Here is a 53,139-nt window from a genome sequence, read left to right as displayed (position 1 = left end):
GGCACTTCACCGGCGCGCGAAAGCACGTGGCCGACTAGCCGGTCGAAATCTTCGCTCGACAGGCCGGTACGTTCCACCATGCGGTTGCGCTTGCGGGGCTTGGCCATGTCCCCAACCGTGCCGTCCATGTGGTCGTTGAAGGCGAACAGGTCGACGCGGCCCTCACTGAGCCACTGGGTGATCTCGGCTTCGGCGTCGAGATTGTAAGTCTCATGACGCAGGTGAAAGCGGGTGTCGGCGGCGAATTGCGGGCGCTGCCGTTCGATCGCCTCCATCAGACCGCGCGCATTGTCGGCGCTGCGCAGGCCCGGCTCCCATGAGCAGGTCGTGGCGTGAAATACCGTGGTGATGCCGTTGCTGATCGCCTGGCGGTCGCTGTCGGCGAGCGCGACGTCGATCGGGAAATCGACCCCGGCGCGCGGCATCATCTGTCGCTCGAAGGCATCGCCATGCAGATCGACGATGCCCGGCAGGACCAGCAGATCGCGGGCATCGATCGCAAGTCGCGCTCGGCCGCGAGACGCATCGATCTCTGCGATGTCCGTTCCGGACACGAAAAGCGACGTTTCGGCGAACTCGGAGCCGATCAGGGCCCGCCCGCCCTCGATGAATATGTCTGTCACGCGACCGCGCTTCGTTTGCTGGCAGAGGAGGGTGCCCCTGCTTCGTATGCCGTGAGGAAATCCTCAATCCCGAGCTTGCGGAAATCGGGCAGGGCTTCACGCAACTTGTCGTGATCCCAGTCCCACCAAGCGAGCCTCGCAAGCCGCCCCGCAACCTCTTCCGAGAACCGCCGCCGAACGATGCGCGCCGGATTGCCGGCGACGATGGTGTAGGCCGGTACGTCCTTGGTGACGATGGCGCCGGCCGCGATCACCGCGCCGGTGCCGATGTTGCGGCCCGGCAGCACGATCGCGCCATGGCCGATCCAGACGTCGTGGCCGATATGGACGTGGTGCTGGCGCCGCCAGTCGAAGAAGTCGGTGTCGTCGGTCTCGCCTTCGAAATAGGCGCTCGAACGATAGGTGAAGTGCGCCTGCGTGGCGCGGTGCATCGGGTGATTGCCCGGATTGATCCGTGTCATCGCCGCGATCGAGCAGAATTTTCCGATGGTGCTGTAGGTGATCTGGGCGTCGTTCACGACATAGGAGTAATCGCCCATCGTCACGTCGTGCAGCATCGTGCGGGCGCCGACCTCGGTATAGGCCCCAAGCCTGGTGTCGTGCAGCTTCGCCGAGGGATCGACAGTCGGCTGGACCGAAAGAGCTTTGGCGGCCATGTTGCATCCGAACGAGAGGGCGGGCGTTTCTCTTCGAGCGGCTTGATGACAATGTCATGACGACGCGATGACAGGGCAAGAACAGTGGATGACGTGTGTAGGATCGCCGCACCGCAACGTCCGTGTCACACAAGTGTCAAGCGCCGGCGCTAGCGGTGGGTCCCAGCTACTCTGGAGCCCTGCATGCTGGTGGTTGAAGGTCTGACGTGTCGCTTCGGCGTGAAAGCCGCGGTGGACGACGCTTCGTTTCAAGTCTCTCCCGGCGGCTTCGTCGGCGTGATCGGACGGTCCGGCGCCGGCAAGTCGACCCTGCTGCGGACCATCAACCGTCTCGCGGCCCCTTCGCAGGGCCGCATTCTGTTCGGCGGTCTCGACGTCACGGCGCTACGCGGCAAGGAGCTGCGGCAGTGGCGGGCGCGTTCGGCGATGATCTTTCAGCAGTTCAACCTGGTCGGCCGGCTCGATGTCCTCACCAACGTCCTGATGGGACGGCTCGCGACGATGCCGGCCTGGCGCTCGCTGTCGCAGACCTGGCCCGAGCAGGACAAGGCGCTGGCGATGTCCGCGCTTGAGCAGTTCGATATCGCCCCGCTCGCGGCCCAGCGCGCCGACCAGCTCTCCGGCGGTCAGCAGCAGCGCGTCGCGATCGCCCGCGCGCTGGTGCAGCAGCCCGACATCATCCTCGCCGACGAGCCGATCGCCTCGCTCGATCCCCGCAACACCAAGATCGTGATGGATGCGCTGCTGCGCATCAACAAGCACTTCGGCATCACCGTGCTCTGCAATCTGCATTCGCTCGACCTGGCGCGCAGCTATTGCGACCGCCTGATCGGCATGGCGCAGGGGCGCGTGGTGTTCGACGGCGCGCCGGCCGAGTTGACCGAGCACGTTGCGCGCGAGCTCTACGATCTGGAAGCCGCCGATGTCATGGGCGGCACGCCTGCACCGGTGCGACAAGGCATTCCGGCGCTTGGAACGGCGGCCGCCGCCTGAGCGGCGCCGCATCAGGACTCACCAGTTTTGCGTCAACCGACCTCAACCAATGAAGAGGCTATCATGATTACTCGCAGATTGATTCTTGCTGGCGCCGCCGCGCTCGCGTTCACGGCTTCGGCTTCGGCCGAGGACTGGAAAGCTAGATATCCCGAGCTGACCTTCGCGGTCATTCCGGCGGAAAACGCCTCGGGCGTGACCGAGCGTTGGGCGCCGTTCATGAGCTATCTCTCCAAGGAACTGGGCGTGAAGGTCACGCTACGCATCGCCAACGACTACGCCGCCGTGATCGAAGGCCAGCGTGCCGGCAACATCCACATCGCGAGCTATGGCTCCGCGTCGTTCGCTCGCGCCCGCCTGACCGGCGTCAAGACCGACGCTTTCGCCAACGACATCAATTCCGACGGCTCGACCGGCTACTACTCGGTGTTCTTCGTCAAGGCGAACAGTCCCTACAGGAGCATCGACCAGCTCAAGGGCAAGAACCTCGGCTTGGTCGACCCGAACTCGACCTCCGGCAACAACGTGCCGCGCTTCGAGCTCGACAAGATGGGCATCGCGGACGCCGACACCTATTTCAGCAAGGTCGTCTTCACCGGCAGTCATGAGAACGCGATCCTGGCGCTGGCGCAGGGCACGGTCGACGTCGCCGCGAACCAGTGGACCAGCGACGACGATTCGACGCTGGCGCAGATGCTGACCAAGGGCATGCTGAAGAATGCCGACGGCTCCGCGATGAAGAAGGACGATTTCCGCATCATCCACAAGTCGGCGCCGATCATCAACGGCCCCTATGCCTACAATTCCGACCTGCCGGAAGAGGCCAAGGCCGCGATCGCGAAGGCGTTCTTCGACGCGCCGGCCAAGGACAAGGCTGCGTTCGATCGCCTCCAGGACGGCCAAAAGAAGGGTTTTCATCCCGCGACTACCAAGGATTGGGATGGCACGATCGAGCTGATCAAGTTCGTCGATGCGCTGCGTAAGAAGAAGGCGTCCTGAGTATCGGGACGATGCCACTGGAGCCGGGTCGATGGACCCGGCTCTTTCTCTTTGATTGACCATTTTTCCTGGCCAAGATGACCGTCGCGGTTTCGATCCTCCCCGAGCAGCAGCTCGCCGTGCTCAGCGCCGCCTATCGCCAGGCGGTCGCGCGCAAGCGGCTCCGACTCCTGTTTGGAGCCGTGATCTTCGCCGCTGCACTGTGTCTGGCGGCGATCGGCGCGGAAGTGAATTTGCGCACGCTGTTCGCCCATTTCGGCAACTTCATCAGCTATTTCGACCGCATCCTCACACTTGACACCGGCCAGCGCGTCTGGACCGATGTCGGCGAGTGGCTCTGGGGCTGGCGCAAATGGCTGAAGATGCTGGGCGAGACCCTGCTGATCTCCTATGTCGGCACGTTGATCGGCGCGACTTTTGCGTTTTGCCTGAACTTCCTCGCGGCTGAAAACACCTCGCCCGCGCCCTGGCTGCGCTTCGTGGTGCGGCGCCTGCTCGAATTCGCGCGCACGGTGCCCGGCATCGTGTTTGCGCTGATCTTCGTGATCGCGTTCGGGCTCGGACCGATGGCGGGCGTGCTGGCGATTGCGATTCACTCCACCGGCGCGCTCGGAAAGCTGTTTTCGGAGATCGTCGAGAACGCCGACATGAAGCCGGTCGAAGGCGTTCGCTCGACGGGCGCGAGCTGGCTCTCCTGCATGCGCTTCGCGATCCTGCCGCAGGTCACGGCTGGCTATGCCAGCTACGCGCTGCTGCGTTTCGAGATCAATGTCCGCGAGGCCTCCGTGATGGGCTTCGTTGGCGCCGGCGGCATCGGCCAGGAGCTCGTCGTCGCCATCCGCAAGTTCTATTACTCGGACGTCAGCGCCATCCTGCTCACCATCATCGTCACGGTCTTCATCATCGACATCAGCACCGGATGGCTGCGCGGCCGTCTGTTCGGCAAGGAGGCGCGGACGTGACGGGACTGCGGGAGACCGATACCGCGGCGCTTCGCGCGCGCTATCCTGACGTGTTCGACCGGCCGGCGTCGGCGCGGCTCGCCATGCCGGCGACGATCGTCGCGGCGCTCGCGATCCTGATTTACGGCCTCGTCGATCTCGACTTCTCGCCGTCGCGGTTCGTCGCGGGCCTCAACCAGCTCGGCTGGATCAGCCTGATGATGATCCCGCCGGATCCCGGCTCGTCGCTGCCGATCTATCTGAAGGCGCTGGGCGAGACGCTGTCGATCGCGCTGCTCGGCACGACTCTGGCCGCGCTGTTCGCGCTGCCGGTCAGCCTGCTGGCCGCGCGTAACGTCGTGCCGTCGAGCATTTTGCGTTTCCCGATTCGGCGTTTCCTGGATTCGATCCGCGGCGTCGACACGTTGATCTGGGCGCTGGTGTGGATCAACGTGGTCGGGCTCGGCCCGTTCGCCGGCGTGCTCGCCATTGCCGTGTCCGATTTCGGCGCGTTTGGAAAACTGTTCTCGGAGGCGATCGAGGGCGCCGACCAGAAGCAGGTCGAGGGCATCCGCGCCTCCGGCGGCAGTGCGCTGCACGAGATCCGCTTCGGCCTGCTGCCGCAGGTCCTGCCCGTGATCGCCGGACAGGTGCTCTATTTCATCGAGTCGAACACGCGCTCGGCCACCATCATCGGCATCGTCGGCGCCGGCGGCATCGGCCTCCAGCTCGCCGAGCAGATCCGCGTGCTGGAATGGCAGAAGGTGTCGTTCCTGATCCTGATGATCCTGGTCGCGGTCGCCGCGATTGATTTCGTCTCGGGAAAGTTGCGGTTTGCGATCATCGGCCGAAGGGCGGTGGCGTAGGTCTTCGCCTCTCCCCGCTTGCGGCGGGTGAGGGGGACTCTCCGCGAGTCCGTCTCTTACGGTGATTGTGGAGGCAGCCCCTCACCCCAACCCTCTCCCCGTAAGAACGGGGCGAGGGAGAACAAGCAGCCCACCCTACGGCTCCACCAGAAATTCCACCCGCTCCGCGGCAAAGCGCGAATGCTTGGTCACCAGCGGCTTGCCGTCGAGATCGTGGTCGGTGGCGTCGACCACCAGGATCGGCCGCCCCAGCGCCAGATCGAGCCGTGCGGCGTCGGTTGCGTCGACGATGCCGGCGGTGATCCGGGTCGCGCCGCGGCGATAGTCGCGGACGCCGTAATGCTCGAGCAGTTTCGTCATCGAGCGGGTCGCGGCAAAGATGTCGCCCGCACCCGGGAACAACTGCGCCGACAGCCATGTCGTGGAGACGCAGATCGGCGTGCGGTCGGCGAGGCGCATCGCCTCGATCCGCACCAGCGGTGCGCCGGTCTTGAGACCGAGTTCTCGCGCGAGTTCGCGGGTCGCGACATCATCGGACGCCTCGATCAGCCGGCCATGCGGTTCGCGGCCGTCCGCGCCGACGATCTCGGAGAAGCGGGTCCGGGAACGCAGCGGATAGGCGAGCTTCTGCGCCTCGACATAGGTTCCGCTGCCGCGTTCGGCCCGCACGATGCCGCGCTCGGCAAGTGCAGCCAGCGCGCGCCGCACGGTGTGGCGGTTGACGCGATAGGTTTCGGCGATCTCCATCTCGCCCGGCAGCTTGTCGCCGGCCGCAAAGCGGCCGTCGGCGATGCCGCGCTCGATGCCGTCGGCAACGAGGCGCCACAACGCGACGCCGGAGGAGGCTGTGTCCTGCATGCTCATGTGGCCGGGAAGCTACTCCAGAAATCACGCCTTTGTCACGAAACAGTCATGGCGCTCCGGTATCAAGTTGTCTAGTATCATAGACAACTTGAATTCGGCAAGTTGTTGAGAAAAGTTCGGTGGATCTGGTGACCCAGCACAACAATCAGCAAGCCCAGCGCAAGGCCGCAATGGCCGTGCTGGCGCACGCGGAGGCGGGCGAGATCGCCGCTCGCCTCCGCGCTCTCGCTCTGCCGGCGCATCAGGATCTGCGCGCGCCGGAAAACGGCCTCGTCATGCTGCGCGGCCGGGTCGGCGGGGACGGCGGGCCGTTCAATCTCGGCGAAGCCACGGTGTCGCGCGCCGCGGTGCGGCTCGCGAGTGGCGAGGTCGGCTTCGGCTACACGCTCGGTCGCGACGGTGAGAAGGCGCGGTTGATCGCGCTGTGCGATGCGCTGGTGCAGTCCAGGGATTTCGGCGGCGCCGTGGAGCGGGACGTTATCGCGCCGTTGCGTGAGCAGCTTATGGTCAGGCGCAAGCAGGCGGCGGCCGAGACCGCCGCGACGAAGGTTGATTTCTACACCATGGTGCGCGGTGAGGGGTGAGATCATGACCACGATTGCGGAACTGCCGCCGGGATTCGCCGACAAGGTGCTGTCGGCGCAATCGACCTTTCGTTCGGTCATGGACGCGATGGCGCGGCCGGGATCGGTCCAGCGCATCGTGCCGACATCAGGGGCGCCTCATATGATGATGCGCGGCACGGCCGCGATCGCGCTGACGCTGTTCGATCACGACACGCCGCTCTGGCTCGATGCGCGCACGTCTGAAAGTTCCGACGTCGTGAAATGGCTGAAATTCCATACCGGCGCGCCGGTGGTGCAGGATTCCTCCATCGCAAGCTTCGCCCTGATCAGCGACGGCGGGGCGCTGCCTTCGCTTGAGCGCTTCGCGCTCGGCACCAGCGAATATCCGGATCGGTCGACCACATTGATCCTGCAGGTCGAGAGCCTGGACGCAGGACGCAGCTTCGAGCTGCGCGGTCCCGGCATCGACGGTGTCGCGGCGCTCCATGCCTCGATCAAGCCGTTCGACCTGTTCGAGCGCTTGCGCGTCAACGAAGCGCTGTTTCCGCGCGGCGTCGATGTGGTGCTGGTCGCCGACCATGCCGTGGTTGCGATCCCGCGCACCACGCGCGTCGTGAGCAAGGGAAGCTAAGCATGTATGTCGCAGTCAAAGGCGGCGAACGCGCCATCGAGAACGCTCATCGCCTGCTCGCCAGTGCGCGGCGCGGCGACCAAAGCGTGCCGGAAATCTCCCTCGACCAGATATCGGAGCAGCTCGGCCTCGCCGTGGACCGCGTCATGAGCGAAGGCTCGCTCTATGACCGCGAGCTCGCGGCGCTCGCCATCAAGCAGGCGCGCGGCGATTTGATCGAGGCGATCTTTCTGGTCCGCGCCTTCCGCGCCACGCTGCCGCGCTTCGGCGCCAGCGAGCCGGTCGAGACCGGTGCGATGCGCGTGCGGCGGCGGGTGTCCTCGACCTTCAAGGACATTCCCGGCGGCCAGATCCTCGGCCCGACCTTCGACTATACTCACCGCTTGCTCGATCCCTCGCTCGCCGAAGGCTTTGTGCCGGAAGCGCCGGCGACGGCTGAAGCCTCGACGGTGCCCACGCCACGCGTGACGGATATTCTCGGCCGCGACGGGCTGATCGAATCATCGCCGCAGGCCGAGGAAGGCGCCAGCGTCGGCGATCTCACCCGCGAGCCGCTGAATTTCCCGGCGGACCGCGATCTGCGTTTGCAGAACCTCGCGCGTGGCGACGAAGGGTTTTTGCTGGCGATGGGCTATTCCACCCAGCGCGGCTACGGCCGCAATCATCCCTTCGCCGGCGAGATTCGCTTCGGCGAGGTCGAGGTCGAATTTTCGGCGGAAGACGTCGGCTTCGCCGTTCCGCTCGGCTCGATCGAACTCACCGAATGTCAGATGGTCAACCAGTTCAAGGGCTCCGCCACCGAAGCGCCGTGCTTCACCCGCGGATATGGCCTCGCCTTCGGCCAGAGCGAGCGCAAGACCATGTCGATGGCGCTGGTCGACCGCGCGTTGCGCGCGCGCGAGCTTGGCGAAGAGGCACTCGCGCCCGCGCAAGATGAGGAATTCGTGATGTCGCATTCGGACAACGTCCAGGCGACCGGCTTCGTCGAGCATCTGAAGCTACCGCATTATGTCGATTTCCAGTCGGAGCTCGGCCTGTTGCGCAAGCTGCGCCAAGAGTTTTCTAAAGCGTTCACCGAGGCCAATGCGCCTGACGCCATGAAGGAGGCCGCGGAATGAACGCGCCCGCCTACAATTTCGCCTATCTCGACGAGCAGACCAAACGGATGATCCGCCGCGCGATCCTCAAGGCAATCGCGATCCCCGGCTATCAGGTGCCGTTCGCCAGCCGCGAGATGCCGATGCCCTATGGCTGGGGCACCGGCGGCGTGCAGGTGACGGCCGCGATCCTCGGGCCGCAGGACGTGCTGAAGGTGATCGACCAGGGCTCCGACGACACCACCAACGCGATCTCGATCCGGAAGTTCTTTGCCAAGACCGCCGGCGTTGCCACGACGACGGCGACTGAAGATGCGACCGTGATCCAGACCCGCCATCGCATTCCCGAGACGTCGCTGCACGAGAATCAGGTGCTGGTCTATCAGGTGCCGATCCCGGAGCCTTTACGTTTCCTCGAACCGCGCGAGACCGAGACGCGGCGCATGCATGCGCTCGCAGAATACGGCCTGATGCATGTCAAGCTCTACGAGGACATCGCCCGCTTCGGCCACATCGCGACGGCTTACGCCTATCCGGTGAAGGTCAATGCGCGCTACGTGATGGACCCATCGCCGACGCCGAAATTCGACAATCCCAAGATGGACAATTGCCCGGCGCTGCAACTGTTCGGCGCCGGCCGCGAGAAGCGCATCTATGCGATCCCGCCCTTTACGCAGGTCGTGTCGCTCGACTTCGAGGATCATCCCTTCGAGCCCTATCGCTTCAACGCGCCTTGCGCGTTGTGCGCCTCGGAAAATTCCTATCTCGACGAGATCGTCACCGACGACAAGGGCGGCCGCATGTTCGTCTGCTCCGACACCGATTATTGCGAGGGACGCCAGGCCGCCGGCCATCACGGCAGCCTCAGCGCCGCGCCGTACAAGGACAAGGCGCAGGAGGCATCGAATGGCTGATCAAGACATGCTCGAAAACGACGAGCCGCTGCTGGTCGCAAAATCCCTCAGCAAATCCTATGGCCGGATCGCCGCCTGCCGCGATGTCTCGTTTTCGCTCTACCCCGGCGAGGTGCTGGCGATCGTCGGCGAATCCGGCTCGGGCAAATCGACGCTGCTCCAGCTGCTGTCGGGTCAGCTCGCAGCCAGCGGTGGGCACGTCTCCTACCGGATGCGCGACGGCGTCAGCCGCGATCTCGCCACGCTGGGCGAGGCCGAGCGGCGGTTTCTGTTTCGCACCGATTGGGGTTTCGTCCACCAGGATCCCGCGCAGGGTCTGCGCATGGCGGTCTCGGCCGGCGCCAATGTCGGCGAGCGGCTGATGGCAGTGGGCTGGAATCATTACGGCCGCATCCGTGATGCCGCGTCGGACTGGCTGACCCGCGTGGAGATCGACATCGCACGCATCGACGATGCGCCGCGGACCTATTCCGGCGGCATGCGCCAGCGCCTCCAGATCGCCCGCAACCTCGTCACCGAGCCGCGGCTGGTGTTCATGGACGAGCCGACCGGCGGCCTCGATGTTTCCGTGCAGGCCCGCCTGCTCGACCTCGTGCGCAGCCTCGTCGCGGAGCTGCACCTCGCGGTCATCATCGTCACCCATGATCTCGCGGTGGCGCGCCTGCTGTCGCATCGGGTGATGGTGATGAAGGGCGGCCGCGTCATCGAGACCGGCCTCACCGACCAGGTGCTCGACGATCCCCGCGAGCCCTACACCCAGCTCCTCGTCTCCTCGATTCTGCCGCCATGAGCCTTCCAGGAAGAGTTTTTCAATGACCGCCATGATCGACGTCGCCAACGCCAACAAGACCTTTACGATGCACCTGCAGGGCGGCATCGAATTGCCTGTCGTCAGCGGCGTGACCTTTCACGTCAATCCTGGCGAATGCGTCGTGCTGTCGGGGCCATCAGGCGCCGGAAAATCGTCGATCCTGAAGATGATCTTCGGTAATTACCGCTGCGACTCCGGCCGCATCGGCATCCGCCATCGCGGCGCGCTGGTCGATCTCGCCACCGCCGAGCCGCGGCAGGTCCTCAACATCCGCCGCGCGACCATTGGCTATGTCAGCCAGTTCCTGCGCGCGGTGCCGCGCGTCGCGACCGTCGACGTGGTCGCCGAGCCCCTGATCGTCAACGGCATGGCGCGCGCGGAGGCGCAAGCCCGCGCCGGCGAACTGCTGCATCGTCTCAACATCCCCGAGCGACTCCGGCAGCTGCCGCCCGCGACCTTCTCCGGCGGCGAGCAGCAGCGTGTCAACATCGCGCGCGGCTTCATCTCGGATCTGCCGATCCTGCTGCTCGACGAGCCCACCGCCTCGCTGGATGCCGCCAACCGGGCCGTCGTGGTCGAGCTGGTCGCCGAAAAGAAGCGCCGGGGCGTCGCCATGGTCGCCATTGTCCATGACGACGAAATCCGTCATCAGATTGCCGACCGCATCGTCGACGTCACCAGCTTCGCCGCCGCGGCTTGAAGGAAATGGACATGAACGCCAAGAAGGACATCGTGATCGCCAACGCCAGGATCGTGCTGGCGGACCGGGTGATCGAGCAGGGCTGGCTTGCCCTCGCCGATGGACGTATCGCCGAGATCGGTGAGGGCAGGGCGCCTGCGGGGGCCGAGGATGCCGGCGGCGATTTGATCATGCCGGGATTGATCGAGCTTCACACCGACCACCTCGAAGCGCATTACGTGCCGCGGCCAAAAGTGTTCTGGAATCCGGTCGCCGCCGTCGTCTCCTATGACGGCCAACTCGCGACCTCGGGCATCACCACGGTGTTCGACTCGCTCCGGGTCTGGCGCGAGGATGGTGCCGAGGAAGTAGATGGACGCGCCGGCGTGCTTGCCGCGGCGATCACGACCGCGCGCGATGCCAAATTGCTGCGTGCCGATCACTTCCTGCATCTGCGCTGCGAAATCCCGATGCCGAGCGTGGTGGAGGAGGCCAGGGAGCTGATCGACCGTCCCGACGTGCGGCTGATGTCGCTGATGGACCACACCCCCGGCCAGCGCCAGTTCCGCGACGAAGGCAAGCTGCGCGACTATTACCGCGGCAAGGGCGGCGGCAAGACCGATGCCGAGCTCGACCAGCTGTTCGCGAAGCGCTTCGAATATCAGAAGGCCTATGCGGCGACCAACATGCGCGAGATCGTGGCGCTGGCACACAAGTACAAGATCCCGCTGGCGAGCCATGACGATACCACCGAGGAGAACGTCGTGGACGCCGTGCGCGATGGCGTTTCGGTGGCGGAATTTCCGACCACGCTGGAGGCTGCGCGCGGCCTGCACGAGGCCGGGATCGACATCCTGATGGGCGCGCCGAACGTCGTGCGCGGCGGCTCGCATTCCGGCAACATCGCCGCGGTCGATCTCGCCCGCGAGGGCCTGCTCGACATCCTGTCGTCGGACTACATTCCCTCGAGCCTTTTGATGGCTGCATTGCGTTTGCCCGAGCACGTGCCCGTCATCAGTCTTGCGGCGGCGATCCGCACGGTGACGAAGGCGCCCGCCGAGGCGGTCGGCCTGTCCGATCGGGGTGAGATTGCCGTCGGCAAGCGTGCCGATCTGATCCGCGTGCACGTCGCGGGCCACGTTCCCGCGGTCCGCAGCGTCTGGCGCGAAGGAAGCCGCGTCGCATGAGCGAGACCGTCACCACGACGGGAGCGCAGACGGGTGCGATCGGGCCCGGGCGGCTCGTGCTCGTGGTCGGTCCCAGCGGTGCCGGCAAGGACACGCTGCTGCGACTGGCGCGGGCGGCGTGCATCGAAGATCAGAACATCGTCTTCCCGCGCCGTGTCGTGACGCGCGAATCTTCGGCCGACGAAGACAATATTGCGGTGAGCCCTGACGAATTCCGTCGCGCGCGCGACCATGGCGAATTCGCCGTGCATTGGGAGGCGCATGGGCATTGCTACGCGCTGCCGCGCGACCTCAACGACGATATTCGTGCCGGACGCGCCGTCGTGGCCAATGTTTCGCGCACCGTGATCGGCGCGCTACGCCAGGCCTATGCAAACGTCGTGGCGGTCGCTATCACTGCGCCGCCGGATGTGCTGGCGCAGCGGCTCGCCGCCCGCGCCCGAGAGAGTGACGGCAATATCGCGGAACGGCTGACGCGCAGCGTCGACGATGCATCGGCCCAGGCCGATGTCACCATCCTCAACGCGGGCAGTGCGGAGTATCACGGCCGCCAGCTTCTGCGCGTGATCAGGAATCAAGGCTGGCACGAATAGCCCGCACAGCAAGGAGTCTGGAATGTCGGTGATCGAAACGGTCGAGCAGCTGGAGGCCATCTACGGCGTCACCAACGACGCCTCGACCGTGAAAGTCGCCGACCACGTCACCCCGCTCTATCGCGTCTTCATCGAGAAAGCACCGTTCGCCGCGCTCGCCACCATCGGACCCGAGGGGATCGACTGCTCGCCGCGCGGCGATCTCTCCGGTTTCGTTCGCATTCATGACCCAAAGACGCTGATGCTGCCGGATCGCCGCGGCAACAACCGGGTCGATTCCTTGCGCAACATCGTGCGCGATCCCAGGGTGTCGCTGATGTTCCTGATCCCCGGCTCCGGCAATGCGGTCCGCGCCAATGGCCGAGCCCATCTTTCTATTGATCCCGAGCTGCTCGCTTCCTTCAAGGTCGACGGCAAGGCGCCGCGCAGCGTCATGGTGATGACGGTCCACGAAATCTACTTCCAGTGCGCCCGCGCCATCGTCCGCTCCGATCTCTGGAATCCCGACAAGCGCATCGACCCCAAGACGCTGCCGACGCCCGGCCAGATCCTCGCCGAGATGAGCGAGAACAAGGTCGGCGGCGCGGAATACGATCGCGCCTGGCCCGAGCGGGCGGCAGCGACGATGTGGTGATGCCTCTTCCCCTCTCTCTGCTGCCTCTTCCCCCTCTCCCCGTTCTTACGGGGAGAGGCGAGGTGCCTCGCTAGTTGAGCTCATCGCGAGATGAATTCGTTTGCCTACGCTCGCGCGCGGAGAAGTGCCGATACGCGGCAGGGGCAATTATGGATAGCCATTTCATTGACTGATCGCACTAAACGCTCGATATTCGATGCATCGAAACTGCTCCTCGAGCCGAAGCGGCGATATGAGAACCGATCACCAGCGCATTAACAACGACATGCATGCATGCATGACGCGGCGTTGTTTCTCGGCGGCCACCGGCGCCTGTTGTTGCTGACCGCCGCCTCCTAGCAGCACCTCATCCAGCAAATCCCAAGACAGAAACGCCGAGCCCCGGCGAACGAGCAGTCATGTCCCAACACCAATCGAACGCTTACATCATCGAAATCCACGACCGCGCCGCTGGCATCGTCACGAAGGACACGCGCGGCTTCCGCTTTTTCTCCTCCGAGCGTCTGTTCGACAGCCTCGAAGGCCGGCAGTTCCGCTCGGCGCGCGAGGCCGAGCGTGCCGCCCGTACCGTGTTCTGCGAGCGGACCCGGCGCGCGAATTCTCCAGCCTTTGCCAGCTGATCCCACCGAAAGGACCACGTCATGATCAATCGTCGACACATTCTCGCAACGACGCTGCTGCTCGCGACCGCTTTGGCCGCACCGGCGCGCGCGGACGACAAGCCGGCGGAAATCCGCATCGGTACGCAGAAGGGCGGCTTCTTCCCGGCGGTTCGCCAGCGTCAAACGCTCGAAAGCGCCTTCAAGCCGCTCGGCATCGAGATCAAATGGATCGACTTCCAGTTTGGTCCGCCGCTGCTGGAAGCCATCAATGTCGGCAGCGTCGATTTCGGCTTCGTCGGCGATACGCCGCCGATCTTCGCGCAAGCCGGCGGGGCCAGGATCCGCTACGTCGCGGCGGTGAAATCGGAAGGCGACACTCAGGCGATCATCGTGCCGAAGGATTCGCCGATCAAATCGCTTGCGGACCTCAAGGGGAAGCGCGTTGCGTTTGCCAAGGGATCGAGTGCGCACAACCTCCTCGTCGCGTCGCTCGAGAAGGCCGGTCTCTCCTGGTCCGATATTGCGCCGGCTCCGCTCGCCCCGGCGGATGCGACGGCCGCCTTTGTAAAGGGTTCGGTCGATGCCTGGTCGATCTGGGATCCGTATCTGGCGCTTGCTGAATTGAAGGAGAGCGCCCGCGTCATCGCCTTCGACAAGGATGTCCACAAACCGAACGCATTCTACATCGCTGGCGCCGACTTCGTGGAGAAGTATCCTTCGCTGATGGCAAAGCTCAACGCGAGCTTCGCCTCCGAAGGCGTGTGGGCGGAATCTCATCATGAGGAGGTAGCAAAGGCTCAGGCCGACGCGACCGGCGTCGACATCGAGGCGATCCGCCGCTTCGTCAACCGCTCCACCTATCGCGTGGTACCGCTGGATGCAGAGGTGACCAAGAGCCAGCAGGCGGTCGCCGACCGTTTTGCAAAATTGGGTCTGATCCCGAAGCCGGTCAACGTGTCCGACATCGTCTGGAAGTGGACGCCGGGCTCCTGAATTGTCGTCATGCCCGGGTTTGTCCCGGGCATCCACGTTCTTGCTTTGGAGTGGCCAGGCATGGATGGCCGGGACAAGCCCGGCCATGACGCCGGGGAGGCCGGCTTCTATCTAAATCCTCAGCCCGTCAGCGCCGCCAGCAATTCATCCGGGCGTTCGGCCATGATCATGTGGCCGGCGCCGGGCACGACGACGGTCTTTGCATGCGGGATCGCGGCGGCAAGTGCCTTGCCGGCCTTCACCGGCGTCATCATGTCCCGCTCGCCGAGGATGAGAGTCGTGGGCACCTTCACGCTCGTGGCAGCCTGAAGCGCATTGGCGTAAGCGTTGCAAGCCGACAAATCCCTGAACAGCACGCCCGGCTCGCAGTGTTTCAACACGGCCTGGGCGCCGCCATGCATCCACAGGCCCGGTGCGAGGCTGCCGCCGAGCTCGGCGTTGAAGCCGAGTCCCCAGATAGAGACCATGTCGTTTGCATCCTGCGAATTGGCTTCGGCCGCTTTCAGCAGATCCGGGCCGACCGTCATGGTCGCGGCCGTGCCGATCAGGCTGAGCGCGGACACCTTGTCGGGGTGACGTGCGGCCGTCTCCAGCGAGATCAGCGATCCCATGGAATGGCCGATCAGATGCGCTTTCGTCGCTCCGGCCGCATCGAGCAGGGCCGCCGTCCAGTCGGCCATCTCGGCGATGCTGCCGAGCGAGGGTCCGGGCGAGCGGCCGTGACCGGGCAGATCAGGCGCCAGCACGCCAAAGCCATGATGGGCGAACCAGCGCGTGTGCAGCGCCCAGGTCGAATGATCGAAGCCGGCGCCATGGAGGAAGACGACTGCGGGCAGGGATCTGTCGAAGTCGCGGCCGCCGGTTGCGACCAGCACCTCGGCGCCGTTGACGGAGAGCTTCATGGTGTCAGACCTTTTGCGAGATGCGCAGCGCTTGGGTGAGATCGTCGATGATGTCGCTTGCGGTCTCGATGCCGACCGAGAGCCGCACCAGCTCCTCGCCGATGCCGGAGGCCTTGAGCTGCTCGGCGTCCATCTGCTGGTGCGTGGTCGACGCGGGATGGATCACCAGCGTCTTGGCGTCGCCGACATTGGCGAGATGACTGATCATGCGCAGCGCTTCGATGAACTTGCGTCCCGCGGGCCGGCCGCCCTTGATTCCGAAGGAGACGATCGAGCCGGCGCCGCGCGGCAGCAATGTCTTTGCCAGCTGGTAGTCAGCGTGGTCCTCCAGCGAGGGATGCAGCACCCAATCTACGGCCTTGTTGGATTTCAGGGCTTCCAGCACGAGGTGCGTGTTCTGCATGTGGCGGTCCATGCGCACACCGAGCGTCTCCACGCCCTGCAACAGCTGGAAGGCGTTGGTCGGGGATAGACAAGCGCCGAAATCGCGCAGGCCTTCGGTGCGCGCGCGCATGATGAAGGCGGCCGTGCCGAACTGCTCGTCGAAGACGATGCCGTGATAGCCGCCATAGGGCTCGGTCAGCACGCCGAATTTTCCGGATGAACGCCAATCGAAACGGCCGCCGTCGACGATGGCGCCGCCGATCGCGATGCCGTGGCCTCCGATCCATTTGGTCGCCGAATGCATGACGATGTCGGCGCCGAGCTCGATCGGACGGCTGAGATAGGGCGTGGCAAAGGTGTTGTCGATCAGCAGCGGAATCTTCGCGTCATGCGCGATCGCCGCGACCTTCGGAATATCAAGCACTTCGAGCCCGGGATTGCCGATGGTCTCGCCGATCACCAGCTTCGTGTTCGGCCTGATCGCGGCGCGGAGCGCGTCGAGATCGCGCGGCTTGACAAAGCTGGTGGTGATGCCGAAGCGCGGCAACGTGTGTGCCAGCAGGTTTATGGTGCCGCCATAGAGCGAGCTCGACGCCACGATATGGTCACCGGCATTGAGCAACGTCGCGATGGCCAGATGGAGCGCGGCCATGCCGCTTGCGGTGCAGATCGCGCCGACGCCGCCCTCCAGCGCCGCAAGCCGTTCCTCGAGCACACCCGTGGTCGGATTGGAGATGCGCGTATAGATGTGGCCGGCGCGTTCGAGATTGAACAGCGCGGCGGCGTGATCGGAGTCCTGGAACACGTAGGACGTGGTCTGGTAGATCGGCACCGCGCGGGCGCCGGTCGCGGGATCCGGATGCTGGCCCGCATGCAGGCTCAGGGTCTCGAAGGCGGGCGGTTTTGGTGCGGGCATGCGTGGCCTCGTTGCTCGGTCGGCGGAGGTGGCTCTTGTGCCACAAAACAGCGTGCGAAGTCAGCCCATTGACGGCGTGGCCTAGCCCCGGATCGCCTGCTCGATGATCCGCGCCTCCCGCAGCAAAATCTCCGCGACCTCCTGTTCGCGGCGCGGGCCGAGCCTGGTCCGAACGGCAGAGACGGTCATCGCGGCAGCGGGGCGGCCGTCCGGGGTCTTGATCCAGGTCGAGATCGATTTCGTGCCCTGCACGAGACCAATTTCTCTCATGCCATACCCCAGCCGTCTTGCGGCGGTGACCTGGCCCAGCACGGTCGCAGCGTCGGTCCGGTAGGCCTCGAATCTCTTCTCATTGGCTGCGACGATTTTTCGCGCGTCCTGCGCCGGCATCGCGGCGAGGATGGCAACGCCCGCGCTGGAGACACCGAGCGGCCGGCGCGCGCCGACCTCGATCGACAGCACCTGGATCGGATAGACACCGATCCTGCGATCGACGCACAGCGTGTCGTTGCCGGTCCGCACCGTCAGGAACAGCGTGTCGCCGATCTCGGTGGAGGCGCGTTGCAGTGACGGATTGGCGGCGATTAGCAGCCGCGACGGCCGTGCCCGTGCGAGCGCGAGCTCCGGCACCTGATTGCCGATCGCGTAGCGGCCGGTCCTATCATGCCGTTCGACGATGCCTTCCTCGATCAGCACGTGGACGATGCGATGCACGGTCGGACGGGTGAGGCCGGTCGCCCGCACCACCTCGGCCAGCGGCACGCCGTCTTCGCGGCCCGCGGCGAGAATGCGCAGTACCGCGAGCGCGCGGCGGATCGCCTGCGCGCCCTGTCGCGGTTCGGTCATGCGGCGGGTGGATTTTGCGGAAGTCGTCTTGTCCATAATATGGACAAGAACGCCACAATTTCCTCGACAGGTAAAGCGCGCATCTGGAGATTGCGCTCCGAATCGAGATGCCGTGTACGAATTCAGGCAAATCGACGTAAAATTGGAAGCGCCGCCGGGAGGTTAACATGAGATTAATCTGGATTGCCATAGCTGCCGCAGCGGCGATGTTGACGGGACCGGCGTCGGGCCAGCAATGGCCGGCGCGCAACGTCAAGCTGATCGTGCCCTATCCGGCCGGCGGCAATGTCGATAGCGCCGCGCGCATCATCGCCGACAAGCTTCAGGAAAAGCTCGGCCAGCCCTTCATCATCGAGAACAAGGCGGGTGCCGGCGGCATGATCGCGGGCGAGGCGTTCGCGAAATCCGCGCCCGACGGCTACACGCTGTTCGTCGGCGCCAACGGCCCGGTGCTGTTCGCGACCGAGATCAACAAGCGCGACGTGTACAACTGGAAGAAGGACTTCCTGCCGATCACGACGATCTCGATGACGCCGCTGGTGCTCGAGGTGCATCCGTCGGTGCAGGCGACGAATTTCAAGGAATTCATCGACCTCGCCAAGCGCGAGCCCGGCAAGCTGACGATGGCCTCGCCCGGTCCCGGCACCACCAACCATTTGCTCAGCGAGCTGATGCAGTCCAGCCTCGACCTGCAATGGGTCACCGCGCACTATCGCGGCAATGCGCCTGCAGTCAACGATCTCCTGGGCGGGCAGGTGCAGTTCGCGTTCGACCAGCTCACCGTCAGCCTGCAGCACATCAAGGCCGGCCTGTTCCGGGCGCTCGCCGTCACCAGTCCGCACCGCCTGAAGTCGCTGCCCGACGTGCCGACCTTCGCCGAGCTCGGCTACAAGGATTTCGACGGCCAGACCTTCACCGGCCTGTTCGCACCGGCAGGCACGCCGGCGCCCGTGATCGACAAACTGCACGAGGCGCTGACCGCGATCCTGAAGGATCCCGCCGTGGTCGACAAGTTCGAGAAGCTCGGCGGCGAAGCCGTCGCGATGACGCCCGACGAATTCAAGGCCTATCTCGAGCGCGAGGACGCCAAATGGATTCCGATCGTGCGCAAGGCCAACATCAAGGCGGATTGATCGATGCGGATCGACCCCACCGAGCTCGGCGCCGAGCGCATCTACCGGCTGATGACCGGCATCGTGGTGCCGCGCCCGATCGCCTGGGTGACGAGCCTGTCGCGCGCGGGCGTGCTCAACCTCGCGCCGTTCAGCGCCTTCACCTTCGTCTCGCAGAAGCCGCCGATGCTGGCCATCAGCGTCGGCCGCAAGGGCGCGGACTACAAGGACACCGCGCACAACATCCTCGACACCGAGGAATACGTCATCCACATCGCCGATACCCCGCTGATGCAGGCCGTGCACGACTCATCGGTCGAGCATCCGCCTGAGATCAGCGAGGTCGCGGAGCTTGGCCTTGAGACGATCCCGAGCGAGCGCATCAAGGTGCCGCGTCTTGGCATTGCACCCGTCGCGATGGAATGCCGCTTCCGGCAGTGCCTCGAATTCGGCGACGCCCGCAGCCGCCTGATCGTCGGCGAGGTCGTGATGTTCCACCTCCGCGACGGCCTCGTGAACGACGGCAAGGTCGAAACCGCGGCGCTCGATCCGATCGCACGCATCGGCGGGCCGCGCTACGCCCGGCTCGGCGAGATCGTGACGCTACGCGGCGTATTCCAAACTCCCAAATCGAAAGACTGAGCGCGCTACCCCTGCGCGCGCCCTAAGGCCATTGGAGAACGACCATGCGACTCTTAAGTTATCTCCTGGACGGAGAGCCGCGCTATGGTGCCGCCATGGAAGGCGGTGTCGTCGATCTGACCCTGCGGATCGGCCGCGACTTCTCCGATGTGAGGGCGGTGATCGCAGCCAATGCGCTGGCCGACGCGCAGGAAGCCGTCGTCGGACAAAAGCCGGACTACGCACTCGACGATCTCGTGCTGCTTCCGCCGGTGCTGGCGCCGGAAAAGCTCTGGTGCATCGGCGTCAACTACGCCGAGCGCAATGCGGAGTATAAGGACAGCTCCGACCTGCCCAAATATCCCAGCCTGTTCGTGCGCAGCATGTCCTCGATGACGGGCTCCGGTCAGCCGCTGGAGAAGCCTCACGTCTCCGAGCAGCTCGATTACGAAGGCGAGCTCGTCATCGTGATCGGCCAGGGCGGCCGCCACATCCCGCGCGAAAAGGCCTGGGCGCACATCTTCGGCATGACCTTGTGCAACGAGGGCACGATTCGCGACTGGCTGCGCCACGGCAAGTTCAATGTCACGCAGGGCAAGAATTTTGATCGCTCCGGCAGCATCGGTCCCTGGATCGTCACCGCGGACGAGCTCGACCCGCGCGGGCCTCACGACATCATCACGCGCGTCAACGGCGAGGTGCGGCAGCAGGACACCACCGAGCGCCTGATGTTCCCGTTCGATTTCCTGATCTCCTATCTCTCGACCTTCGCCACGCTGAAGCCCGGCGACATGATCGTGACGGGCACGCCGACCGGCGCCGGCGCCCGTTTTGACCCGCCTCGCTGGCTGAAAGTCGGCGACGTGGTCGAGGTCGAATCCAGCCGCATCGGCGTGCTGCGCAATACCGTCGCGGCGGAGAGTTAAGCCATGCTGGATACTCCCACGATCGAACGCCTTGCCGCGCGGCTCGACGAGGCCGAGCGCACCAAGACGCTGATCACGATGTTCACCAAAGACCATCCCGATTTCAGCATCGAGGATGCCTATGCCGTTCAGCGCGCCTGGACCAAACTCCAGATCAGTCGCGGTCGCGTCATCAAGGGCCACAAGATCGGCCTGACCTCGAAGGCGATGCAGAACGCGGTCGGCATTTCCGAGCCGGATTACGGCGTGCTGTTCGCCGACATGTTCTATGCCGACGCCACGCCGATTCCGTTCGACCGCTTTCACGCGCCGCGAATCGAGGTCGAGCTCGCCTTCGTGCTGAAGGCGCCGCTGCGCGGGCCGGATTGCACCATCTTCGACGTGCTCAACGCCACCGACTACGTCACCCCGGCGCTGGAGATCCTGGAGACGCGCATGCACCGCGTCGATCCCGAGACCGGCAAGGCGCGAAAGGTCATGGACACGATCTCGGACAACGCGGCCAACGCCGCGCTGGTGCTCGGCGGCCGGCCGTTCCGTCCGATGGACGCGGACATGCGCTGGATCGGCGCGCTGCTGTTCCGCAACGGCGAGGTCGAGGAAACCGGGCTTGCGGCCGGCGTGCTCAATCATCCCGCCAACGGCATCGCCTGGCTCGCCAACCGCCTCGCGCCGCATGACGAGCATCTCGCCGCCGGCGAGGTGGTGCTGGCCGGATCGTTCACGCGTCCGGTCGACATCCGCCGTGGCGACACGTTTCATGCCGATTATGGCGCCTTCGGATCGGTGTCGTGCCAATTCGTCTGAACAAGCTAGCAAGAAGGAGCGCATCATGACCGGTCACACGCGGCGCAAGAGCATCCATATCGGCGGCTTCAAGCACGCCAACCCGATTCCGAACGCCTGCCGCATCGGCAATCTCGTGATGTCGGGCGTCATCCTGGGCCGCGATGCGGCTGGCGCAATGCCCGAGAGCCTGGACGCGCAATGCGCCAACATGTTCGCGCATATGAAGGCGACGGTGGAAGCCGCCGGCGGCACCACGGACGACATCATCAAGATGACGGTGTGGCTGAAGGACCGCACGCAGCGCGGGCCGGTCAATGTCGAGTGGCTAAAAATGTTTCCGGACGAGCATTCACGTCCGGCACGCCACGCGCTGCCGATGGACAACATGGATGGCGGCGCGCTGGTGCAGTGTGACTTCACCGCAATGATCGACTGAGGGAGTTTCGCGTATGCCGACCTATCTGCCGTTCGATCCGAACCCGCGCCGCCCGGTCAAGGCGCCACCGCCCAAAACCGTCGACAGCCAGTTTCACGTGCTGGGCCCCATCGACAAATATCCGGAGCGTCCTGGTGCTGCCTATCGGATGCCGACCGCGACCTGGGAAGCGGCGCTGCGCGTGCACAAGACGCTCGGCATCGAGCGCGGCATCATCGTGCAGACCACCACCTATGGCGCCGATCATGCCGTCGTGCTCGACGGTCTCGCCGCGATGGGCCCGAACTATCGCGGCTGCGCCAACGCGCTGGTGTTCGCCGAGGCGAACGATGCTTATCTCGCCAAGCTGCATGATGCGGGTGTCCGCGGCGCGCGCTTCAGCTTCCGCCAGGAGCTCGGCGCCGTGCTGTCGGATGCTGATTTCGCCCGCGCGATTGCGCGTATCCGCGAGCTCGGCTGGTACGTCAAGATCCAGCCCGAGAAGGACGGCATCATGTCGAGCGTCGCCAAATACGAGAACCTCGACGTCCCCGTGCTGATCGACCACATGGCCCGGCCCGATCCGGAAGCCGGCAGAAACGATCCGAACCTGCGCAAGATGCTGGAGCTGCTCGCCAAGGGCAATTTCTGGGTGATGCTGTCGCTCGGCGAAAAGACCTCGAAGCGCGGTGCTCCTTACGACGACGTCATCCCGATCGCGCGGGCCTATATCGAGGCCGCGGTCGACCGCTGCGTCTGGGCCAGCGACTGGCCGCACCCGGTCTCGGTGAAGCAGCCGCCCAACGACGCCGATCTGCTGGAGTTGATGTACCGCTACGCGCCCGACCAGGCGGAGCTGGAGAAGATATTGGTGCACAATCCGGCAAAGCTGTTCGGCTTTCCGGATTAGGGCGACCCGTCATTGCGAGGAGCGGAGCGACGAAGCAATCCAGACTTGCTTCCGCAGAAGCACTCTGGATTGCTTCTCTGCGCTCGCAATGACGAACGCGCCATTGCCAAGTCGGCCGCGCCAGACTCTGCGCTCACCCCGCCAGCCGATCCCTGACCCCGGCTGCGATCTCGAACGAGCGCAGCCGTGCGGCGTGGTCGTAGATCTGGCCCGTGGTCATCAGTTCGTCCGCGCCGGTCTCGGCGATCAGCGCCTTCAGCTTCGCTTCGACCATGTCAGGCGTGCCGACCGCCGAGCACGACAGCGACTGACCGACCATCGCCTTTTCGGCCGGCGACCACAGCGCGTCCATGTCGTCGACCGGCGGCGGCAGCGGACCCGGCGTGCCGCGGCGCAGATTGATGAACTGCTGCTGCAGCGAGGAGAACATGCGCTGCGCGTCCGCGTCGCTGTCGGCGGCGAACACGTTGACCCCGACCATCGCGTAGGGCTTGTCGAGCTGGGCCGACCGCTCGAAGCGCGCGCGATACTCGCGCAGCGCCGGCATCATCATCTGCGGCGCGAAATGCGAGGCGAACGCGAACGGCAGGCCGAGCATGCCTGCGAGCTGCGCGCCAAAGGTGCTGGAGCCCAGGATCCACAGCGGCACCTTCGTCCCCATGCCCGGCACGGCGCGGATGGCCTGGTTCGGCTGCACGTCGCCGAGCAGCGCCTGCAACTCCAGCACGTCCTGCGGAAAATTCTCGGAACTGGTGGCGAGATCGCGCCGCAGCGCCCGCGCGGTGAACTGGTCGGTGCCCGGCGCCCGCCCGAGCCCGAGATCGATCCGCCCGGGATAGAGCGAGGCCAGCGTGCCGAACTGCTCGGCGATGACCAGCGGCGAATGGTTCGGCAGCATGATTCCGCCGGAACCGACCCGGATGGTTTTAGTGCCGCCCGCGATATGCCCGATCACCACCGAGGTCGCCGCACTCGCGATGCCGGTCATGTTGTGATGCTCGGCCAGCCAGAACCGCTTGTAGCCCCAGCTTTCGGCGTGCCGGGCCAGATCGAGCGAATTGCGAAACGCTTGTGACGCATCGCCGCCTTGGCGGATGGGCGCGAGGTCGAGCACGGAGAAGGGGATCATGGGTGGGTCCGAATGGCGCGTGCGATGGGAACGTGGACTCGACATGTAGGAGCCGGCCGCAGGAATACCAGCGGAAACGATCATGGTGCTGCGCCGCCTCCCTTACGCGGAGGCGAAATCCTTGCTGCTGATGCATGCGGCAAATCCGCCTGCATGGAAACCTCGGGCCGCATTGCGGCGTTGCTGGCCGGTTTAATCAATGGCCACGATTTTTATTTCGAGGACTTTCCTTTGGACAGATTCAATATCGGCGTTCATGTCGTTGCGCTGGCTGCGGCCTTCGCGCTGGCGGTTCCGATCGGGTGGGACCGCGAGAAGCGGGCGCGCAGCGCGGGCTTGCGCACTTTTCCGCTGGTCGCAATGGCAAGTTGCGGCTTCGTGCAGGCCAGCGAAAGCCTGCTCGTGCATTCGCCTGACGGGATGGCAAAGGTGATCGAGGGCCTCATCACCGGCATCGGCTTCATCGGCGGTGGCGCTATCCTCAAGCAGGGGAATTCGGTGCAGGGCACCGCGACGGCCGCGAGCCTCTGGGCCACCGGCGCAATCGGCGTCTCCGTCGGGCTCGGCGCTTACGATGTCGCGGTGACGGTCGCCGTGTTCACGTTCCTGACGCTTCGCTTGTTGACGCTGGTGAAGGAAGAAGACGATCATTGATGGCGTGTGCGAGCGGCCTGCACCCCCGTTCACAACACCGTCATTGCGACCCGTTCCACCCCTCGTCTCAACTGGGCGTCTCGCCCCTGTTGTTGTACCATTGCCGGAGCTACTGCTCCGTTGCAGGAGGAACCGACATGACCACGGTCCTACTCAATCGCCGCAACCTCCTTGTCGCTGGCGGCTCCGCCCTGGCCACCGGCATGTTGGCAACCAGCGTTCCCGGGCTGATATTGCCGGCACGCGCGGACGGCCTCGCACCGACCGAGACGATGTCGGGCGGGGCGAACAATTACCGCAAGGGCGCGGCGATCGTGGAGCGGATCGGCAAGGGCGGCTTCTGGATGAGCGGCACCGTGCGCCGCGCCGGCGACGGGGCGCCGCTCGCAGGCCAACGCATCCAGATCTGGGCACACACCGCCGAAGGCCAGGAGCACGAGCCGCAGAGTCATGGCGCCACGCTCACCGACAAGGACGGCAAGTTCCGGCTCGAGATGCCGCAGATCATTCCGATCTTCGGCCAGCCCCATGGCCATCTCGCCTATGACAGCGGCGAGTTCAAAACCGTGTTCCTGCGGCCGGTGATGCGGAGCGCAAAGGAAACCAACCTCGAAGCGCACTTCGTCCTGCAGCCGGCCTGATCGCATTGGAGATGAAGGGGCGGCGATCGGCACGGGCGCCCCTGATCTGGGTCGCCCTTGCTTTGGCCATCGGCGTGCCGATCGCGCTCGCTGCCGGAAGCGAGCAGCTCGCATGGCGCGGCCCGGTCTACATCCTCGCCGGCTTCGCCGGGATCATCGCGCTCGGTCTCGTGCTCGTTCAGCCCCTGCTGATCGGCGGATATCTGCCGGGTCTGTCGGCCTATCGCGGCCGGCGCGCCCATCACTGGATCGGCGGCGCGCTGGCTCTGGCGGTCGTGATCCATGTCGCCGGCCTCTGGATCACCAGCCCGCCCGATATGATCGACGCCCTGACCTATACATCGCCGACGCCGTTCTCCCCCTTCGGCGTGACCGCCATGTGGGCCATCTTCACGGTCGCGCTTCTGGCGCTGCTACGCCGACGATTGGGACTGCGGCTGCGCACCTGGCGCATCGTCCATATTCCCCTCGCGATCGTCATCGTCGCAGGAAGCGTGGCCCATTGCCTGCTGATCGAGGGGACGATGGAGACGATCTCGAAGGCAGCGCTGTGCGCAGCTGTGCTTGCGGCGACCGTCAAGGTGATGGTTGACCTCTGGCGAAAGCGGACGCTCCGCGGCGAGAGTGTTGCGCGGCAGTAAGAGTAGGGTGGGCAAAGGCGCGTAGCGCCGTGCCCACCATCTATCTATCAATAGTGGTTGGTGGGCACGCTTCGCTTTGCTCACCTACGAGCTACGAAATTTTCGCTGACCGCCTTGTTCCAACACGTTGAGCATCGTCAGCGCCGATGTCTCCTCTGCTTGCCGCGGAAGGCCGTGAAGATTATCCTCCCGCGATGGCCGTCAGTGTCCCCGACCTGAAAGCATTCCTGCTCGCCACACCGTTCTTCGGCGGTATCCCGGATCAAAGTCTCGACCTCCTGATGTCGATGCTGGTCGAGTGCCGATTTGATCCCGGAGCAACCGTCGTGACGGAGGGCGAGCCCGGACGCTCGCTGTTCATCGTCAAATCCGGCCGGCTGGCGGTGAGCAAACGGGCGAATTCTGGGAGCGCCGTCCCGATTTCCGTTCTGGAGCCCGGCGATTTCTTCGGCGAGATGACGCTGATCGAAATGCAGAATCGATCCGCCACGGTGATCGCGGAGAGTCCGACGGTGCTCTACGAGTTGACCGCCAAAAAGCTCTACGCCTGCTACAAGGCCGATATCCACGCCTATGTGATCGTCCTGCAGAACATCAATCGCGAGCTATGCCGACGGCTGCGCCGTTCCGATGATCGATTTGCGGGGCATTGGATGGGTGACGACAAGTGATCAACTGATAATGCGTAGGATGGGTAGAGCACTTGCGAAACCCATCATGTTTCGTCACCGCCGTAAGGCCGCGATGGTTGGCGGCGGCCGTCCGCATGTCGACGACATGAGCGACCCAGCTGCTCGTCAAGATCGAATCGGCTGCCCGATTCCCAGCAAGTTACCTTCGCTGTCGCGGAACCACGCGCCCCGCTCACCGATACCCTTGCTGGGGTAATTCCCGGTAATCGCGGCAATTCCATCAACGGTCTTCAAGCCGGGTAGGTCATATTCCTCGAATTCGACTCCCCGCACGCGAAGCTCGCGCACCGTTGCCTCGATATCCTCAACTTCCCAGCCCATCTGTGTGTGCGTGCCGAATTGCAGTCCGGCCGAGATGAATATCGCAAACTCGCCATTCGCACAGACGTAACGGAGTCCACCCTCGCGCTGTTCGACCGGCTCGAGCCCGAGTTTTTTCGAATAGAACGCTCGCGCCCGATCGAGGTCTTTGGCTGGAAGCCGGGTTGCCACCTTCGCGTTCCCAAGCATGCCTCTCTCCTTTTTTAGTCTTAGGCTCGCGTAGGATGGGTAGAGCACTTGCGAAACCCATCATGCATGCTTGGCCACCGAACAAGGTCTTAGCTGCGCCAGGACTGTCGCGGGATTGCCTCTTGGATTCGCCGATTATGTCAAAAGCAGCACGCGTGGCCAAGGGCGACCCGTCGGGCAAAACACCCGCCTCCCGCAAAACCTCGTCAACCCTCCTCCAGAAAAATATTCCACTTTACCGAAATTCGGAATCGCAGTATCAATCCGTCATCCCGGTCCAGGGAGAGGGGCGATCGTCCGTCGTAACGAACGTGGATCGGGGGGCGGTGGACGCGGCAGTGCCGGGCACGCGAAGGCGGGATTAGGGCGAGATGAACCTCGTGAGGTCCTGTTGCGTGCGGACGAACGGCGCTCAAGTCCTGCGAAGCCCTTTTGGGCGAAGCAGGACGTGTCCGGCGAAGCCTCTTGGCGAAGCCGGATCGCTGCGTACGGCAAAATCGTGTGGTCCTGGCCGTCGTTGCTACGGTCAAGCCTTGCGGAGATGGATCGGGGCTCAACCGGGTCTTGGTCCATCGCCAATTCGCAAGGCGACGGTGACAAAAAGGAACTCGTCGCCGGGGAGAGCGCGGCATAAGCCGTCAACCCACTGCGCAGGGAAGGCCGAGTGTTCGGCGTCACCTGTATGCTGCTGTGCGGTCTCTTTGCGCTACATCTTTGCGCAGCGGACCGCGGGTGCCAGCCGGCACCCGGTCTTCCCTGCGCCCTCTTCACAGAGGAGGGTCAAGGTAAAAGCAAAGCTCGGGCATCTCGTGCCGCGAGAAGGCTGCTTCATGTGCGATTTGAGCCAGGGAATGGTGCTGCCAGACAGGATTGAACTGTCGACCTCTCCATTACCAATGGAGTGCTCTACCACTGAGCTACGGCAGCATGTGCTGGGGTAAGAATCGGCCGCCACGAGGGGCCTACCAAGCGGGCCGATATCTGCCACAAGCCCCCCTCCTGTGCAAGCTTGCTTGCTCCGCCAAAGCGATAAAATCGGGTCGATATCGGGGCCAAAATGCCTGTTTTGGCTCGAAACGGCCGACTTTCCGCGGAATAGGTTCCGATATCCCCACCCAACTGGCCAGTTGCCCGATACGCCGGATTCAATCCATTTCGATTTTCGCACGATCGGATCGCGCGGGCCTCTTGAGCTGCCTTATTCCTCGGGCATGTTATCGCCGATCGCTGTAATGGACCTCGATGGCAGACGAGAACGACAAGAGCACGAAGCAGGACTCCAGACACGACCGGGCGTCTCGCGACGACCGGCTGAAATCGGCGCTGCGCGAAAACCTGAAACGGCGAAAGATGCAGGCGCGCGAACGGGCCGCAAGTGGCGGCCCCTCGCGGAACGAAGATGATTCCCTAGATGAGGGGACCGCCGGCGAGATAGCCGACAAGACCGGCGACTAGAATTTTGGAGTGCATGGACGTGGCAATGGGGCAGGACGAGCAACGACCCGAGAGTGACGCGCAGATGTCGCGGTTCACCCGCCCTGAACAGACCTTTCCGACGCTGACATCAGCCGAGATCGAGCGGATGAGACATTTCGGCGAGGTCCGCAACTATGCCGATGGGGAATTCCTGTTCGAAACCGGGAAGCCCGGGCCGGGCATGTTCGTCGTGCTGAAGGGCCACGTCGCCATCACCCAGCGCGATGGCCTCGGCCATGTCACGCCGTTGATCGACCAGGGGCCGGGGCAATTTTTGGCCGAGCTGAGCCAGCTCTCCGGACGGCCGGCGCTGGTGGACGGCCGCGCCGAAGGCGATGTCGAGACGCTGCTGTTGCCGCCGGAGCGGCTGCGCGCGCTGCTGGTCGCCGAGGCCGAGCTCGGCGAGCGCATCATGCGCGCGCTGATCCTGCGCCGGGTCAATCTGCTGCAGGGCGGCGTCGGCGGCGTCGTGCTGATCGGTCCGTCGCATTCGGCAGGCGTGGTGCGGCTGCAGGGCTTCCTCACACGCAACGGCCAGCCGCATCATCTGCTCGATCCCGCGCGCGATCGCGACGCCGCCGACGTCATCGCGCGTTATTCGCCCAAGCCGGACGACTGGCCGCTGGTCGTCACCCCCGATGGTGCGGTGCTGCGCAATCCCGGCGAAACCGAGCTTGCGCGCGCGATCGGCATGATCGGCGGCCCGCGCAACGACCGCATCTACGACGTCGCGATCGTCGGCTCCGGGCCGGCCGGGCTCGCCACGGCCGTGTATGCCGCGTCCGAAGGCCTCTCGGTCGCCGTGCTCGACACCCGCGCCTTCGGCGGCCAGGCCGGCGCCAGCGCGCGCATCGAAAACTATCTGGGCTTTCCGACCGGCATTTCCGGCCAGGCCCTGACCGCGCGCGCCTTCAACCAGGCGCAAAAGTTCGGCGCGGAGATCATGATCCCGGTGACGGTGAAGTCGCTCGACTGCACGCGCAAGGACGGCGCGTTTTCGGTGGCGCTTGATGGCTGCGATCCGCTGCATTCGCGCGCGGTGGTGGTCGCGAGCGGCGCGCGCTATCGCCGGCCCGAGATCGAGAACCTCGACACGTTCGAGGGCCGCGGCGTCTGGTATTGGGCCTCGCCGGTCGAGGCGAAGCTGTGCGCCGGCGAGGAGGTCGCGCTGGTCGGTGCCGGCAACTCCGCGGGGCAGGCCGCTGTTTTCCTCTCGGGGCACGCCAAAAAAGTGCTGATGATCATCCGCGGCGGCGGCCTTGGCGCCAGCATGTCGCGCTATCTCATCGAGCGCATCGAAGCCACGCCGAATATCGAACTGATGTTTAACACCGAGATCACGGCGCTCGAAGGCGACGAGGCTTCGCTGCTGCGGCGCATCCGCTGGAAGAGCCGGCTCTCGAGCGACGAGGATTTCGCCGACATCCGCAATCTCTTCCTGTTCGTCGGCGCCGATCCCGCCACCAACTGGCTCGACGGCTGCGGCGTGACGCTCGATCGCGGCGGCTTCGTCGTGACGGGTGCGCAGTCCGAGCAGAACCAGGGCCGACTGGTCGCACCGCTGGAGACCTCGGTGCCCGGCGTCTACGCCGTCGGCGACGTCCGCTCCGGCTCGGTCAAGCGCGTCGGCGGCGCCATCGGCGAGGGCGCCCAGGTCGTGGCCTCCCTGCACGGCTTCCTCGGCGACGCCGCAAAACCGGCGCTTTAGAGCACGATCCGGAAAGCGTGCAGCGGTTCCGAAAAGATCGTGCTCAAACAATGAGTCAAGGAGAAGACAAGCAGATGGCAAGTCGATTGAGGCTTGCCATCCTGCGGTGTGATGCGGGACTATCTCCTCATCCTGAGGAGCGCGCATCGCGCGCGTCTCGAAGGACGAAGGCCCGGATGCAACAGCCGGGCCTGCATGGTTCGCGCGGCGATGCGCAAGCATCGTCCGCAGGGGCGCTCGCGCGCCTCCTCACCATGAGGATCGACAAAGAAAACGCTTAACGGGAGGACTAAATGGCTGAAATCGTCGTGCTGTATAAAACGCCCACGGATGCTGCGGCCTTCGACAAATATTATGCCGAGACCCACATTCCGCTCGCGAAGAAACTTCCAGGCCTGAAGAAGTACGCCATCAGCAAGGGGCCGGTCGGCTCCCCCGCTGGACCTTCCGGAATCCATCTCGTTGCCATTCTCACCTTCGACAGCACGGCCGACATCCAGGCGGCATTCGCTAGCCCGGAAGGTAAGGCGACCGGCGCTGACGTGCCGAAATTCGCCAGTGGCGGCGCCGACCTGTTGATCTTCGACACCAAGGAAGTGTGAGCCGCGATTCGACTTTCGTCGACTCGTAGCCCGGATGGAGCGAAGCGCAATCCGGGGACACTGCATTTGCATGCGAAAATCCCGGATTACGCTATCGCTCCATCCGGGCTACGCACCACAAACTGCCGTCGTTTGTGACAGCGTTGCAAAAAACTCAGCCATGCGTTTGTCGATTCGCACGATGACGCATGGCTGCGCACGCATGTGTGACACCAGCGCGTGTGGCAATCCGATGAGGACCGTAATATCAATCCCGAACTCGACGCAGAGAGTAGGAGAGATGTCATGGTTCTTGGGTTGAGCTTGCCCGCCTTCACGCTGGTTCATGTTATCATCAGCCTGATCGGCATCGCAGCCGGCCTTGTGGTGATGTTCGGCCTGCTCGGCTCGAAGCCGATGCCGGGCCTGACCGCGATTTTCCTGCTGTTCACGATCCTCACCAGCGCCACCGGCTTCCTGTTTCCGTTCAAGGAGCTGCTGCCGTCGCATATCATCGGCATCATCTCGCTGGTGCTGCTCGCGATTGCCTGCATCGCGCTCTACGGCATGAAGCTCGCTGGCGTCTGGCGCCCGGTCTACATCGTGACCGCGATGATCTCGCTGTATTTCAATGTCTTCGTGCTGGTGATCCAGTCGTTCCTGAAGGTGCCGGCGCTCGCCGCGCTCGCGCCCGCCGTGGCGCCGGCGCCGCCCGGAGGTCCCGTGTTCGCCGTGGTGCAGGGCCTCGTGCTGGTGTTCTTCGCGGTGCTCACCGTCGGTGCCTGGCGCCGCTTCAAGCCGATGGCGTTCGCCTGATCATTCAAGGAGCCTGACAATGCCCACCATCACCACCAAGGACGGCATCGAGATCTTCTACAAGGACTGGGGCTCGGGCCAGCCGATCGTGTTCAGCCACGGATGGCCACTGTCAGCCGACGACTGGGACGCGCAGATGATGTTCTTCGTCACGCACGGCTATCGCGTCATCGCGCATGACCGTCGCGGCCACGGCCGTTCGTCGCAGGTCGCCGACGGCCACGACATGGACCATTATGCCGATGATCTCGCGGCCGTGACGGCCAATCTCGATCTCAAGAACGCGATCCATGTCGGCCACTCCACCGGCGGCGGCGAAGTCGTGCATTACATCGCGCGCCACGGCGAGAGCCGGGTGGCGAAGGCCGCGATCCTCTCCGCGGTGCCGCCGCTTATGCTGAAGACGGAGGCCAATCCCGGCGGCCTGCCGAAGAGCGTGTTCGACGATTTCCAGGTGCAGCTCGCTGCCGGCCGCGCCAGCTTCTACCGCGACATCGCGGCCGGCCCCTTCTATGGCTACAATCGTCCCGGTGCAAAGCCGTCGGAAGCGGTGATCCAGAACTGGTGGCGCCAGGGCATGATGGGCGGCGCGAAGGCCCATTACGACGGCATCGTCGCGTTTTCGCAGACCGACTTCACCGAGGATTTGAAGAAGATCACGGTGCCGGTGCTGGTGATGCACGGCGACGACGACCAGATCGTGCCCTACGCCGATTCCGCGCCGCTGTCGGCCAAGCTCTTGAAGAACGGCACGCTGAAGACCTACAAGGGTTTCCCGCACGGCATGCCGACGACGCACGCCGAGACCATCAATGCGGACCTGCTGGCGTTCTTCAAGGAGTGAGCGGCCTTACGCCAATATCGCCCTGATCGCGTCGAAGGTGCGCTTGACGAAAGCTTCCGGCTTCTCCCGCGCCCCTCCGCCGATCCAGCTCTCGCCGCCGACGCGCATCGCGCCGGTGGCGATCATGGCGACGAGGCGTGCCTTCAACTGGTCCGATTTGGTTCTGGCGCGCTGGGCGAGCCCGTCGGCCAGCGCCCGCTCGAGCTTCTCGTATTTGAGCTGATCGCGCGCCCGAAGCGCGGGATTGTCGCGCTTGAGCCGCGACATGGCCGCAGCCTCGGCAGGATCGATCCGCTTGAGCGCCGCCGCGATCGCGTTCTCGGCCGCCGTCAGCATGGTTTCGCCCGCCGGCCGCGCCACGACCTCCGCGACCAGTGCGGCAGCGGCGCCTTCCTGCCAGGCCGCGACCACGTCCTCTTTCGAGGCGAAATAATGGAAGAAGCTGCGTCGCGACACGTCGGCCGCGGCAGCGATGTCGTCGATGGTCGTGGCCTCGAAGCCACGCTCCAGGAATAGTGCCATCGCCCCGCGGGTCAACCGTTCGCGGGTCTCCTGCAATTTACGCTGGCGCAGGCCGGGGCCATCGGCGGATTTTGCCCCTGCCGGCAATGGCTTGGTGCGCCTGTTGACTGATTTCCCGGCGACCTTTGAAAGCTTCAAATCATTTCACCACTTGCAAAATTGCACTCAGTGCACATTTAGACCTGTCGCGGGCCTTTTCCCAGCCCGACGGAGCTATGGCATGACCGACTGGACCACGGCAGACATCCCCTCCCTCAGCGGCAAGACTGCCGTCGTGACCGGAGCGACGGGCGGCCTCGGCTATGAAACGGCGATGGCGCTGGCGGGCGCCGGGGCCATCGTCATACTCACCGGGCGCAACGACGCAAGGGGCCTGCGCGCGATCGAGGGCATTTGCGAGCGCTTTCCCAATGCACTGATCGCCTACGAGCATCTCGACCTCGCCAGCCTCGCCTCCGTCGTCGATTTTACCAAGCGCTTTGCCGCCGACAACGAGCAGGTCGACCTGCTCGTCAACAATGCCGGCGTGATGGCGCTGCCGAAGCGGCGGCAGACGGCGGATGGTTTCGAGATGCAGCTTGGCATCAATTATCTCGGTCATTACGCGCTGACGGCGCTGCTGTTGCCGCATCTTCGCCGGGCGAAGACGGCTCGGGTCGTCAACCTGTCGAGCCTTGCGCACCGCTCCGGAGCGATCAATTTCGACGATCTGCAGGCTAGGCATTCCTATCGTCCGTGGCGGGCCTATTGCCAGTCCAAGCTGGCGATGCTGATGTTTTCGCTGGAGTTGCAGCGCCGCAGCCTCGCCTCAGGATGGGGTCTGACGAGCCTTGCCGCACATCCCGGCTACGCGCGGACCGATCTGATTTCGAACGGGCCGGGCACCAGCAGTTTGCAGTCGCGCGTCAGCCGGTGGCTGCAGCCTTTCATCAGCCAGTCTGCCGCGGAAGGCGCGCTGCCGACCTTGTTGGCGGCGACCTCGCCGGCGGCGGAGCCGGGCGGCTATTACGGTCCGAACGGGTTCTACGAATTGAAAGGGCCGCCGCGGCCGGCGAAGATCATGCCGCAGGCGAAGGATTTCGCCTCGGCAGCCATGCTGTGGGATGTCTCGGCGACGTTGACCGGTATATCCTTCGACGAGATCGCGGCCGCCGCATGAGCCGCGAGCCTGTCGGGGAGCTCCCGATGCAGATCATCATTTTCGGCGCGACCGGCATGGTCGGGCAGGGCGTCTTGCGCGAATGCCTGATCGATGCCGGCATCGACCGAGTGGTTGCGATCGGCCGCAGCCCGACCGGCGTGCGCCACGCCAAGCTCACCGAGATCACGCACGGCGACTTCACGGACTACTCGGCGATCGAAGCGCAGCTCACCGGCTTCGACGCCTGCTTCTTCTGCCTCGGCGTCTCCTCGATCGGCATGAGCGAGGAGCGCTACCGTCATCTCACCTATGACGTCACGCTCGCGGCGGCGACCGCGCTGGCACGGCTCAATCCGCAGATGACGTTCGTCTATGTCACGGGCGCCGGCACCGATTCCACCGAGCAGGGTTCGCGGATGTGGGCGCGGATCAAGGGCAAGACCGAGAACGATCTGCTCAAGCTGCCGTTCAGGGCGGCCTACATGTTCCGGCCCGGTGCGATCCAACCGCTTCACGGGGCCCGCTCCAAGACCGCGTGGGTGCAGGCCGTGTATGTAGCAACCCGGCCACTGTGGCCGGTGCTGCGCCGGCTCTCGCCGCGGCTCGTCACCTCGACCGAGCAGATCGGCCGCGCCATGATCCGGGTTGCGCGGGAGGGGTATCCGCGAAAGGTGCTGGAGATGGAGGATATCAATAGCCTCTAGTCCAGTGGGGCGTTAGTTCTAAGGAAATTTCGCCGCCCGCGCGCGTTGAGCCCTGTCCGCCCGAAGGAGAAAGCGCCGTCGATGTCTCCCCAACTCAAACTGATCGCACTCGACGCCGACGACCTCTCCGTGATCTCGGCCCACGTCCAGGACGCCCGCGTGCAGCCCTCGGACATCATCTGGCGGCAGAGCGAAAAGCGGCTGGTGATCGGCATGAGCCGGTTGGACTGGGAGCAGACGCTGGACGGCGAGGCCGAGCCACGCAGGCTGGTGGCCGCCCTCCGTTTCGACCGCGTGCTCGCCTGCAAGTCGCGCGACATCGACCTCGACGCGCCGGACACTGTCCTGGACCTCATCGGCATCGAATTTCACGGCCAGGACGCCCCAGGCGGGAGCGCGCTGCTCCTGTTTGCCCAAGGCGGCGCCATCCGCCTCGACGTCGAATGCCTGGAATGCGAACTGACGGATCTGGGGGCGGATCAGTTGGGGACGGGGTTGGAGGCTGAAGGGGAGGGGTGAGGTGGCATGCCAAGGCCACGCATTCCGCTTTCGCCAGGACGACGCCGGAGGGGAACGGCCCGGCCCAAGGGTTGACGCAGCTTCCCCGCCGCGCCATTGAGCAGGGGCCTGGTGAGCCAAGCCGCGCCCCCAAAAACCAGTTAGAAGCCAAGATGCCCGTTCGTCTCGACCGCAGCAGCGCCGATTTTGATCAGCGATTCGGGGCCTTCCTCGCCGCCAAACGCGAGGCCTCGGCCGACGTCGAGGCGGCCGCGCGTGCCATCGTCGACGACGTGGCGAAGCGGGGCGATGCTGCCCTGCTCGAGGCCACGGCAAAGTTCGACCGGTTGACGCTCGATGCATCCGGCCTGCGCGTCACCGCCGCCGAGATCGAGGCCGCGGTGAAGGCCTGCGATGCAGCGACGCTGGATGCGCTCCAACTCGCGCGCGACCGCATCGAGATCTATCACCGCCGGCAACTGCCGAAGGACGAGCGTTTCACCGATCAGCTCGGCGTCGAGCTCGGCTGGCGCTACACCGCGATCGAATCCGCCGGCCTCTACGTGCCCGGCGGCACCGCGGCCTATCCGTCATCGGTGCTGATGAATGCGGTGCCGGCAAAGGTCGCCGGCGTGACGCGTCTCGTGATGGTGGTGCCCTCGCCCGACGGCAAGCTCAACCCGCTGGTGCTGGCGGCGGCAAAGCTTGGCGGCGTCACCGAGATCTATCGCGTCGGCGGCGCGCAGGCGGTTGCCGCGCTAGCCCATGGCACCGCGACGATCGCGCCCGTCGCCAAGATCGTCGGACCCGGCAATGCGTATGTCGCCGCGGCAAAGCGGCTGGTGTTCGGCAAGGTCGGCATCGACATGATCGCCGGTCCCTCCGAGGTGCTCGTCATCGCCGATGACACCGGCAATGCCGACTGGATTGCCGCCGACCTGCTGGCCCAGGCCGAGCACGATGCCAGCGCGCAGTCGATCCTGATTACCGATTCGGCGCGCCTTGCCGCCGATGTCGAAAAGGCCGTCGAGGCGCAGTTGAAGACGCTGCCGCGCGCCGCGATCGCCAGTGCATCGTGGGCCGATTTCGGCGCCATCATCATGGTGAAGCGCCTCAACGACGCCATTCCGCTCGCGGATGCGATTGCCGCCGAGCATCTCGAGATCATGACGCAGGATCCCGACGCGCTCGCCGCAAGGATCCGTAACGCCGGCGCCGTGTTCCTTGGGCCGCATACGCCGGAGGCGATCGGCGACTATGTCGGCGGCTCCAACCACGTGCTGCCGACGGCGCGCTCGGCACGATTCTCGTCGGGTCTCTCGGTGCACGATTTCCTCAAGCGCACCTCGATCCTGAAATGCGGCCCGGATCAGCTGCGTGCGCTGGGTCCGGCCGCGATGATTCTCGGTAAGGCGGAGGGGCTAGACGCCCATTCGCGCTCGATTGGATTGCGCCTCAATTTGTCATGACCCAGCCGCCCGAACAGGACGACTCGACCAATCGCATCGTCGGCGTCACGCTCGACGAGGACTCGATCGGCCGTTCCGGGCCCGACATCGAGCATGAGCGCGCGATCGCGATCTACGATTTGATCGAGCAGAATCTGTTCGCGCCGGAGGGCGCCGACGGGAAGGGGCCGTTCACGCTGCATATCGGCATCACCGGCAGCCGGCTGATGTTCGACATCCGCCGCGAGGACGGCACGCCCGTGGTCGCGCATCTGTTGTCGCTGACGCCGTTCCGGCGGATCGTGAAGGACTATTTCATGATCTGCGACAGCTACTACCAGGCGATCCGTACGGCGACGCCGGACAAGATCGAGGCCATCGACATGGGCCGCCGCGGCATCCACGACGAGGGCTCGCGCACGCTGCAGGAGCGGCTGAAGGGCAAGGTGCGGGTCGATTTCGAGACCTCGCGCCGGCTGTTCACGCTCATTACCGTCCTGCACTGGAAGGGTTAAGCGCGATGGCGGGTCCGCCACGCGCACGCGATCCGCAATCGGTGCTGTTCGCCTGCGCCATGAACAGCGTGCGCTCGCCGATGGCCGAGAGCCTGCTGCGTCACATGTTTCCGCAAGGCCTTTACGTGAAGTCGGCCGGCGCCAGGCGCGGCGAGCTCGATCCGTTCGCGGTCGCCGTGATGGCCGAGCTCGGCCAGGACATCTCCACCCACAAGCCGCAGACCTTCGAGGAACTGGAGGATTGGGAGGGGCTGAATTTCGACCTGATCATCACGCTGTCGCCGGAGGCGCACCACAAGGCGCTGGAGCTGACCCGCACGCTTGCGGCCGAGGTCGAGTATTGGCCGACGCTTGATCCCACCACCATGGAAGGCAGCCGCGACCAGAAGTTGGCGGCTTACCGCGACGTCTGCGACCAACTCCTGATGCGCATCCGCCGGCGATTTTCGAAGGTGGGCGCGGCGAACGGGTAGCATTCGACGCCCGTAACACCCGCGTCACAGACTGCAGGCACACGCTTCCCGTGCCCGTCGAATCGGTAAAGTCCGGGTTCCCGGGTTGTGAAATCAGCCCCCGTCCGATAGGTTCCGCGCGCAATTCACCCCCTGCTTCATTCCCCAAATCACCTGATGCTCGGCCGCCCCAAATTCGTTCTCGCCTCCGGTTCGCCGCGGCGCCTGTCGCTGCTCAACCAAGCCGGCATCGAGCCGGACGCGCTCCGGCCCGCCGACGTCGATGAGACGCCGAAGCGGGGCGAGCTGCCACGCGCCTGCGCCAACCGGCTCGCGCGCGCCAAGGCGGATGCGGCGCTCAAATCGGTGCAGCTCGACGACGAGCTGCGCGGCGCCTTCATCCTCTCCGCCGACACGGTGGTGGCGGTCGGCCGCCGCATCCTGCCCAAGGCCAACCTCGTCGACGAGGCCGCGCAGTGCCTGCGGCTGCTGTCGGGCCGCAACCACCGCGTCTACACCGCGATCACCCTGGTGACGCCGCGCGAGGCCTTCCGCCAGCGCCTGGTCGAGACCCGCGTCCGATTCAAGCGCCTCTCGGAAGACGACATCCAGGCCTATATCGGCTCCGGCGAATGGCGCGGCAAAGCCGGCGGCTACGCCGTGCAGGGCATCGCCGGCTCATTCGTGGTCAAGATGGTGGGGTCCTACACCAACGTGGTCGGCCTGCCGCTCTACGAGACCACCACGCTGCTCGGCGGCGAAGGTTTCCCGATCCGCTTCGGCTGGCTCAACGCCACCGCGGTGTGAGCCGAACAGCCGCTCCTGCAAAAATCGCGAAAACAACCCCATGCACAGTAGAATTGCCCCGCGGGAACCTGGCCGGGACGCCTGCGCTTCCGCCGGAGGAACCCCTTGGGCGACAGGCTCTTGAATTCTCTCGCCTCGTGCAAGCCGAGCACCCTATGGACGACCAGGTGAAAAAGCCCGCAAGCCCGCTCAAAACCTGCCCGATCTGCGGCAAGCCGCAGTCCGGGGCCACTCGCCCGTTCTGCTCCTCGCGCTGCCGCGACGTCGATCTGAACCGCTGGCTGAAAGGCTCCTATGTCATTCCCGGCCGGGATGACGAGGCCGATGGAGAGGAATAAGCCTATCGTATCAATTATTTAAGTTCTCGATGCGCCGTCGCGCGCCGTTCCCTCCGAGCCCCGTCCCGCCTTGTGCACAGCCGGGCCGCGGCCCGCGAAGCCATCGGCGAAGCGTGGGTGGACAGGCAGCCTTCAGCCCACTATAAACCGCCCGCTCGATGGGCTTTGGCCCCTCTTTGGAGCACGCCCAGGTAGCTCAGTTGGTAGAGCATGCGACTGAAAATCGCAGTGTCGGTGGTTCGATTCCGCCCCTGGGCACCAAATCCACGATTTTGTGCGCTGGGGCACAATTCGTACGGCCACATTCACCAGATGATCGGCGCGAAGGCCCTCGCAGATCTATCTCTCTAGCGCTCGCTAAGTGTACGTACGATCAAGTCCAGCCCGCCGCGCTCTGGGGCCCCGCTGCATCGACCCGACATCGAGACGCCTAGAAATACGACCGGGCCGATTGCTCGATCAAGCCGGATCGTTGCACCATCTGCTCAACTACGGTGAGCCAGATCTCGTAGTAGTCCCAGCTTGGGTCGGTCTCGTCGTGGGTGGCCTCCCAAGCGGCGATGCTTGATATCATTTCCGAGCGGAAATCCTCCCATTCGAACAAGCCTTGTTTGGAGAGAGCAAGCGCCAGGCCGAATGCCTGACGCTCCCAAGGCGCGCCGAAGCAAAGGCTTCCGTTATCCTTGGGTGGCATGTCGGTCTTCCCCAACATGCTTCCCAGGGCGAAATGCTCGAAATTTGTTTGCATCGCTTCAGGTGCTCGGCGGCTTGACGATCGCGACGCCCATCATCGACTCGGGTGTGACAAGAGCTGCCAACTGCTCTTCGCTGAAGGTATCGGTGCCCGCCGGTCGTTCCGGGACAACGAACCAGCGGATCTGGGCGCTGCTGTCCCAGGTCCTGATTTCCTTTTCCGGCCCAATGTTCAGACCAAATTCGCTCAGCACTTTGCGGGGCTCGCGTGCAGCTCGCGCGCGGAACGAAGGATCCTTGTACCAATAGGGCGGCAGGCCCAGAATCGGCCAAGGATAGCAGGAACAGAGGGTGCAGATGATGAGATTGTGCACCTCCGGCGTGTTGATCGCCGCTCGCATATGCTCGCCTTCGGCGCCGGCTCCCCCGGTCACGAACTTCATCTGTTCGACCGCAGCCATGGTGTCTTCGGCCAGAATCTTCTTGAATGCCGGATCGACCCACGCTTTCGCAACAAGCTTGGCGCCATTGAACGGGCCCATTTCAGTCGCGAAGATTGCCATGATCTTGTCGACAGTCTCGCGCGTGATGACTCCCTTCTCGATGAGCAGAGCCTCCAGCGCGCGGACGCGCGCCGCGTTCACCGTTTCTCGATCCGTGGAATACTCGAAACGTTGCATCATGTGGCTCCTCAGGATGCGATGGCCGGTTCGAGATAGGCCTCGAACAGGTCTGCGTAAAAAGTAAAATGCTGCTCGGTATTTCCTGGCCACAGAGTTTCGGGATCGAATTTGACGCAGTAGACGGGCATTGCTTTGCCGATCCCGTCCGGCCCGATCTCGCAAAGATAAGTGTAAGCGTCAGGATACACGCTATCGATAATGCCCGCCTTGTTCCGAAGATGCCCTGGCAAGCGAGTGTGATCGACCGATTTCGGATCGGCGACGCAAACCGCCTCGCCGGCCGCGAAGCGCGGTTGGGTCGAGCGCTCCCGTTTCGGATCGTCGCCGATCAGCAGATATTTCCGCACGCGAGCGTCCACAGCCGCGTCTCCGCCTTTCGGCATGACTGGGGCTGACGTCAAGAAGGTTTCGGTTCGCGCGTCGAGTTCGATCTGAGTGATGTAACCCTTCGCGACGAAATACGCAGAGATTCCGCCCAGCCACTTCTCATAGTAGCGGAATTTGAAGTAATCGAACGGATTCATCGACTCTGCGCCCTTGCGCAGGTCGGCCCAGGTCCATTCGGTGTTGAATGTACTCGGTGTTGCTTCGAGATCGAGTTGCGAACTCAGTGCCATCATCGCCGTGTGGATGCCGAAGATCCTCTCCTCCCAAGCTTCCACGAACACCCGCGTTTCAAGCGAGATCGGATCGAGACCTTCGAGGCCTCCTAGATAGTGTTGCAACTTCATTGTTACAGCGCCCCTCTTCTGGCTTTGATCACGTGACCAGGCCGGTATCCGACGAGGTCAGATCCGAAATTTCATTTCGAATTCGCGTTGCGTCGAGCCCTCTTCCGATGAAGACGATCGCGCTGGCGCGGTGCTCATTCGAGGCCCAGGCCCTGCCTGGTCGACCTTCGAGCGTCATATGGACTCCATGGAAAACCCAACGCCGGGCCTCGCCTGCCAGCGACAGGACACCCTTGCAGCGTAGAAGGGTCTCACCATTCTCCAGGACGAACACATTGAGCCACCGGAAGAATCGAGGCCCGTCGAGGGCGCGTTCTGCGCGTACTTCGACGCTGACCACCGAGAGATCATGCTCGTGCTCGAGCTCAGAGAGCAGCAGCGGTTCAATCGACAAGCAGTTTTTCAGATCGAAGGCCTTGACGTCGACGATTGAGGCGACGTCAATCCGGCTGTCGATCGCTCGGACCATCGGAGCCATGGGATTTATGGTCCGAATAGTCGCCTCGCATCTGGCGCGTGCGTCTTGGTCGACAAGATCCAGCTTGCTTATCACCAGGACGTCGGCGAAGGCGATCTGTTCGGCCGCGACGTTTTCGCCGGAGCCCTGATCGGCGAGCCACCGGTCTATATTGATGGCGTCGACCACGGTCACGACTGCATCGAGCGCCGTGACTTCAGAAAGCACCTCGTCGATAATAAAGCTTTGAATGATGGGGGCTGGATCGGCCAACCCTGTGGTCTCGATGAGGATGCGGCGGATGGGCCTTGTTCCTGAGAGAAGATTGGTAATCGTCGAAACAAGATCCGAGCGGACCGTACAGCAGATGCAGCCGTTGTTGATCTGCAGAATCTCCTCGTCAACGCCGACGACCAGCTCGGCGTCGATGCTGATGGCTCCGAACTCATTCACGATGACCGCTGACTCGGCCATCAAGTCGCTTTCGAGCAATTGATTCAGCAGCGTCGTCTTGCCGGATCCGAGGAAGCCCGTGAGGATAGTGACCGGAATTTTTTGTGATATTGTCATTGTTGCCGCCAGATTGTTCCAACGCCTGTCGCATGTCTGATGCAGTGGAATGCGCCGCTCGAGTGGCGCATCCCAACGAAGACCTGCGACGGCGAAACTCGGCGCCGCAGGTATGCGATCGCGCTATTGCCCTCGGATATCGCGACCACGGGTTTCCGGCAGAAAGAGTGCTCCGATGATCGCGGTCAAACCGGCAAACGCGATCGTGTACCAAAGCCCGCCGAAGATGTCGCCGCTCGCGATGACGACCGTCGTTGCGACGAATGGAGCAAAACCGCCGATCCAGCCGTTACCGAGCTGCAGTGCGACGGACACGCCGCTGTAGCGGATATGGACAGGAAAGAGCTCGACCAGAAGAGCGCCCAGCGGCCCGTAAACCATGGTCGCCAGGAAGACCAAAGCGAACAAGATGGCGATCACCATCGGACCGTTGGGTTGAGCCGGCGCCTTCGCCGATGGGAGGCCTCGTTCGGTCAGCTCCTTTAGAAGCTTGGCTCCATCGAAGGCGGTCGCCGGATCGTCGTTGATCTGGACGCTAAGGGAAGCAGTATCGGCCTTCACGACGTATGGAACGGCATTCGCAGTCAGGAATGCCTTCACGCGCGTACATTCCTTCGTCGCTTGCGGGCGGAATAGCTGGCCAATCCAGGACTGATCCTCGCTGCAGTCGTTGCCGTGCACGACCACAGAAGTCTTGGCGCGGAATTCTGCAAGCGCAGGGTTGCCGTAAGTCGCCAGACTCTGGAATAACGGCATGATCAGCAGGGCTGATAGCGCGCATCCCGTGACGACGATCCACTTGCGCCCCACCTTGTCGGAGAGCCAGCCGAAGAACAGGAAGAACGGTGTGCCGAGAATGAGCGCGACCAGAAGGTAGAAATTGGCCTGATCCTGGCTCATCTTCAGTGCGGTGGTCATGAAATAAAGGCTGTAGAAATGCCCCGTGTACCAAATCACCGCCTGCCCCGCTACGACTCCAAAGATGGCCACGAGCACCAAACGCAGATTACGCCTGTCACCAAATGTGTCAGCGATAGGATTTTTCGAGCCTTTGCCCTCGGCCTTCATCTGCTGGAACACCGGCGACTCGTGCAGCTTCAGCCGGATGTACAAAGAGAGGATCAGAAGCGCGATCGATCCGATGAATGGAATTCGCCAGCCCCAGCTCGAGAAGCTCTCCGCCGACATCGAAGAACGGCAAAGAATGATCACCGCCAGCGAGAGAAACAGCCCAAGCGTCGCCGTGATCTGGATCCAGCTTGTCGTGAAGCCTCGCTTGTCCGGATCGGAGTGCTCGGCAACGTAGGTCACCGCACCCCCGAATTCGCCGCCAACGGCGAGCCCTTGCAGCAGGCGCAATCCGACCAAGATGGTCGGCGCCCACCAGCCGAAAGTCTCGAATGAGGGCAGCAGGCCGACCGCCGCGGTAGCGAGGCCCATCACCAGCATGGTTACGAGGAATGTCTTTTTGCGGCCTACGAGATCGCCGAGGCGTCCGAACACGATGGCGCCGAGCGGGCGAAGAACGAACCCCGCGCCGAAGGTCGCCAATGCTGCGAGCAATGCCGCGGTGTCATTTCCTTTCGGAAAAAACAGCGTGCTGAAAAACGCTGCCAACGAGCCGTAGACAAAAAAATCGTACCACTCGAAAACGGTGCCCAGGGCGGCCGCGAAGACAATGCGCTTGGTATCGCGATCGAGGCCGTTGGACGCGAGGATGGTTTCTGATTCGATAGCTTGAATGGACATTCGATCCTCCAGCATCAAACGGCTTGGTGTGTGTAAGACGACGCGTCTTCGGTCGGGCGTGGCGGCACGTCCTGCTGCGCCAGAAATTCGTTCAGCAAGCGATTGAAAGTATCCGGTTGCTCAAGCATCGGGAAATGGCCCGCCGATGGTATGATGTGAAGGCGACTATTCGGAATGCCGTCCGCCAAGGTTTGCGATTCTCTCGGTGGGGTGATGACGTCCTCCTCGCCGACGAGGACCAGCGTTGGCACGCAGATCTCTCCAAGCTTTGCGCGGCTATCCGAGGCGTTGAGCGAGGCAATCGCCTGGCGCGCGACAAAGGCCGGAGTCTGCGTGACCTCGTTCCTGGCAAAGTCGATGAGCTCGGCGCTCGCGGCGGAGCCGAAGGATCGTTCGATCACCTTTTGGCTCGCCGTCGCCGCACCCAGTTCCTCAATGGCTTTGCGCACGTTGTCGACATTGACGTCTGCGCCCAATCCATGAGGCGTGGCTCCCACCAGCACCAACGCCCGCACGTACTTCGGGTGGGCGAGCGTGAGGCTCTGGGCCACAGTTCCGCCCATCGAAAGGCCGACGAGAATGGCCGACTCGATGGACAATGCGCGGTACACTCCGAGCACGTCCTCGACGAAGGCGGCGATCGTATATTTTCGATCTACAGGGCGTGGTGAGCGACCGTGACCGGGCAGGTTGATGCGAATCATCTGGTAACCGGTCGAGAACGGCTCGACCTGCTCACGCCAGAATTCCGCTGTTGTCGTAAAGCCGTGCACGAACACCATCGGCATTCCGGCTCCGGACACCTGCACGACGGTATCGCCGACTGCGATGGTTCTTATGGTCGTCATTTCGCTCCCTCCCGAGGTCGATTCCATCACAGTAAGATCGCAAGCGCCGTGCCATGTCGGCGCCCCGCTGCACGGGGGCACCTAATGAATTGTTCTCGTTGCCAAAACGCGTGTGGCGGGGAGCGGCCCTTCCGGTTTGACGCTTTCCGAACGTGACGCTAGTGTCGCGTTTATGAGACAGTATGTCGCGCAAGTGTAACGCTTGCTGATCTGAGGTTTCCGTAAAATGGTTCTGTCCCAGTGGATCGCCGGCTCGTCCGAGGAAGCGAGCTTCCTGAAGCTTGTCCTCGATCATGTCTCGGACTGCTTGGTCGCGGTTGATACGTCAGGCACAATCGTATTGATCAACCAGCCGTATTGCAGATTGCTAGAAGGCCAGGCGGAGGACTTCATCGGGCGACATATTACCGATGTCGTTGGTCCACAAACCAAGCTCCATCTCGTGGCGCGCGGCGAAGGCAGCCATATCGGTTATCCCCTGAAAGTGCGTGGACACCAACTCATTACGCGACAGGTCCCAGTGCTTCAGGATGGCCGCATTATTGGCGCGGTCGGTCTGGCCCTGTTCTCGAATCTCGGTGCTTTGAAGAGGACGTTTCGCCGGGTCGCGCAAGCCGAACTGGCACTGCCGCAGGCGAACAAGCAATGGCGCTCCCGCTTCAGCATGCGCGACATCGTTGGCCAAGGCGGGCTCATGGACGCGTACCGGCACTCGCTCGAGATCGTCGCCGGCCACGACCTTCCCGTGTTGATCTCGGGAGAGACCGGTTCCGGCAAGGAACTGGCCGCCCACGCGATTCACACGAATTCGAGCCGATCCGAGGGCCCCTTTGTCTGGATTAATTGTGCTTCAATCCCGGGCGAACTGATTGAAGCTGAATTGTTTGGCTATGAAGGGGGCGCGTTCACGGGCGCCCGAAGCCGGGGAAAGCCGGGAAAATTCGAGCTAGCCTCCGGGGGCACCCTGTTCTTGGACGAAATCGGAGATATGCCGCTGCATCTGCAGGGCAGTTTGCTGCGGGTGCTTCAGACGAATGAGATGGTGCGGGTAGGCGGCACAACTCCGGTTGGGGTCAATGTCCGAATTGTTTGCGCAACCAATCAATCACTTCCGGAACTGGCCCAGGCCGGCCGCTTTCGGCAGGATCTCTATTACCGCCTGAGCGTGTTGCCGATCAACGTGCCATCGCTCCGTGAGCGGGACGATATCGAATTTCTCGCCCGACAATTGCTCACCCGGATTGGAGAGCGGTTGGGCAGCGAGACCAGGGACCTATCGCGAAAACAGTTAGCGTCGCTGGGTGCACATGGGTGGCCTGGAAATGTGCGGGAGCTGGAAAACGTGCTCACTCGCTTCATCGTGACCGGTCAATTGTCGGTGCTCACCGCACATGCTTTGCCAACGCCGGAAGCGGAGAAGGTGTCCGGATTGTTGAAGGAACGCATCCGGTCTCAAACCGCGGCGGAAATTCGAGCCGCGTTGGAGAGATCCGGCGGTAACAAGCGCCAAGCAGCAGGGCTGCTCGGCATCAGTCGCGGGCATTTGTATCGGCTTATGAAAGAGCAAGCCTCTGATTCCGATCAAGCGCGGGACTAACGCGGTGGCGGATTGGCGATGAAGCGAATCTAGGCCACCGCTGCCAGGCACTCACGCCACCATATTGAGGACAAGCAGCAATTCGTCCCGTCGGTGGTTGCGTATGATACCCTCCCTGGGCACCACGGCTCTTGTGAGAGCCTGATCTCCAAATCATTCAGCCGCACCTAGCTAGTTATCCGATTTTCCGACCGTCTTGCTGCCGAGTTGCGCCTGGACCGCGCGTGCGAGGGCCAGATGCTGCTGCAGGATCGGGACAGTCTCCGTGGCGAACTGTTTGATTCTTGTATTCTCGCTCGAGTGCATCTCGTTCGAGAATTTTTCGATGTCTTCGGAGTGATCCTTGATCTGGGTCTGCATGAAGGCGCTTTCGAAAGCGTCGCCGGTCAGCTGCGCCATCTTCGACCGAGTTTCTTGGCCTTCCTTCCCGATCCCGTCGGACAGGGATACGTGCAACTCATTGCCGAGCGCCGCTAGACGGCTCTCGATTTGCACGTGATCGTTCACCATGAGCCGTGCAAAGGCCTTCAAAGCCGGGTTAACTGCCCGCTTTTCCGCCAGCAGGCAGACTTGAATTTCCGCTTGGTTGTCTTCGGCGGCGTAGTTGAGGAACTGCTGGTCCTTGCCTCCCGCCGAGTCTCCCCCCGAGTCCTGGCCGGCCTGCCGTTGCGCTTGTGCCGGTCCCAAAGCAAAGAGGCCTATCAGGGCCAGAGTGGTTGCCAATCTGGAGCGATGCATCTTCGATCTCCTTTGCCTGCCGCGTCTTCGTATCCGTGGCAGAGCAAATCGGACGATCGGCTCATGTTCCTAATCGTCAGCTTCGGCGCGCGAATACCAGCTGCCGGACGTCGATCTTTTCGGCCCTGAAACCTGCCTCGCAGTAGCACAAATAATATTCCCACAGCCGCCGGAACGGCTCGTCGAATCCGAGCGAGGTCAGGTCCGTCCAGGCATGGCCGAAGCTCGTTCGCCAGACCGCGAGCGTCTTGGCATAGTCCTGTCCAAAGACCCGCTCGCGGATCAAAGGCATCTGCACGCGTTCGCCGAGTGAGCGCAGGACATTCGGCGAAGGCAGCATCCCGCCCGGAAAAATGTATCGCTGGATGAAGTCCACGCGCCGCCGGTAGCTGTCAAAGAGCTCGTCCCGGACGGTGATCGCCTGGATGCCGGCAAGACCGCCCGGCTTGAGCCGTTGATGCAGTTGATTGAAGTATGTCGGCCAGAACGGCTCGCCGACGGCCTCGATCATCTCGATCGAGGCGATACGGTCGAACTGCCCGTCCTGATCGCGATAATCCTGCAACCGGACCTCGACTTTTTCGCCGAGCCCGGCTTCGTGGATTCGCCGGCTGGCGAATGCGTGCTGCTCCTTGCTGATGGTGAGCGCCAATACCTTGGCGCCGCAAGTTTTGGCGGCATATTCGGCAAAGCCGCCCCAGCCGCAGCCGATCTCGAGCAGGGTATGCCCGGGCCGCAGCTCGATCGCTTTCGCCAGCTGTTCGTATTTGTGCCGTTGAGCGGCGAGCAGGTCGGTCGCATCGGGCGAGAACAATGCCGACGAGTAGGTCATGCTCGGATCGAGCCAGGCCGCAAAGAACGCGTTGCCGAGATCATAGTGGGCGTGGATATTCAGCCGCGATCCCAGTCGCGTGTTTCGGCGCAACCGATGCAGCGCGCGCCGGCAAAGCCGGACCAGTGCATTGCCGGCGAAGGCGCTATCGACCAGGTCTTGGTTGAGACAGAACACGTAAAGCAGCTGGGAGAGATCCGGCGTGCTCCAATCGCCTCGAACGTAAGCCTCGGCCATGCCGATATCGCCGCCCAGGACCAGACTTCGCGCGAAGGCGTAACTGTTGAGCTCGATGGTCGCCGACGGACCCGGATGCGTTCCCCGCAACACCACCGTTCTGCCGTCGGGAAGGCGAACATCCACGGTGCCGAGCTTGAGCCGCGAGGCAAGCCGCAGCGCGAGCCGCGCGAGCAAGGGAACGTCATCGAAACGAGCAGTCTGGTGAGTGGCTGCGAGGTCCATGGCTTCACATTCGGCGTTGGTTCGGACGGGGAACGTAAGGAACATTTTTCAGCCAAAGCCGGATCGCTTCCCAATGAATGGCCGCGACGACCTTGAAGGTGAGAAGTGGCAGAGTGACGAGCGTCGCCAACAGCGAGCGGCTGGTCAGCGGGCGACGTCGCCCGGAGAATGCGGCCGTAAATATAGCGCCGTGCTCGTCGGTCTGCACGATTCTGACCTTCACGTGCTGGTCCGGCGGGGCAATGCTGAAGCGATACTTCGTTCGCATCTCCATGAATGGCGAGACGTAGAACTCCTTCGCCTGGCATTGTCGTATGGCACCGCCGGCAGCAGCGTCCTCGACCGGAAGGACGTAGGAATGGATTTCGCCAAAAGTGTTGCGGACTTCGTAGATCAGCAGCGCAAGATTGCCGCAGCGGTCATAGCAGAAGTAGATCGAAAGCGGATTGAACACGAAGCCGAAGAGCCGCGGATAGCACAAAAGGAGGATGCGCCCGCCCGACAGATCGATATCGCGTTGTTCGGCCAGGCGTCGCACATGGTTGCTCAAGGATGCGCCGTTGCGCTTGCCGTGATCGGATTCGTGAAAGCTGAAGACTGACGCGCGATTGACGCCGAACAGGCGAGACTGGCGATCCGCTTCATCAAGCCGGTCGAGGTCGATGAGCAGGTTCATGACCCGGTAAGCGAACCTGTGGTGCACGGGCCGCATGCGCGCGTGCGTCACCCTGCCCAGATAGAGCGCGGCTGCAGATGACGTCGCCGTTCGTTCTGGAGCGCCCGGTTGCAACATGCTCTACTCAGCAGCCTGCGCCAGCAACGCGCCGGACTGCCGCCACGGCACCTCACTGCCAAGTGCCTCTGCAACGGCGATGCCGGAGCGCAAACCATCCTCATGGAATCCGTAGCCGGTCCACGCGCCGCAAAACCAGGTACGGCGACGTCCCTGGATTTCGGGCAGATTCCTCTGCGCAGCAAACGCGCTTGCGTCATATTGCGGATGCGCGAATGTAAACTTGCCGAAGGTGAGATGAGGCGCCGGCTCGCACGGGGGATTGAGGCTGACGAACAGCGGCTTGCTGTCGTCGATGCCCTGCAACCGGTTCATCCAGTAGGTCACGGCAACGTCGTTCTGGGCAGGCGTTTCGCGTCGCCAGCGCAAGAAGTTCCAGGATGCCCATGCGTTGCGGCGTTTCGGCATGAGGTTGGGGTCGCGGTGCAGATAGGCCGTGTTTGGCGCGTACCGGATCGCGCCGAGAATGGATCTCTCGCGTGGGTCGGCATCCGACAGCATCGCCAGGGCCTGATCGCTGTGACAGGCCATCACGACAGCGTCGTAGGATTCCTGATGGCCGTGACTGTCGCCGATCGTCACACCGTGCTCGGTTCGACGGATCGATGTGGCCGCGCAGCCGAACCGGATGCTGGCCTTGAACCCGGCCGTGAGCTTCTCGACATAGCGCCGGCTGCCGCCCTGGACGGTCCGCCAGAGCGGCCGATCCAGATGCAACAGCCGGTGATTGTCGAAAAAGGCGATGAAGTTTTCCGCGGGAAAGGCGAGGATCTCGGCCGAGGGCGACGACCAGATGGCGGCCCCCATCGGTCCCAGATAATCGCTGAACAGCCGCGGGCTGAACGCTCCCTTGCGCAGATATTCGCCGAGTGTGAGGTTCTGGAGCCGGCCAGCCCGCAAGTCGGAGACGCTTTCCTTGTTGAAGCGTCGGACCTCGGCCAGCATGCGAAAATACGAGGGGGACAAGAGGTTGCGCGGCTGGGCAAACAGGCCGGAGGCGACCTGAAGGAAGGTCTCGCCACCACCCCGCCATTCGAACCGGCCATGGTCGGCCGACATCGCGAAGCTCATGCATGTCTCCTCGGTCTTCACACCCAGGTGCGCGAACAGAGACGTCAATTCCGGGTAGTTCGGCTCGTTGAACACGATGAAGCCGATGTCGACGTCGATCTCTTCGCCATCGTAGTCAACGCGCACTGTATGACTGTGTCCACCCGGTCGCAATTCGCGCTCGTAGACGGTCACGGCATGACGTTCGGACAGGAGCCATGCGGCGGCATTGCCGGCAATTCCCGTCCCGATCACGGCTAAACGCATGCCTTGTCGCCCCCAAATACCACCAGCGACGGCCGGAACATCCGGTTTCGGGCCAATGTCGTCCGTCGCCGGCTCAGGACAGCTTTAATCGCTGACCCGTCCACACGCGCTTGAGGAAACGTTCCAGCGGACAGCGTGGATCACCCGTGAAACCGGGGCATAAGGCGGACGTAAGGATCCAAGTTTGCTTATGGTGAGGGCATGGATTTCCTGCAAATACTGATCATCGCCGGCATCGCGCTTGCCCTGTCGCTGTTGATGGGGCTGGCCTGGATCGTTCAGCAGCGAACGGGCAATTCCGGGTGGGTCGATACGATCTGGACCTTCTCGGTCGGCCTCGTCGGGGCGGTTGCGGCCCTTTTGCCGTTCGCCGAGGCGCTGCCAGTGCGCCAGCTGCTCGTGGGCGGGCTGGTGCTGCTTTGGTCGGCGAGGCTCGGGACGCATATCGCCCGCCGCGCCGCGGCGGGTATCGACGATCCGCGATATGCCAGGTATGCGCAGGAATGGGGCTCGCAGGCGCCGCGTCGCATGTTTGCGTTCCTGCAGTCGCAGGCCTTCGCCTCGGTGCCGCTGCCGTTCGCGGTCTTCCTGGCTGCCCACGCTCCGCGGGCCGCTCTGGGCGTTCAGGACTATGCCGGAGCCGCCATCATGCTTGCGGCTGTTGCAGGCGAAGCGATCGCCGACGAGCAATTGCGGGGCTTCAAGCGCCATAAGGCCAACGCGGGCCTGGTCTGTGATGTCGGGCTTTGGCGCTGGTCGCGTCATCCGAATTATTTCTTCGAATGGCTCGGATGGCTCGCTTATCCGGTCATCGCGCTGTCGCCGGGCTACGCATGGGGCTGGGCGAGCCTGATCGCGCCAGCGATGATGTACTGGATACTCGTGCACGTGACAGGAATACCCCCGCTCGAGGTCCAGATGCTTCGATCCCGCGGCCGCCGGTATCGGGACTATCAGGCACGCACCAGCGCGTTCTTTCCACGGCCGCCCAAGCAGGCGCCGGAATGATCGGACGTCCGGCGCCGCGCGATCTGGTTCAAGGGCGTGACGGGGTTGCGCGGCAAGGCGGAATGAGGGCGCAGCGTGATCCAGCCAAGGGCTCACGTCGTTTACAGGCGTTGCCTTTATCGAACCGGTTGCGACACCACCGGAGGGGAGACCGGACATGAGCCTGCTTTTCACATATCTGTCGGTGGCTGCGACCTTCGTTGCGCTCGACATGATCTGGCTCAAGACCATGGTTGAGAGACTTTACCGGCCGGTGCTGGGCGACATGTTGCGCTCGAAGCCCGACCTCGCCGCCGCAGCAGTGTTTTATCTGGCGTATCCCGTCGGCCTGATCTGGTTCGCGGTGCTGCCGGCTCAGCAGGATGGCGGCGCTCTGCGTGCCTTCACGTCCGGCGTGATGCTGGGCTGCTTCACCTATGCGACCTACGATCTAACCAACCAGGCCACGCTGAGGAATTGGTCGACGGCGCTCACTCTTGCGGACGTGGGCTGGGGATCCTTCCTCGCCGGTGTCAGCGCCTGGACCGGATTTCTCGTCGCTCAAAGGATGGCGCATTGATCATGGACGGGACGCACGACGGGGCGCTGCGGCACGATGGCGAGCGGAAGCGCGGCAGATGGTACCGATGCGCTGCTTTCCTGTTTCTGGTTCCTGCTGCGGGGATCCTGATCGGGGTCCTGAACCGTCCGGGAGCCTGGTACGCGGCCCTCGACAAGCCATCTTTCAATCCGCCGGATGCGGTGTTCGCACCGGTCTGGACGATCCTGTTCCTCATGATCGCCGTGGCGGGATTCCGAACCTTCGAGGCGGAGCCGCGCGGAAGGACGATGAGATTATGGAGCCTGCAGATGATCCTGAATTTTGCATGGTCTCCCATCTTCTTTTCGCTTCATCGCATGGACGTGGCGCTAGGCGTCATTGTTGCGCTGTTCGTCGCGATCCTCGCCTTTGTCTGGCGTCAATGGGCGAACGATCGACTGGCAGCGACGCTTTTCATTCCCTATGCCGGCTGGGTGGGTTTTGCGACCTTGCTGAACATCTCGTTGCTCCGTCTCAATTAGGATCGGCCGCAGAGCTGACTCCATGGCGTCGAACGGGCCAGGGTGGCGCCGAATTCAGAGATCCTTCCCTCCGTCGCACTCGTCAAACGCGTCTCTGGTCGCCGCGATCTTGTCGGAGAGCGACGTGAACGCGATCTGGACACTCAGCCTGGCATCGTCGTCAAGCACGAGCTGCGCAAGATCGACCAGTCGATCACCGAAGCGCGCCATGACAACGAGCAGTTGATCGAGCCCGTCCGGGGGCTGCTCGGCTGCCAGACGGTCGACCTCTCTCACTATCTGCTCGAGCCTCGCAACGGAGGTTACGAGCGGGTCCTGGTGTCCAGGGTTGGGGAATTCGATGATCTCTGCGGCCACGCGCGGGGTCCTCGCCTGCTTCAGGCTGCAGCCGATGCGGCAAGGCAGTCCTTGCGTACCGCCAGAAGGGTTCGGTGCAGCCAGGTCTTGATGGTGCCGACCGGCACACCGAAGCGCCGCGACAAGCTGGCGCGGCTCTCACCCTCGAGATAGGCCAGCGCAACCAGCCTGCGGCGGTCTTCCGGCAAACGAGCCAGCACGCTGCGTGCGATCGGTTCGGCGCGGGCGTAGTCGAAATCGTCGATCGACGGCTGATCAGCAATTGTCGGAACCAGAAGCGCCTCGTCGAGCTCGTGAGTCGGCAGTCTTCTGACCCGCAGATGGTCGATGGCGGTATTCCGGGCGATCGCGGACATCCAGGTCATCGCCGAAGCGCGGCCGCTGTCGAACCGACCCGCGTTGCGCCAGATCTTCAGATAGGCTTCCTGAAGAATGTCCTCGATGTCGTGGGGCGGAGTTCCCACGGCGAGCGCAGTCCTGCGCAGCCTGCTCCGCGTCAGCACGTGCAGCGCTGCGAAGGCCCGTGTGTCGCCCGCCGAAACGCATGCCAGCAGTTCGGGCAATGTTTCGCTCTGCGCCTGTGCTGTCAGGCTTAAGCCGGCCATGACCTGTCTCCCTTGCGTTTCCTTCGAAACGCTCCGGGCTCGCGTTCGGA

At 63.7% G+C, this 53,139-nt stretch carries 63 protein-coding genes and 2 tRNA genes (1 of these 65 cut by a window edge); 43 read left to right on the top strand and 22 right to left on the bottom strand.

The features are described from left to right. Positions 1-623, bottom strand: the 5' portion of a protein-coding gene (locus AC0L3S_RS08890) for an alpha-D-ribose 1-methylphosphonate 5-triphosphate diphosphatase (protein ID WP_473278775.1). Its footprint begins 571 nt before the window's first position; 623 of the gene's 1,194 nt are visible here — the first part of the coding sequence; it begins with the start codon at positions 621-623; its stop codon lies beyond the left edge, outside the window. Further along, positions 620-1,279, bottom strand: coding sequence for an LbetaH domain-containing protein (locus AC0L3S_RS08885; protein WP_473278774.1), 660 nt, complete (start codon positions 1,277-1,279; stop codon positions 620-622). The genes AC0L3S_RS08890 and AC0L3S_RS08885 overlap by 4 nt, the downstream gene beginning before the upstream one ends. A 183-nt stretch (positions 1,280-1,462) precedes the next feature. Here AC0L3S_RS08885 and phnC point away from each other — a divergent pair, with 183 nt between their 5' ends. The 4 genes from phnC (at position 1,463) to phnE (AC0L3S_RS08865) (ending at position 5,078) form a co-directional block, all read left to right on the top strand. Next, entirely contained in the window at positions 1,463-2,272 is an 810-nt protein-coding gene (gene phnC, locus AC0L3S_RS08880) for a phosphonate ABC transporter ATP-binding protein (protein ID WP_473264424.1), read from the top strand. Between the two features lie 63 nt (positions 2,273-2,335). Beyond that, positions 2,336-3,271 (top strand): phosphonate ABC transporter substrate-binding protein, encoded by a 936-nt coding sequence (gene phnD / locus AC0L3S_RS08875; RefSeq protein ID WP_473264422.1) that lies wholly within the window; start codon positions 2,336-2,338, stop codon positions 3,269-3,271. Positions 3,272-3,348: 77 nt separating this feature from the next. After that, on the top strand, positions 3,349-4,233 hold the full coding sequence (gene phnE / locus AC0L3S_RS08870) for a phosphonate ABC transporter, permease protein PhnE (RefSeq protein WP_473278773.1): 885 nt from the start codon (positions 3,349-3,351) through the stop codon (positions 4,231-4,233). Next, complete coding sequence (gene phnE / locus AC0L3S_RS08865) at positions 4,191-5,078, top strand: phosphonate ABC transporter, permease protein PhnE (protein ID WP_473278772.1); 888 nt, start codon at positions 4,191-4,193, stop codon at positions 5,076-5,078. The genes phnE (AC0L3S_RS08870) and phnE (AC0L3S_RS08865) overlap by 43 nt, the downstream gene beginning before the upstream one ends. Positions 5,079-5,213: 135 nt before the next feature. On the opposite strand, the gene phnF is transcribed toward phnE (AC0L3S_RS08865), so the two are convergent. After that, positions 5,214-5,942, bottom strand: coding sequence for a phosphonate metabolism transcriptional regulator PhnF (phnF, locus tag AC0L3S_RS08860; protein ID WP_473264418.1), 729 nt, complete (start codon positions 5,940-5,942; stop codon positions 5,214-5,216). 119 nt (positions 5,943-6,061) lie between these two features. Here phnF and phnG point away from each other — a divergent pair, with 119 nt between their 5' ends. The 11 genes from phnG to AC0L3S_RS08805 all read left to right on the top strand — a co-directional run bounded on the left by phnG (position 6,062) and on the right by AC0L3S_RS08805 (position 14,649). Next, the gene (gene phnG / locus AC0L3S_RS08855) at positions 6,062-6,526 is read left to right on the top strand and encodes a phosphonate C-P lyase system protein PhnG (RefSeq protein ID WP_473278771.1); all 465 of its coding nucleotides are present in this window, start codon (positions 6,062-6,064) and stop codon (positions 6,524-6,526) included. A gap of 4 nt (positions 6,527-6,530) precedes the next feature. Next, complete coding sequence (gene phnH / locus AC0L3S_RS08850; RefSeq protein ID WP_473278769.1) at positions 6,531-7,139, top strand: phosphonate C-P lyase system protein PhnH; 609 nt, start codon at positions 6,531-6,533, stop codon at positions 7,137-7,139. A 2-nt stretch (positions 7,140-7,141) separates the two neighbouring features. Then, positions 7,142-8,257: a carbon-phosphorus lyase complex subunit gene (locus AC0L3S_RS08845; RefSeq protein WP_473278768.1), complete on the top strand. Its 1,116-nt coding sequence runs from the start codon at positions 7,142-7,144 to the stop codon at positions 8,255-8,257. After that, entirely contained in the window at positions 8,254-9,150 is an 897-nt protein-coding gene (locus AC0L3S_RS08840) for an alpha-D-ribose 1-methylphosphonate 5-phosphate C-P-lyase PhnJ (RefSeq protein WP_473264413.1), read from the top strand. Before AC0L3S_RS08845 ends, AC0L3S_RS08840 begins: the two co-directional genes overlap by 4 nt. Beyond that, positions 9,143-9,940, top strand: coding sequence for a phosphonate C-P lyase system protein PhnK (gene phnK, locus AC0L3S_RS08835; protein ID WP_473278767.1), 798 nt, complete (start codon positions 9,143-9,145; stop codon positions 9,938-9,940). Before AC0L3S_RS08840 ends, phnK begins: the two co-directional genes overlap by 8 nt. Positions 9,941-9,962: 22 nt before the next feature. Then, positions 9,963-10,661: a phosphonate C-P lyase system protein PhnL gene (gene phnL / locus AC0L3S_RS08830; RefSeq protein WP_473278766.1), complete on the top strand. Its 699-nt coding sequence runs from the start codon at positions 9,963-9,965 to the stop codon at positions 10,659-10,661. 11 nt (positions 10,662-10,672) lie between these two features. After that, positions 10,673-11,827 (top strand): alpha-D-ribose 1-methylphosphonate 5-triphosphate diphosphatase, encoded by a 1,155-nt coding sequence (locus AC0L3S_RS08825; protein WP_473278765.1) that lies wholly within the window; start codon positions 10,673-10,675, stop codon positions 11,825-11,827. Beyond that, positions 11,824-12,420, top strand: coding sequence for a phosphonate metabolism protein/1,5-bisphosphokinase (PRPP-forming) PhnN (gene phnN / locus AC0L3S_RS08820; RefSeq protein ID WP_473278764.1), 597 nt, complete (start codon positions 11,824-11,826; stop codon positions 12,418-12,420). The genes AC0L3S_RS08825 and phnN overlap by 4 nt, the downstream gene beginning before the upstream one ends. A gap of 22 nt (positions 12,421-12,442) precedes the next feature. Continuing rightward, positions 12,443-13,054 carry a pyridoxamine 5'-phosphate oxidase family protein gene (locus AC0L3S_RS08815; RefSeq protein WP_473278763.1) on the top strand — a complete coding sequence of 204 codons (612 nt, stop codon included), beginning with the start codon at positions 12,443-12,445 and terminating at the stop codon, positions 13,052-13,054. Between the two features lie 398 nt (positions 13,055-13,452). Further along, positions 13,453-13,674, top strand: coding sequence for a hypothetical protein (locus tag AC0L3S_RS08810; RefSeq protein WP_473264407.1), 222 nt, complete (start codon positions 13,453-13,455; stop codon positions 13,672-13,674). Positions 13,675-13,695: 21 nt separating this feature from the next. Next, entirely contained in the window at positions 13,696-14,649 is a 954-nt protein-coding gene (locus tag AC0L3S_RS08805) for an aliphatic sulfonate ABC transporter substrate-binding protein (protein WP_473278760.1), read from the top strand. A 119-nt stretch (positions 14,650-14,768) separates the two neighbouring features. Here AC0L3S_RS08805 and AC0L3S_RS08800 read toward each other — a convergent pair whose 3' ends face one another. The 3 genes from AC0L3S_RS08800 to AC0L3S_RS08790 all read right to left on the bottom strand — a co-directional run bounded on the left by AC0L3S_RS08800 (position 14,769) and on the right by AC0L3S_RS08790 (position 17,733). After that, positions 14,769-15,551 carry an alpha/beta fold hydrolase gene (locus tag AC0L3S_RS08800; protein WP_473264405.1) on the bottom strand — a complete coding sequence of 261 codons (783 nt, stop codon included), beginning with the start codon at positions 15,549-15,551 and terminating at the stop codon, positions 14,769-14,771. A 4-nt stretch (positions 15,552-15,555) separates the two neighbouring features. After that, on the bottom strand, positions 15,556-16,851 hold the full coding sequence (locus tag AC0L3S_RS08795; RefSeq protein ID WP_473264404.1) for an O-acetylhomoserine aminocarboxypropyltransferase: 1,296 nt from the start codon (positions 16,849-16,851) through the stop codon (positions 15,556-15,558). Between the two features lie 81 nt (positions 16,852-16,932). Next, positions 16,933-17,733: an IclR family transcriptional regulator gene (locus AC0L3S_RS08790; RefSeq protein WP_473278759.1), complete on the bottom strand. Its 801-nt coding sequence runs from the start codon at positions 17,731-17,733 to the stop codon at positions 16,933-16,935. Positions 17,734-17,864: 131 nt separating this feature from the next. Between AC0L3S_RS08790 and AC0L3S_RS08785 the strand changes: the two genes are divergently transcribed. From AC0L3S_RS08785 to AC0L3S_RS08760, 6 genes are read left to right on the top strand one after another with little or no spacing between them, the layout of a single operon-like run. Then, positions 17,865-18,830, top strand: coding sequence for a Bug family tripartite tricarboxylate transporter substrate binding protein (locus AC0L3S_RS08785; RefSeq protein ID WP_473264402.1), 966 nt, complete (start codon positions 17,865-17,867; stop codon positions 18,828-18,830). 3 nt (positions 18,831-18,833) lie between these two features. Further along, on the top strand, positions 18,834-19,451 hold the full coding sequence (locus AC0L3S_RS08780; RefSeq protein WP_247463402.1) for a flavin reductase family protein: 618 nt from the start codon (positions 18,834-18,836) through the stop codon (positions 19,449-19,451). Between the two features lie 44 nt (positions 19,452-19,495). Further along, positions 19,496-20,356, top strand: a complete 861-nt coding sequence (locus tag AC0L3S_RS08775) for a fumarylacetoacetate hydrolase family protein (RefSeq protein WP_473264401.1) — start codon at positions 19,496-19,498, stop codon at positions 20,354-20,356. A gap of 3 nt (positions 20,357-20,359) precedes the next feature. Continuing rightward, on the top strand, positions 20,360-21,163 hold the full coding sequence (gene hpaH / locus AC0L3S_RS08770; RefSeq protein ID WP_473264400.1) for a 2-oxo-hept-4-ene-1,7-dioate hydratase: 804 nt from the start codon (positions 20,360-20,362) through the stop codon (positions 21,161-21,163). Between the two features lie 25 nt (positions 21,164-21,188). Continuing rightward, on the top strand, positions 21,189-21,581 hold the full coding sequence (locus AC0L3S_RS08765; RefSeq protein ID WP_219682465.1) for a RidA family protein: 393 nt from the start codon (positions 21,189-21,191) through the stop codon (positions 21,579-21,581). 13 nt (positions 21,582-21,594) lie between these two features. Continuing rightward, on the top strand, positions 21,595-22,470 hold the full coding sequence (locus AC0L3S_RS08760) for an amidohydrolase family protein (protein ID WP_473264399.1): 876 nt from the start codon (positions 21,595-21,597) through the stop codon (positions 22,468-22,470). A gap of 133 nt (positions 22,471-22,603) precedes the next feature. Here the strand turns inward: AC0L3S_RS08760 and AC0L3S_RS08755 are convergent, their stop codons facing one another. Further along, a complete protein-coding gene (locus tag AC0L3S_RS08755; RefSeq protein ID WP_473278757.1) occupies positions 22,604-23,599 on the bottom strand; it encodes an LLM class flavin-dependent oxidoreductase in 996 nt (331 codons plus the stop codon). 231 nt (positions 23,600-23,830) lie between these two features. Between AC0L3S_RS08755 and AC0L3S_RS08750 the strand changes: the two genes are divergently transcribed. From AC0L3S_RS08750 to AC0L3S_RS08735, 4 genes are all read left to right on the top strand, one after another. Beyond that, on the top strand, positions 23,831-24,253 hold the full coding sequence (locus AC0L3S_RS08750; protein WP_473264396.1) for an MgtC/SapB family protein: 423 nt from the start codon (positions 23,831-23,833) through the stop codon (positions 24,251-24,253). A gap of 137 nt (positions 24,254-24,390) precedes the next feature. Then, on the top strand, positions 24,391-24,894 hold the full coding sequence (locus AC0L3S_RS08745) for a peptidase associated/transthyretin-like domain-containing protein (RefSeq protein WP_473278756.1): 504 nt from the start codon (positions 24,391-24,393) through the stop codon (positions 24,892-24,894). Between the two features lie 11 nt (positions 24,895-24,905). Continuing rightward, entirely contained in the window at positions 24,906-25,535 is a 630-nt protein-coding gene (locus tag AC0L3S_RS08740) for a ferric reductase-like transmembrane domain-containing protein (protein ID WP_473278755.1), read from the top strand. 194 nt (positions 25,536-25,729) lie between these two features. Next, positions 25,730-26,206: a Crp/Fnr family transcriptional regulator gene (locus AC0L3S_RS08735; RefSeq protein WP_473278754.1), complete on the top strand. Its 477-nt coding sequence runs from the start codon at positions 25,730-25,732 to the stop codon at positions 26,204-26,206. 126 nt (positions 26,207-26,332) lie between these two features. Here the strand turns inward: AC0L3S_RS08735 and AC0L3S_RS08730 are convergent, their stop codons facing one another. Beyond that, the gene (locus AC0L3S_RS08730) at positions 26,333-26,737 is read right to left on the bottom strand and encodes a VOC family protein (RefSeq protein WP_473278753.1); all 405 of its coding nucleotides are present in this window, start codon (positions 26,735-26,737) and stop codon (positions 26,333-26,335) included. 852 nt (positions 26,738-27,589) lie between these two features. Continuing rightward, positions 27,590-27,664, bottom strand: a tRNA-Thr gene (locus tag AC0L3S_RS08725). Between the two features lie 315 nt (positions 27,665-27,979). Here AC0L3S_RS08725 and AC0L3S_RS08720 point away from each other — a divergent pair. The 5 genes from AC0L3S_RS08720 (at position 27,980) to AC0L3S_RS08700 (ending at position 32,162) form a co-directional block, all read left to right on the top strand. Beyond that, positions 27,980-28,192 carry a hypothetical protein gene (locus AC0L3S_RS08720; RefSeq protein ID WP_473278752.1) on the top strand — a complete coding sequence of 71 codons (213 nt, stop codon included), beginning with the start codon at positions 27,980-27,982 and terminating at the stop codon, positions 28,190-28,192. Between the two features lie 25 nt (positions 28,193-28,217). After that, complete coding sequence (locus AC0L3S_RS08715; RefSeq protein WP_473278880.1) at positions 28,218-29,921, top strand: FAD-dependent oxidoreductase; 1,704 nt, start codon at positions 28,218-28,220, stop codon at positions 29,919-29,921. 293 nt (positions 29,922-30,214) lie between these two features. Continuing rightward, positions 30,215-30,523 (top strand): EthD family reductase, encoded by a 309-nt coding sequence (locus AC0L3S_RS08710; protein WP_007615494.1) that lies wholly within the window; start codon positions 30,215-30,217, stop codon positions 30,521-30,523. 285 nt (positions 30,524-30,808) lie between these two features. Next, complete coding sequence (locus AC0L3S_RS08705) at positions 30,809-31,318, top strand: hypothetical protein (RefSeq protein WP_473278751.1); 510 nt, start codon at positions 30,809-30,811, stop codon at positions 31,316-31,318. A gap of 19 nt (positions 31,319-31,337) precedes the next feature. Next, the gene (locus AC0L3S_RS08700) at positions 31,338-32,162 is read left to right on the top strand and encodes an alpha/beta fold hydrolase (protein ID WP_473278750.1); all 825 of its coding nucleotides are present in this window, start codon (positions 31,338-31,340) and stop codon (positions 32,160-32,162) included. 6 nt (positions 32,163-32,168) lie between these two features. Here the strand turns inward: AC0L3S_RS08700 and AC0L3S_RS08695 are convergent, their stop codons facing one another. Further along, positions 32,169-32,822 carry a TetR/AcrR family transcriptional regulator gene (locus tag AC0L3S_RS08695; protein ID WP_473278749.1) on the bottom strand — a complete coding sequence of 218 codons (654 nt, stop codon included), beginning with the start codon at positions 32,820-32,822 and terminating at the stop codon, positions 32,169-32,171. Positions 32,823-32,904: 82 nt separating this feature from the next. On the opposite strand from AC0L3S_RS08695, the gene AC0L3S_RS08690 reads away from it, so the two are divergent. The 9 genes from AC0L3S_RS08690 (at position 32,905) to AC0L3S_RS08650 (ending at position 38,848) form a co-directional block, all read left to right on the top strand. Continuing rightward, entirely contained in the window at positions 32,905-33,843 is a 939-nt protein-coding gene (locus tag AC0L3S_RS08690) for an SDR family oxidoreductase (RefSeq protein ID WP_473278748.1), read from the top strand. A gap of 26 nt (positions 33,844-33,869) precedes the next feature. Beyond that, the gene (locus tag AC0L3S_RS08685) at positions 33,870-34,529 is read left to right on the top strand and encodes an NAD(P)H-binding protein (protein ID WP_473278747.1); all 660 of its coding nucleotides are present in this window, start codon (positions 33,870-33,872) and stop codon (positions 34,527-34,529) included. An 81-nt stretch (positions 34,530-34,610) separates the two neighbouring features. Beyond that, positions 34,611-35,048, top strand: a complete 438-nt coding sequence (locus AC0L3S_RS08680) for a DUF2948 family protein (protein ID WP_473278746.1) — start codon at positions 34,611-34,613, stop codon at positions 35,046-35,048. A 152-nt stretch (positions 35,049-35,200) separates the two neighbouring features. Next, entirely contained in the window at positions 35,201-36,496 is a 1,296-nt protein-coding gene (gene hisD, locus AC0L3S_RS08675) for a histidinol dehydrogenase (RefSeq protein ID WP_473278745.1), read from the top strand. Then, entirely contained in the window at positions 36,493-36,990 is a 498-nt protein-coding gene (locus tag AC0L3S_RS08670) for a UPF0262 family protein (protein WP_018453111.1), read from the top strand. The genes hisD and AC0L3S_RS08670 overlap by 4 nt, the downstream gene beginning before the upstream one ends. 5 nt (positions 36,991-36,995) lie before the next feature. Beyond that, complete coding sequence (locus tag AC0L3S_RS08665) at positions 36,996-37,463, top strand: arsenate-mycothiol transferase ArsC (RefSeq protein ID WP_473264381.1); 468 nt, start codon at positions 36,996-36,998, stop codon at positions 37,461-37,463. Positions 37,464-37,619: 156 nt separating this feature from the next. Next, positions 37,620-38,249, top strand: coding sequence for a Maf-like protein (locus AC0L3S_RS08660; RefSeq protein ID WP_007597557.1), 630 nt, complete (start codon positions 37,620-37,622; stop codon positions 38,247-38,249). Between the two features lie 155 nt (positions 38,250-38,404). Then, positions 38,405-38,587 carry a DNA gyrase inhibitor YacG gene (gene yacG / locus AC0L3S_RS08655; RefSeq protein ID WP_473278744.1) on the top strand — a complete coding sequence of 61 codons (183 nt, stop codon included), beginning with the start codon at positions 38,405-38,407 and terminating at the stop codon, positions 38,585-38,587. Positions 38,588-38,772: 185 nt separating this feature from the next. Further along, a tRNA-Phe gene (locus AC0L3S_RS08650) sits at positions 38,773-38,848 on the top strand. A gap of 169 nt (positions 38,849-39,017) precedes the next feature. Here the strand turns inward: AC0L3S_RS08650 and AC0L3S_RS08645 are convergent. The 6 genes from AC0L3S_RS08645 to AC0L3S_RS08620 form a co-directional block, all read right to left on the bottom strand. Further along, positions 39,018-39,335 (bottom strand): nitrile hydratase accessory protein, encoded by a 318-nt coding sequence (locus tag AC0L3S_RS08645; RefSeq protein WP_007597553.1) that lies wholly within the window; start codon positions 39,333-39,335, stop codon positions 39,018-39,020. Between the two features lie 4 nt (positions 39,336-39,339). Beyond that, positions 39,340-39,963: a nitrile hydratase subunit alpha gene (gene nthA / locus AC0L3S_RS08640; RefSeq protein ID WP_035993718.1), complete on the bottom strand. Its 624-nt coding sequence runs from the start codon at positions 39,961-39,963 to the stop codon at positions 39,340-39,342. A gap of 8 nt (positions 39,964-39,971) precedes the next feature. Continuing rightward, complete coding sequence (nthB, locus tag AC0L3S_RS08635) at positions 39,972-40,694, bottom strand: nitrile hydratase subunit beta (protein WP_473278743.1); 723 nt, start codon at positions 40,692-40,694, stop codon at positions 39,972-39,974. A 28-nt stretch (positions 40,695-40,722) separates the two neighbouring features. Beyond that, positions 40,723-41,721, bottom strand: coding sequence for a CobW family GTP-binding protein (locus AC0L3S_RS08630; RefSeq protein ID WP_473278742.1), 999 nt, complete (start codon positions 41,719-41,721; stop codon positions 40,723-40,725). A 123-nt stretch (positions 41,722-41,844) separates the two neighbouring features. Continuing rightward, on the bottom strand, positions 41,845-43,470 hold the full coding sequence (locus tag AC0L3S_RS08625) for an MFS transporter (protein ID WP_473278741.1): 1,626 nt from the start codon (positions 43,468-43,470) through the stop codon (positions 41,845-41,847). 14 nt (positions 43,471-43,484) lie between these two features. Further along, entirely contained in the window at positions 43,485-44,318 is an 834-nt protein-coding gene (locus AC0L3S_RS08620) for an alpha/beta fold hydrolase (protein ID WP_473278739.1), read from the bottom strand. 226 nt (positions 44,319-44,544) lie between these two features. Here AC0L3S_RS08620 and AC0L3S_RS08615 point away from each other — a divergent pair, with 226 nt between their 5' ends. Then, the gene (locus AC0L3S_RS08615) at positions 44,545-45,915 is read left to right on the top strand and encodes a sigma-54 interaction domain-containing protein (protein WP_473278738.1); all 1,371 of its coding nucleotides are present in this window, start codon (positions 44,545-44,547) and stop codon (positions 45,913-45,915) included. Between the two features lie 171 nt (positions 45,916-46,086). Here AC0L3S_RS08615 and AC0L3S_RS08610 read toward each other — a convergent pair whose 3' ends face one another. The 4 genes from AC0L3S_RS08610 to AC0L3S_RS08595 all read right to left on the bottom strand — a co-directional run bounded on the left by AC0L3S_RS08610 (position 46,087) and on the right by AC0L3S_RS08595 (position 50,057). Further along, positions 46,087-46,653, bottom strand: a complete 567-nt coding sequence (locus tag AC0L3S_RS08610) for a DUF4142 domain-containing protein (protein WP_473278737.1) — start codon at positions 46,651-46,653, stop codon at positions 46,087-46,089. Positions 46,654-46,729: 76 nt separating this feature from the next. After that, the gene (locus AC0L3S_RS08605) at positions 46,730-47,947 is read right to left on the bottom strand and encodes a class I SAM-dependent methyltransferase (protein WP_473278735.1); all 1,218 of its coding nucleotides are present in this window, start codon (positions 47,945-47,947) and stop codon (positions 46,730-46,732) included. A gap of 4 nt (positions 47,948-47,951) precedes the next feature. Next, the gene (locus AC0L3S_RS08600) at positions 47,952-48,740 is read right to left on the bottom strand and encodes a DUF1365 domain-containing protein (RefSeq protein WP_473278734.1); all 789 of its coding nucleotides are present in this window, start codon (positions 48,738-48,740) and stop codon (positions 47,952-47,954) included. 3 nt (positions 48,741-48,743) lie between these two features. Further along, complete coding sequence (locus AC0L3S_RS08595; RefSeq protein ID WP_473278733.1) at positions 48,744-50,057, bottom strand: NAD(P)/FAD-dependent oxidoreductase; 1,314 nt, start codon at positions 50,055-50,057, stop codon at positions 48,744-48,746. A gap of 201 nt (positions 50,058-50,258) precedes the next feature. Between AC0L3S_RS08595 and AC0L3S_RS08590 the strand changes: the two genes are divergently transcribed. The 3 genes from AC0L3S_RS08590 (at position 50,259) to AC0L3S_RS08580 (ending at position 52,127) form a co-directional block, all read left to right on the top strand. After that, positions 50,259-51,065: a DUF1295 domain-containing protein gene (locus tag AC0L3S_RS08590; protein WP_473278732.1), complete on the top strand. Its 807-nt coding sequence runs from the start codon at positions 50,259-50,261 to the stop codon at positions 51,063-51,065. A gap of 157 nt (positions 51,066-51,222) precedes the next feature. Beyond that, positions 51,223-51,624 (top strand): DUF2177 family protein, encoded by a 402-nt coding sequence (locus AC0L3S_RS08585; RefSeq protein WP_473278730.1) that lies wholly within the window; start codon positions 51,223-51,225, stop codon positions 51,622-51,624. Between the two features lie 2 nt (positions 51,625-51,626). After that, positions 51,627-52,127, top strand: a complete 501-nt coding sequence (locus AC0L3S_RS08580; protein WP_473278879.1) for a TspO/MBR family protein — start codon at positions 51,627-51,629, stop codon at positions 52,125-52,127. Between the two features lie 54 nt (positions 52,128-52,181). Here the strand turns inward: AC0L3S_RS08580 and AC0L3S_RS08575 are convergent, their stop codons facing one another. Then, positions 52,182-52,484 carry a hypothetical protein gene (locus AC0L3S_RS08575; RefSeq protein ID WP_473278729.1) on the bottom strand — a complete coding sequence of 101 codons (303 nt, stop codon included), beginning with the start codon at positions 52,482-52,484 and terminating at the stop codon, positions 52,182-52,184. A gap of 20 nt (positions 52,485-52,504) precedes the next feature. Next, complete coding sequence (locus AC0L3S_RS08570) at positions 52,505-53,089, bottom strand: RNA polymerase sigma factor (RefSeq protein WP_473278728.1); 585 nt, start codon at positions 53,087-53,089, stop codon at positions 52,505-52,507. Positions 53,090-53,139: the final 50 nt, after the last annotated feature.

The sequence above is a fragment of the Bradyrhizobium sp. Ken01 genome, from assembly GCF_055807355.1.
This window is presented reverse-complemented; position numbering and strand designations above follow the sequence as displayed.

Excerpts from the sequence above, each read along its gene's own strand:
- AC0L3S_RS08885 (WP_473278774.1), bottom strand. The coding sequence starts at position 1,279 with ATGGCCGCCAAAGCTCTTTCGGTCCAGCCGACTGTCGATCCCTCGGCG.
- phnC (WP_473264424.1), top strand. The coding sequence starts at position 1,463 with ATGCTGGTGGTTGAAGGTCTGACGTGTCGCTTCGGCGTGAAAGCCGCG.
- phnD (WP_473264422.1), top strand. The coding sequence starts at position 2,336 with ATGATTACTCGCAGATTGATTCTTGCTGGCGCCGCCGCGCTCGCGTTC.
- phnE (WP_473278773.1), top strand. The coding sequence starts at position 3,349 with ATGACCGTCGCGGTTTCGATCCTCCCCGAGCAGCAGCTCGCCGTGCTC.
- phnE (WP_473278772.1), top strand. The coding sequence starts at position 4,191 with ATGGCTGCGCGGCCGTCTGTTCGGCAAGGAGGCGCGGACGTGACGGGA.
- phnF (WP_473264418.1), bottom strand. The coding sequence starts at position 5,942 with ATGAGCATGCAGGACACAGCCTCCTCCGGCGTCGCGTTGTGGCGCCTC.
- phnH (WP_473278769.1), top strand. The coding sequence starts at position 6,531 with ATGACCACGATTGCGGAACTGCCGCCGGGATTCGCCGACAAGGTGCTG.
- AC0L3S_RS08845 (WP_473278768.1), top strand. The coding sequence starts at position 7,142 with ATGTATGTCGCAGTCAAAGGCGGCGAACGCGCCATCGAGAACGCTCAT.
- AC0L3S_RS08840 (WP_473264413.1), top strand. The coding sequence starts at position 8,254 with ATGAACGCGCCCGCCTACAATTTCGCCTATCTCGACGAGCAGACCAAA.
- phnK (WP_473278767.1), top strand. The coding sequence starts at position 9,143 with ATGGCTGATCAAGACATGCTCGAAAACGACGAGCCGCTGCTGGTCGCA.
- phnL (WP_473278766.1), top strand. The coding sequence starts at position 9,963 with ATGACCGCCATGATCGACGTCGCCAACGCCAACAAGACCTTTACGATG.
- AC0L3S_RS08825 (WP_473278765.1), top strand. The coding sequence starts at position 10,673 with ATGAACGCCAAGAAGGACATCGTGATCGCCAACGCCAGGATCGTGCTG.
- phnN (WP_473278764.1), top strand. The coding sequence starts at position 11,824 with ATGAGCGAGACCGTCACCACGACGGGAGCGCAGACGGGTGCGATCGGG.
- AC0L3S_RS08815 (WP_473278763.1), top strand. The coding sequence starts at position 12,443 with ATGTCGGTGATCGAAACGGTCGAGCAGCTGGAGGCCATCTACGGCGTC.
- AC0L3S_RS08810 (WP_473264407.1), top strand. The coding sequence starts at position 13,453 with ATGTCCCAACACCAATCGAACGCTTACATCATCGAAATCCACGACCGC.
- AC0L3S_RS08805 (WP_473278760.1), top strand. The coding sequence starts at position 13,696 with ATGATCAATCGTCGACACATTCTCGCAACGACGCTGCTGCTCGCGACC.
- AC0L3S_RS08800 (WP_473264405.1), bottom strand. The coding sequence starts at position 15,551 with ATGAAGCTCTCCGTCAACGGCGCCGAGGTGCTGGTCGCAACCGGCGGC.
- AC0L3S_RS08795 (WP_473264404.1), bottom strand. The coding sequence starts at position 16,851 with ATGCCCGCACCAAAACCGCCCGCCTTCGAGACCCTGAGCCTGCATGCG.
- AC0L3S_RS08790 (WP_473278759.1), bottom strand. The coding sequence starts at position 17,733 with ATGGACAAGACGACTTCCGCAAAATCCACCCGCCGCATGACCGAACCG.
- AC0L3S_RS08785 (WP_473264402.1), top strand. The coding sequence starts at position 17,865 with ATGAGATTAATCTGGATTGCCATAGCTGCCGCAGCGGCGATGTTGACG.
- AC0L3S_RS08780 (WP_247463402.1), top strand. The coding sequence starts at position 18,834 with ATGCGGATCGACCCCACCGAGCTCGGCGCCGAGCGCATCTACCGGCTG.
- AC0L3S_RS08775 (WP_473264401.1), top strand. The coding sequence starts at position 19,496 with ATGCGACTCTTAAGTTATCTCCTGGACGGAGAGCCGCGCTATGGTGCC.
- hpaH (WP_473264400.1), top strand. The coding sequence starts at position 20,360 with ATGCTGGATACTCCCACGATCGAACGCCTTGCCGCGCGGCTCGACGAG.
- AC0L3S_RS08765 (WP_219682465.1), top strand. The coding sequence starts at position 21,189 with ATGACCGGTCACACGCGGCGCAAGAGCATCCATATCGGCGGCTTCAAG.
- AC0L3S_RS08760 (WP_473264399.1), top strand. The coding sequence starts at position 21,595 with ATGCCGACCTATCTGCCGTTCGATCCGAACCCGCGCCGCCCGGTCAAG.
- AC0L3S_RS08755 (WP_473278757.1), bottom strand. The coding sequence starts at position 23,599 with ATGATCCCCTTCTCCGTGCTCGACCTCGCGCCCATCCGCCAAGGCGGC.
- AC0L3S_RS08745 (WP_473278756.1), top strand. The coding sequence starts at position 24,391 with ATGACCACGGTCCTACTCAATCGCCGCAACCTCCTTGTCGCTGGCGGC.
- AC0L3S_RS08740 (WP_473278755.1), top strand. The coding sequence starts at position 24,906 with ATGAAGGGGCGGCGATCGGCACGGGCGCCCCTGATCTGGGTCGCCCTT.
- AC0L3S_RS08735 (WP_473278754.1), top strand. The coding sequence starts at position 25,730 with ATGGCCGTCAGTGTCCCCGACCTGAAAGCATTCCTGCTCGCCACACCG.
- AC0L3S_RS08730 (WP_473278753.1), bottom strand. The coding sequence starts at position 26,737 with ATGCTTGGGAACGCGAAGGTGGCAACCCGGCTTCCAGCCAAAGACCTC.
- AC0L3S_RS08720 (WP_473278752.1), top strand. The coding sequence starts at position 27,980 with ATGGCAGACGAGAACGACAAGAGCACGAAGCAGGACTCCAGACACGAC.
- AC0L3S_RS08715 (WP_473278880.1), top strand. The coding sequence starts at position 28,218 with ATGGGGCAGGACGAGCAACGACCCGAGAGTGACGCGCAGATGTCGCGG.
- AC0L3S_RS08710 (WP_007615494.1), top strand. The coding sequence starts at position 30,215 with ATGGCTGAAATCGTCGTGCTGTATAAAACGCCCACGGATGCTGCGGCC.
- AC0L3S_RS08705 (WP_473278751.1), top strand. The coding sequence starts at position 30,809 with ATGGTTCTTGGGTTGAGCTTGCCCGCCTTCACGCTGGTTCATGTTATC.
- AC0L3S_RS08700 (WP_473278750.1), top strand. The coding sequence starts at position 31,338 with ATGCCCACCATCACCACCAAGGACGGCATCGAGATCTTCTACAAGGAC.
- AC0L3S_RS08690 (WP_473278748.1), top strand. The coding sequence starts at position 32,905 with ATGACCGACTGGACCACGGCAGACATCCCCTCCCTCAGCGGCAAGACT.
- AC0L3S_RS08685 (WP_473278747.1), top strand. The coding sequence starts at position 33,870 with ATGCAGATCATCATTTTCGGCGCGACCGGCATGGTCGGGCAGGGCGTC.
- AC0L3S_RS08680 (WP_473278746.1), top strand. The coding sequence starts at position 34,611 with ATGTCTCCCCAACTCAAACTGATCGCACTCGACGCCGACGACCTCTCC.
- hisD (WP_473278745.1), top strand. The coding sequence starts at position 35,201 with ATGCCCGTTCGTCTCGACCGCAGCAGCGCCGATTTTGATCAGCGATTC.
- AC0L3S_RS08670 (WP_018453111.1), top strand. The coding sequence starts at position 36,493 with ATGACCCAGCCGCCCGAACAGGACGACTCGACCAATCGCATCGTCGGC.
- AC0L3S_RS08665 (WP_473264381.1), top strand. The coding sequence starts at position 36,996 with ATGGCGGGTCCGCCACGCGCACGCGATCCGCAATCGGTGCTGTTCGCC.
- AC0L3S_RS08660 (WP_007597557.1), top strand. The coding sequence starts at position 37,620 with ATGCTCGGCCGCCCCAAATTCGTTCTCGCCTCCGGTTCGCCGCGGCGC.
- yacG (WP_473278744.1), top strand. The coding sequence starts at position 38,405 with ATGGACGACCAGGTGAAAAAGCCCGCAAGCCCGCTCAAAACCTGCCCG.
- AC0L3S_RS08645 (WP_007597553.1), bottom strand. The coding sequence starts at position 39,335 with ATGCAAACAAATTTCGAGCATTTCGCCCTGGGAAGCATGTTGGGGAAG.
- nthA (WP_035993718.1), bottom strand. The coding sequence starts at position 39,963 with ATGATGCAACGTTTCGAGTATTCCACGGATCGAGAAACGGTGAACGCG.
- nthB (WP_473278743.1), bottom strand. The coding sequence starts at position 40,694 with ATGAAGTTGCAACACTATCTAGGAGGCCTCGAAGGTCTCGATCCGATC.
- AC0L3S_RS08630 (WP_473278742.1), bottom strand. The coding sequence starts at position 41,721 with ATGACAATATCACAAAAAATTCCGGTCACTATCCTCACGGGCTTCCTC.
- AC0L3S_RS08625 (WP_473278741.1), bottom strand. The coding sequence starts at position 43,470 with ATGTCCATTCAAGCTATCGAATCAGAAACCATCCTCGCGTCCAACGGC.
- AC0L3S_RS08620 (WP_473278739.1), bottom strand. The coding sequence starts at position 44,318 with ATGACGACCATAAGAACCATCGCAGTCGGCGATACCGTCGTGCAGGTG.
- AC0L3S_RS08615 (WP_473278738.1), top strand. The coding sequence starts at position 44,545 with ATGGTTCTGTCCCAGTGGATCGCCGGCTCGTCCGAGGAAGCGAGCTTC.
- AC0L3S_RS08610 (WP_473278737.1), bottom strand. The coding sequence starts at position 46,653 with ATGCATCGCTCCAGATTGGCAACCACTCTGGCCCTGATAGGCCTCTTT.
- AC0L3S_RS08605 (WP_473278735.1), bottom strand. The coding sequence starts at position 47,947 with ATGGACCTCGCAGCCACTCACCAGACTGCTCGTTTCGATGACGTTCCC.
- AC0L3S_RS08600 (WP_473278734.1), bottom strand. The coding sequence starts at position 48,740 with ATGTTGCAACCGGGCGCTCCAGAACGAACGGCGACGTCATCTGCAGCC.
- AC0L3S_RS08595 (WP_473278733.1), bottom strand. The coding sequence starts at position 50,057 with ATGCGTTTAGCCGTGATCGGGACGGGAATTGCCGGCAATGCCGCCGCA.
- AC0L3S_RS08590 (WP_473278732.1), top strand. The coding sequence starts at position 50,259 with ATGGATTTCCTGCAAATACTGATCATCGCCGGCATCGCGCTTGCCCTG.
- AC0L3S_RS08585 (WP_473278730.1), top strand. The coding sequence starts at position 51,223 with ATGAGCCTGCTTTTCACATATCTGTCGGTGGCTGCGACCTTCGTTGCG.
- AC0L3S_RS08580 (WP_473278879.1), top strand. The coding sequence starts at position 51,627 with ATGGACGGGACGCACGACGGGGCGCTGCGGCACGATGGCGAGCGGAAG.
- AC0L3S_RS08570 (WP_473278728.1), bottom strand. The coding sequence starts at position 53,089 with ATGGCCGGCTTAAGCCTGACAGCACAGGCGCAGAGCGAAACATTGCCC.